The organism is Pseudarthrobacter scleromae (genome assembly GCF_014644515.1).
GTDB lineage: Bacteria > Actinomycetota > Actinomycetes > Actinomycetales > Micrococcaceae > Arthrobacter > Arthrobacter scleromae.
Genome location: NZ_BMKV01000005.1, coordinates 399,609 through 455,123 on the forward strand (window position 1 = coordinate 399,609; position 55,515 = coordinate 455,123).

A 55,515-nucleotide genomic window follows, 5' to 3' on the forward strand; every position below is an offset into this window, starting at 1 on the left:
GGCTGGGCACAGCTCTCGACTGGCGCTGGTCCTTCGGCGTACTTTCGCTTCTCACGGTTGCCACCTTGCTGCTGGCGTTCTTCCTGGTCCCGGACGCGCCCGGGCAACGGGCCGGAACACGGGTACCCCTCGCACGGGTCTTCGCCATCCCGGGCGTGGCGGTTGTCCTCGGCGTCATCGTCAGCTGGATGCTTGGACACAACATCATGTACACCTACATTGGCTCCTACCTCCGCGGGGCAAGCCTCGATCTCTCGGTGGAAATCGCGCTCGTAACGTTCGGTGCGGCCGCCATAGTGGGGATCGCCATCACCGGCGCCGTGATCGACAAGGGCCTTCGACGCCTGGTCCTGCTCAGCCTCGGGAGCTTCATGGTGGCCGGTGCGATCTTCATCGTTGGCCACACGTCCGTGGTGGCAGTCCTTGCAGCCATTATCCTGTGGGGGATCGCCTTCGGCGGCGCGGCGGCACAGCTGCAGACGGCCATCAGCGCTGCAAGCGGGGAAAATGCCGACGTCGCCAACTCGATGCTCGGCGTCGCGTTCAACCTGGCGATCTTCGCCGCGGGTGTGGCCGGTGCGGTGGTGATCAGCACCTTCGACGGGATGGTCCTGCCGGCCGCCCTGGTGGGACTTGCCGCCGTCGCGCTCGCCATATCCGTTGCCGGGCGCCGCACGGCATTTCCCCGGTAGCCAGCAACGCAGCGCCCACAAACAGCACACTGCAACGAACGAGGAGAGACCAATGAACGCCATTCCCATCCGCCGCCCCACCCTGTTGGCAGTCACCATTGGAGCCAGCCTGCTGCTCTCGTCCTGCACCACCACACCGCCGGCAGCATCCCCAACGCCGGTTTCTCCCCCGGTGACGTCGGCGGTTCCGTCCCCGTCCCCCTCCCCAGCAGGGACATCGGCGACGGCGGGAAATGCCACCCCAACGGGCATGCCCCAGGCCGTGGCCACCGGGCTGGAAGCTCCCTGGTCCGTGGTGTTCCGCAACGGGACCCCGCTGGTCAGTGAGCGGGACAGCGGGCGGATCCTTGAGCTCAGCCCCGACGGCACCACGCGCGCCGTTGGCGACATTCCCGGTGTGGCGGCTGTGGGGGAAGGCGGGCTGCTGGGCCTGGCTGTGGACGGCCAAGGCCGCCTGTACGTGTACTCCACCGGGATGGACGGAAACAGGCTGCAGCGCTTCGGCGTCACCGGAGAACCGGGATCCTTGGCGCTGGGACAGCCCGAAACGCTCGTCGACGGGATTGCCTCCGCGAGCTATCACGACGGCGGCCGGATCGCCTTTGGGCCCGATGGCATGCTCTACGTGGCGATTGGCGATGCGGGCCGGCGCGACAGTTCACAGGACCTCGAATCCCTGAATGGGAAGATCCTGAGAATGACCCCCGACGGCGGCGTCCCGGCCGACAATCCCTTCCCGGATTCGCTCGTCTACAGTTACGGACACCGCAACCCCCAGGGCCTTGCCTGGGCGGAGGATGGCACCATGTTCGCCACCGAGTTCGGGCAGAACACGTGGGACGAGCTGAACATCATCACTGCGGGAGCGAACTACGGCTGGCCGACCGTTGAAGGAATAGCCACCACAGGGGAATTCACCGACCCCGTTCAGCAGTGGGAACCCACCGAGGCCAGCCCCAGCGGCATGGCGCACATTGACGGGACCCTGTTCATCGCCAACCTGCGCGGACAGGTGCTTCGGGCGGTTCCCGTGGCCAATCCCTCCACCTCGGCCACGTACTACGACGGCGAATTCGGCCGCATCCGCGATGTCACTGAGGCTCCGGACGGCAAACTCTGGTTCATCACCAACAACACCGACGGCCGGGGAACGCCCGGTCCCGACGACGACCGCATCCTCAGCGTGGACCTGACCCGGCAGTAACTTAGGTGTCCATGGGCCCCGCAACCCCTGTCGATGTTCTTCGCAGTTCACCCCGCAGCAACCCGCCCGCCCCGAAGCGTTCTCCCGCAACCAGCAGTCTTTTCACGCCCCCTTTGCCCGGCACCCAAACAGCCGGGCGGACATTCCAGCTGTACGTAGGAGTACTCCGTGTTCGTGAAAAGCACCCTCGCCGCTGTCGTTGTCCTCGCCTCCCTGGCGGGAACAGCGGCAGCTCCGGCCCAAGCCGAGGCAGCCAAGCCGGCTCCCGTCGTCGTCGGCCAGCCCCTCGCCCAGGCCCATGCGCACAACGACTACGAGCATGAACGTCCCCTGTTCGACGCGCTCGAGCACGGCTTCACCAGCGTCGAAGCGGACGTGTGGCTGGTGGACGGCGAGCTGCTGGTGGCCCATGACCTGGAGGACGTCCAGCCCGGTGCCACGCTCGAAAGCCTCTACCTTGATCCGCTCCAGGACCTGGTCCGCAGCCAGCCCGGCCACGGCGTTTACCCGCACTGGGACGGCAGCCTGCAGCTGCTGATCGATATCAAGAGCGAAGGCGAAGCCACCTACGCCGCCATCGAGCAGGAACTGGCCGAGCACCGCGACATCATGAGCCGCTACACCAACGGCACCGCCAAGACCGGCCCCGTCACCGCCGTGATCAGCGGCAACCGTCCGCTCGCTACCATGCAGGCACAGGAGAAGCGGTTCAGCTTCTACGACGGCCGCTCAGCCGACCTCACCACCGGCAAAGCCGCTGCCCTCATGCCGCTGGTCAGCGACAACTGGACCAAACTCTTCACCTGGCAGGGCGTCGGCCCCATGCCGGAAGCCGAGCGCACCAAGCTGACGGCCTACGTGGCCGAGGCCCACGCCAACGGCTACCGCGTCCGCTTCTGGGCCACCCCGGACCAGCCCGGCGCCGCACGCGACGCCGTCTGGACCGAACTCGCCGAGGCCGGCGTGGACCACATCAACACCGACCACCTCGCCGCGCTGCAGCAGTTCCTCACCGCCCGCGCCGCCTAGGCCCTTTCCAACAGAATCAGGAACACACCCATGCCTTCAAAGACATTGAAAACGACGACGGCGGCAGCCGTCCTGGCGCTCGGCCTCCTTGCGGCCCAGCCCGCCCACGCGGTCAGCAACTCCTCCAACGGCGAGGCGTTCACCTTCGGCGTCATCGGCGACATCCCCTACGGCGACGCTGAAATCGCCAAGTTCCCCGCCCGCATCCAGGACATCAACGCTGACGAGAACCTGAAGTTCGTCACCCACGTTGGCGACATCAAGAACGGCTCCTCGGTCTGCTCGGACGAGTACTTCGCCAACATCCGCACCCAGTTCGACACGTTCGAGCACCCGCTGGTCTTCACCCCGGGCGACAACGAATGGGTGGACTGCCACCGCACCAACAACGGCGCCTACAACCCGCTGGAACGGCTGGACAAGCTCCGGGAGGTCTTCTTCAACGAACCCGGCAAGACCCTTGGCGCCACCATGCCAGTCAAGACCCAGGAGGACCTTGGGCTGCCCGAAAACGTCCGCTTCACCCAGAACCGGGTGGCCTTCTCCGTGCTGAACATCCAGGGCAGCAATAACTCCCTGCAGCCATGGACGGGCCTCGGCGAAACCACGGCCACGCCGGAACAGCTTGCTGAGGTGGAAGCCCGGACGGACGCCGCGCTGGAGCAGATACGCGAAACGTTCGCCGACGCCGGGCGCCGCAACGACCGCGCCGTGGTGCTCATGACGCAGGCCGACATGTTCGACCCCTCGCTGCTCGCCGCGGCCACCGCCAACCCGGAGATCATGTCCGGGTTCCGCGAGATCGTGGCGGCCATCATCGAGGAAACCAACAGCTTCGATGCGCCGGTGTACCTGATCAACGGCGACAGCCACGTCTTCGCCGAGAACCAGCCGCTCGCCGCCGGCTCACCCTGGCTGGAAATCTACGGGCAGCCCGCTGCGGACAACCTGCAGCGCATCACCGTGGACGGCTCCGCCAACGCCACGAACTACGTCCGGTTCACGGTCGCCGGCAACAGCGCCGCCGACGCGGACGTCCTGGGCTGGGAGAAGGTCCCCTTCAGCTCGTAGGCACCAAACGTCAGCAGACGACGGCGGGCGCCTCCCGCCGTCGTCCGCCGGGGAATTGCGAGGGTCTGGACACCGGTGGCCGCCGGACTTATCGTGCAGGAGTGGCGGCTGCCTGGCTGGCAGGAGGGCAAGTTCTGCCGGTCCGCTGTTGCGGCCGTCCGTCATGAGGAGGCAGCAGATGGAACACGTGGAAGCGACCGTTGAAGTAGCAGTACCGGTGCGGACCGCATACAACCAGTGGACCCAGTTCGAATCCTTTCCACAGTTTATGTCCGGGGTGGAATCCGTGACCCAGCTGACTGACGCCACCAACCACTGGGTCACCAAGGTTAGTGGCGTACAGCGGGAGTTTGATACCGAAATAGTTGACCAGGAGCCTGACGACCGGATCGCCTGGCGCAGCACCGACGGCAAGTCCCATGCCGGCATCATCAGGTTCACGCCGCTGGATGCCAACCATACGAAGGTCAAAGTCCACTTCGAATGGGCGCCGGAAACCGCCACTGAAAAAGCCGGCGCCGCATTGCAGATCGACGAGATGCAGGTTAAGGCCGACCTGCGGAAGTTCAAGGAATTCATCGAATCGCGCGGCACCGAAACCGGCGCCTGGCGAGGTGAAGTCAAGGACAGCGGCCCCGCCGGGCAGCTCTAACAAACAGAAAGCGGACGACGGCGGGCACCTCCCGCCGTCGCAGCCAGCCATGCGACAGCACACAGTGGAAACAGCCGACGGCGGCCACCTTCGCGTTTTCAGCTTTGGGGACGGGCCGGGTGTGGTGCTGGTGTGCGGGACAAATACCGTTGCGCCAACCTACTTCAGAACCGCGAGGCGGCTCAGCAAGAACCTGCCCGTCCACGTCTACGACCGGCGGGGACGGCCCGGCTCCAGCCCCCAGCCGCACGGCTACTCCATGCATACCGAGGTCGCCGACCTTGCGCGCGTCCTGGATGCCACGGACAGCAACATGGTTTTCGGCCACAGCTTTGGAGGGGCGGTTGCCCTCGAAGCCGGCCTCCAGCTGCCTGTCCGGCGGATCGCTGTCTACGACGCCGTTCCCAATATTGGCGGCGCAGTGCCAACCCACTTTCTGCCCGAGTTTGAATCGGCGGTGCAGCGAGGTGACGTGCACCGGGCGGTGTCGATCCTGGGCAAGGGCATCTCCGCCAAACTCAGCAAGAGCCCGCTTCCGGACCCGGCCTTCCAGGCGGTGGTCCAGGCCTTGGCGATTGCCACACGCAAGGGCCGCGCGTGGAAAGGCACAGTGCACAGTGCCGTCAATGAACTGGCATTCCTTGACGGCAACCGGCCTCCCGCAGAGCGCTACGCCGGAATTTCCGTTCCCGTCCTTGTGCTCTACGGTTCCGGCAGCGACGAATTTTATTCGGTGATAGCCAAGGCCCTCTCCGCCCAGTTGCTTCACGGCCGGTGCACAGCTGTTGCTGGAGCAGATCATGGCGCCCTGGATCGGGCCCCTGGTGGGCTGATTTCCCAGCTTTCGGACTTCTTCGCCGATGGGAGCTAGTTCTGGCTCCTTGGTCAGCCGCCGAGTAAAGCGCGCATCGCGTCCGCGATCTGTTCCGATTCCGCCCCGCGGATTCCGGGCCGTCCGGCGACGTGCCCAAGGTTGGATTGGAGCGGGCGGAAGTCGGCGCCGGGGATCAAATCGGCTTCGACCCTGCTGTCCGCCGCAGGAAAGTAGAGGTCGGAGGTGCCCGGCATAACGATGCAGCGCGCCCGGATCCTCCCCAGTGCCGTCTCGAACCCGCCGCGTGCCGGCGACCCGACGTCGGCCCGCTGCCACGTGCCCAGTACCGTCAGCAAGTTGTTGGCATCCATGTGTTCGTGGTCGTCTGCCCAGTCGTCCAGCACATGGTCAATGTCGCGGTAGCCGAGTTCCCGGTAAATTCCGTCCCGGAAGAACTCCTGGGAGTACGCCCAGCCGGCATACACCGTCCCAAACGCCCGCAGGCCGCGGACAGGCGGGGAACTGTACCGGCCGCCGTCGTACGCCTGGTCAGCGGCCAGCGCCGCTTTCACACCCTCCAGGAACACGAAGTTGTGCGGTGAGCACCGGGCTGCCCCGGCAATAGGAAGGATGCTGTAAACCATCCCTGGGTACCGGACAGCCCATTCGTACGCCTGCAGGGCACCCATGGACCAGCCCGCGACCATGCGGATGTGGCGGACCCCAAGAGCAGTGAGCAGGCGATGTTGTGCGATGACGTTGTCCGCGATGTCGACATCCGGAAAATCCGCACCCCTGATCCCGGGGGAGGCGTTGGAAGGGGAAGTGGAGAGTCCGTTGCCGAACATGTTCACGGCGACAACGAACCAGCGCTCCGGGTCCAACATCCTGCCCGGGCCGATCCAGGGTTCGTAGCTTGCGTGCGCGCCGGTGTAGTAGGACGGCAGGAGCACGCAGTTGTCCCCTGCCTCGTTGAGTTTGCCGTAGGTCCGGTAGGCGAGCGTGGCGTCCGGCAGGTCCAGGCCGGAAACCAGCCCGAACCTGCCGAGTGCGAATTCCTGGTGCACGGGACTGCCTAGAAGAACTTCAGGTACCGCTTGGTCTCCCATTCGGAGACGTGGGCCTGGTATTCGTCCCATTCCTGCCCCTTGTAATCGATGTAGGCGTTGTACATCGCCTCGCCGAACACATCGCGGGACAGGCTGTCCGCGGCGAACTCCTCGACGGCCTCGCCCAGGCTGCGTGGGAGCAGGCCCAGGCCGTTTTTCAGGATCTCGGCTTCCGTGTAGTTGTACATGTTCTCGGTGTGCGGCGCTCCGGGATCGAGGTTCTCGCGGATGCCTTCCAGCCCTGCCGCCAGGATGATGGCCGCCCCCAGGTAGGGGTTGCAGCTGATGTCCGCTGCGCGGCACTCCACCCGGCCGCCCGCCAGCGGCACACGGATCATGTTGGTGCGGTTGTTGTTGCCATAGCTGACGAACACGGGCGCCCACGTGGAGCCTGACATGCTGCCCTTACGGACCAGTCGCTTGTAGCTGTTGACGGTGGGGGCGATGACGGCGCAGATGGCGGGTGCGTGCTTCAGGACGCCTGCGATGAACTTGTAGCCAAGTTCCGAGATGCCGCAGCCGCGGGGGTCGTCGTCAGCCTCGAAAAGGTTGACGCCGGTTTCGGCGTCGGCGAGGGACATGTTGAAGTGGGCGCCCGAGCCGCTCCGGTCGGCGAAGGGCTTCGGCATGAACGTGGCGAAGTAGCCGTGCTTGCGGACCATCTCGTTGGCCATGAGCCGGAAGAACACTGCGCGGTCCGCCATGGTGAGGGCGTCCGAGTACTTGAAGTCGATCTCGAACTGGCCCTGGGCGTCTTCATGGTCGAAGGAGTAGACGCCCCAGCCCATGTCGTTCATGGCCTCGACCATTTCCGTGAGCCAGTCGAAGTTGTCCAGGGCTGCCGGTGCGGTGTAGCAGGGCTTGCTGAGGTTGTCCCGGTCGCTGACCTCCGCAGGGCCGTCAGGGGTGTCCTTGAGGACGAAGAATTCCGTCTCGATGCCCAGGTTGAAGGTGAACCCCAGCTCCTTGGCGGCTTCAAGCTGCCGCTTCAGGATATTCCGCGAGGCCGCCTCGAAGGGTTTGCCGGCGGTGTAGAGGTCGCTGGCGAAGTAGGCCACCTCCTTGCGCCAGGGCAGCTGCACGGCGCTGTCCAGGTCGGGGCGGGCGGAGAGCTCCTCGTCGCTGATGTCCTGGGGGAGGCCATCCAGCGCGGCGCCGGTGAACAGTTCGGAGCCGGCGGCCATCTGCGGCAGGTGGGACAGCGGAACGAATTTCGTCTTGATGTTGCCGTGCAGGTCGACGAAGCTCGACATTGCGTATTTGACCCCAGCTTCGCGGAGCTTCTGCTGCACTGTCTCAACCGCGGCCTGTGCTGTTTCAACACTCATGGTGTCTCCTTGTTCGGGCTCGTTCCGGCATCGGGACGACGCCTTTTTCGATAAGTTATTGAAAGTCTGTCCGGCGGCAATTTCGATAGGGTGTCGAAATTGTTTCAGGCCCGTAAATCATTCGCGGATAGGCTCTGGGGTAGGTTCAGGAAAAGCGGAAGCAGGGGTATGAGATGACAAAGGATGCTGCACCATCGGCTGCGGGCCGGCCGCGGCTGAGCGGTGCCCCCACGGGTTCCCCGCGGCAGGACATTATCCGCGAGGCCACCGCGCTGTTCGTCGCAAAGGGGTACGCGGAAACCACCATGAGTGAAATCGCCCGCAGTGCCGGGCTGCGGCAGTCCTCGCTCTACTACTGGTTTGCCCGCAAGGAGCACATCCTCCAGGCCCTGCTCGAGGAAAACCGTAGCTCCCTGGCCCTGGCCGCGGCGCTGGAGGTCCAGTCCGGTCCGGCTTCGCCCAGGCTGTACGCCGTCCTGCACGCCGATGCCATGCAGTTATGCTCGGCGCCCCTGGACTTTTACGAGTTTGAGCGAGTGGCGCGGTCCCAGCCCCAGAATTTCGGCGCCTTCTTTGACGACTACGCCGCGCTGCACAGGCTGACGGCATCAATTGTCCGGCAGGGTGTCGAGACTGGCGAGTTCCAGGCTGTTGAGTCCGAAGATGCCGCCACGGCTGCGCTGGGTCTGAACGAGGGCCTCCAGCGGCATTATCGCCAGCCGTTGCCTGGATTGCGGCCGTATTCGGCAGAACAGGTCTCCCAGCTCAGCGCAGACACCACCCTCGCCCGGCTGCTGGCGGCCCCTGGCAATTTGGCCGTTGTCCGGGCGGAGGCTGCGGACATTACTGCCGGGTGGAACGCGGCCGCCGAAAGTTAACTCACCCGAAACGAATTCGATATGGCATCGAAAACGTCGTCTCCAAGAATTTAGATAGCGTATCGAAACGCTGGCTCCCCGCTCCTCGGGCGGCGTGCCCTCACCTAGCCCTTGGAGATTCGTATGGACACTGCCACTATCGCGGGCAATACGGCGTGGGTGCTCACCGCCGTCATTGCAGTCGCATTGATGTTGCCCGGCCTGGCGCTCTTCTACGGCGGAATGGTCAGCCGCAAAACTGCCATGAACATGATGCTCATGGTGTTCGGCTCCTTCTGCGTCGTGGGCGTTCTCTGGATCGCCTTCGGCTACTCCGCCGTCTTCGGCAATACCCTCGGCGGGCTGGGCCTGCTGGGCAACCCGCTGGAGTTCGCCGGGCTGGGCCAGCTTCTGACCGCCCCTGGCGACGCCGCCCTGCCGCCTCTCGCGCTGGCGGCACTGCACCTGATGTTCGCGGGGCTGACAGCCGGCATCGTGGCAGGTGCCGCGGCAGACCGGATGAAGTTCGGCGCCTGGCTGGCCTTCGCCGGGATCTGGGCGAGCCTGGTCTATTTCCCGGTTGCGCACTGGGTGTTCGCGTTCGACTCGGCGGACGGCTCGGTCCGGGGCGGCTGGATCGCCAACACGCTGGGCGCCATTGACTACGCCGGCAGCACAGCCATCCACGTCAACTCAGGTGTGGCCGCGCTGGCCCTGGCTCTTGTGCTCGGCAAGCGCCGCACGTGGCCCGTGCAGCCCAAGGCCCACAGCCTGCCGCTGACCCTCCTGGGCGTCGGGCTCCTCTTCACGGGATGGATCGGATTCGACGGCAGCGGGCTGGGCGCTGCGGACAACAATGCCGCCGTCGCAGTCTTCAACACCGTCGCCGCCACCTGCGCGGGCGTCGTCGTCTGGCTCCTTGTAGAGAAGATTCGGGACGGCCACCCCACCACCCTTGGTGCCTCCTCAGGCGCCATCGCCGCCCTCGTGGCCATCACGCCGTCGTGCGGTGCCGTCACCCCGCTCGCTGCCCTGGCCATCGGCGGAGCCGCCGGCGCGGTCTGCTACTTCGCCGTCGCACTCAAGTACAAGCTCGGCTTCGACGATGCCCTCGACGTCACAGCGCTGCACTTCATTGGCGGTGTGGTGGGCGGCCTCCTGATCGGCATCCTCTCCACTCCGGAGGCGCCCAGCGGCGCAACAGGGCTGCTCTACGGAGGTGGCTTCGAGCTCCTCGGCCGCCAGGCTCTGGCCATCCTGGCAGTCTTCGCCTACACCTTCACGGTCACGTGGGTGATTGCAAAGGTCCTTGACCTGACCATGGGCATCCGGGTTGCGGGGCCGGTGGAGGCGAAGGGGCTCGACATCAGTCTCCACGCCGAGAACGCCTATGAAAATGGTGAAGACAAGGCGCATGCCCCGCGCGGCCACGCCGAACAGCTGCACCATCTGGTGGGCCAAGCAGCGGTTAGCGAGAAGCCGGAACCAACCAGCCGCTAAAAGTTGTTGGGGGACCGGCGCATCAGCCCTCTGTCAGATCAACGGGGTGCCCGGCTTTCTCAGCCGGCCGGTAACCCCTCATCAGGTCCGGAGCAGTGTCGTGAAATGCTTTGGTTTTTCGAGGCACATGAGGGATGAGAGGTTGGCTCTCGAACGAAGCCGGTGTCGGAGGATCCGACGAGCAGTGTCTCGCGGCCGAAGTCTATTGTTCAGCTCGGGCTGTTCGGGTCTAGGCGCCAGATTCGGTGGGTTTCGGTGTGGAGCAGCCGCCGTTCCCCGATCTTTGGCCGGTGGATCCATAGAACACCGAGCTCGGGAGCTGTTATTTCAACATGTGCCGGATCCGGGCAGTGGAGATCGTCGGAGATAGCGACTGCGTCGCCCGGCTGCAGGGATGACCAGTCGGTGACTTCCTGATGGGTTCGGTGATGGGACATGTTCATCCTTTGCAGAGGCAGATGTGAATGGATAACCCGCCCCTGACCGGTGGTGGCCAGACGCGGGCTATCCAGAAGGGAAAAATCAGCCGTTGATTACTTGGGGGACGCCGAGGGCTTTGAGTCCTTCAGCACCGAATTCCAGGCCATAGCCGGATTGCTTGGCGCCACCGAAGGGAATCCGCGGATCGACAGCACCATGCTTGTTAATCCAGACGGTACCCGCTTGAATGCGCGCTGCGACCTTGCGGGCTGCGGCAAGGTCTGAGGACCAGACGGAGGCGCCGAGGCCGACGTCGAGGGCGTTGGCCTTTTCCACGACCTCGTCGATGGTGCTGTAGCGGATGATCGGCAAAGCAGGGCCGAACTGTTCTTCGGTGACGAGTGGGTTGTCGTTGTCGATGTCCGCCACCAGGGTGGTGGGGTAGAAGTAGCCGGGCTGGTCCGTAATGGGGTTCCCGCCGACGAGCACGCGGGCACCGGACTCCTTCGCCGTTTCTACGAGGTTCGCGACGATGTCGTACTGTGCTTTATTCTGCAGCGGTCCGAGGACGTTGTTCTCGTCCAGGCCATTGCCCATGGGCATGGCCTTGGCCACGGTCGTCAGTTCTTCACACACGGCGTCGTAGATGTCCTCATGGACGTACAGGCGCTTGAGCGCGGCGCACGTCTGGCCGGTGTTGATGAACGCCCCCCAGAACAGGCCTTCGGCGATGGCTTTGGGGTCAGCGTCAGGTAAGACGATGCCGGCGTCATTGCCGCCCAGTTCCAGGGTGAGGCGCTTGACGGTGTCCGCGGAGGATTTGATGATCGCTTTGCCGGTGGCGGTGGAGCCGGTGAACATGACTTTTCCGATGCCGGGGTGGGAGGCGAGGGCTTCCCCAACGTCCCGGCCGCCGGAAACCACGGCCAGGAGACCCCCAGGGAGTGCCTCATTGATGGTTTCGACGAGGGAAATCACGCTCAGCGGGGTGTATTCGGACGGTTTAACCACCACAGCGTTGCCCATCCGCAGGGCGGGGGCGACCTGCCACACGGTGATCATCATGGGCCAGTTCCAAGGACCGATGGCGCCGACAACACCGATGGGCCGGTAGTGCAGTTCGGCGCGGGTCTCGCCGTCATCGACGAGGGTTTCGGTCTTCAGCGGTGTGCCGGCCGCGGCGCGCAGCCAGGCCGCGCAGGCGCCCACTTCGAAGCGGGCGTTCGGGCCGTTCAACGGTTTGCCCTGCTCGCGGGAAAGCAATTGGGCGAGTTCCTCTGCGTGGGCCTCGATGGCGTCGGCTGCTTTCAGGAGTGCTGCGGACCTGGCCTCGTGCCCAAGCGCTGCCCATGCCGGCTGGGCGGCCAGGGCATTGTCGACGGCGTGTTGAAGGTCCGTGACGGTGTGGACGGGTGCTTCGCCGACGGGTTCGCCTGTGGCGGGGTTGAAGATGGTCCGGGTGGAGACGGCGTCCTGGGTCAGGACAGGTGTGGTGTTCATGAGATCCCTCTTATCTGGGTATTCAGTTGCTTGGAGCTGGCGGGACGAATCGTGCTGTAGTCCCAGCGGGTTCGGCCGTGACGGCGGTGTCGGTGAACTCGATGGTGTGTTCGCTTCGGTTGCGGCGCTCCAGGACCATGCCGGCAATGAAGGCGACCGGGACCATCACGAGCAGCCAGTTGGCTGTGACGGCGTCACCGCCAATGAGGGTGGTGAAGTTGCTGACCACCGACCAGAGCACCGCGGTCATCAGGATTACGGCCAGGATCGGGGCGATCAGTGTCTGCCAGATCCCCTGCCCGCCGTGGCGGCGGAAGAAGACGACGACGGCCACCGATGCCAGGACATAGAGGACCAGCAACGCAACCACTGCGACGCCGGCGAACCAGGCGAAAAGGGTCAGGACCGGGTCCAGCCCCAGGATCGCGAACGGCATTGTCATCACCACGGCCATCGCGGTCTGAACGTACGCGGCGGCGTAGGGTGCGCCGTGGGAGTTGGTCCGGGCCAGGCGGGCTGGGACGGAGCCGCGTTGGGCCAGGGAGTGGAGGTAGCGGTTGATGGCGTTGTGGAAGGCGATAATGCCCGCCAGGACCGAGGTGATGAGGAAGGCACCGCCGACCGGGCCGGCCCAGGCACCGAGTTTGTCAACTGCTGCTGTGAAGAAGAAAGAGGTGGCGTCACCGGATTCGACCGCTGCGCCGGCGGCTCCCTGTACGGCTGTCGGGCCGTAGTAGGAGACGAGCATCCAGGTGATGAAGGCGAAGAAGATCGCAATGACACTGACCGAGAGGTAGGTGGCCCGGGCAACGGTGCGCCGTGGATCTTTCGCCTCGTCGGAGTAGATCGCGGTCGATTCGAAGCCGAACATGGACGCGACGGCGAACATGATGGCCACCCCCGGTGCCCCGGCGGCGATCGCGGCCGGTGAGAAGCTGGCGGAAAGGCTGATTCCTTCGGGTCCTCCTCCTGAGGCCAGCACGCTGATGCCGAAGGCGAGCAGGATGGCAACCTCGGCGCCCACGAGGAAGGCCAGGAACTTGGCTCCGAGTTCAACGTTCCTTGAACCCAGGAGCTGGACGGCGCCCATGGTGACCAGCACCAGCAGCCACCACGGTATGGTCACTCCGGTGTAGGTCGCGATGAGGGCGCTGAGACTGGCGCCGTAGAGCCCGTACATGCAGGCCTGGACGGTGCCGTAGGCCAGCAGCGCCAGCCAGGCGGCGCCGGCACCTGTATGCCGGCCCAAACCTGCCCCGACGTAAGCGTAGAAGGCGCCGTTGGCGCGGAGCCTGCGGCTCATGGCGATGAATCCGACGGCGAAGATGATGATGACGACGCCGACCGTGAGGTAGGCCCCGGGAGCCCCGGCCGCGTTGCCGAGGAACACCGTGAGGCCGGATGCCCCCGCGATTCCGGTCAGTGGTGCCTGGGCGGAGAGGACGAAGAACAGGATGCCGAGGACCCCGATGGAGCCCTTTTTCAGGTCAGTGCCCGGCGTCGTTGCCGCGGTTGAACCCGTGGATGTTTCTGTCTTTGACATTGTGGATGTCAACCTTCTTTGAGGATTCTTTGGGGGTGTAGCCGTGCAGGCTTAGGCGCGGCGCTGGGTGATAGCGTGTGCTGCTTCCATTCCGCTTTCAATGGCTCCGTCGATGAAGCCACCCCATCCGTTGGCGTAATCGGAACCTGCGAACAGCAGGGGCCCGTGTGGCTGCTGGAAACTGGGCAGGGATTCGGTGAGGAATCCCGTGCGGTGCATGGGCCAGGTCTGTCCCGAGAGGGGATCGCTGGTCCAGTCGTGGCTGGCGACGTCCAGGACCTCAAGGTCCGGCACAAGGAGGTCGACGGCGGCCTGGACCTGCTGGAGGTCGGTCGCATCGAGGCGGGCGGTGTCGGGGCCGAAGGCCACCAGGATGGTGTTGCCATCCTGGTCGTATTCCGCCTGAGCGTAGTTCAGGGGCCAGTCCGCGGCCCCGAGGGCAACGAAGGGCTTGACCTCGCCCTTGACGGTGATCCAGGCCTTAATGCCTTTGGAGACCTGGCCCTCGGTGATGGCCTGCTGCTCCGGTGCCGGCAGTGCGGGCTGGAAACCGATGGATCCCAGAGCGCCCAGGGGCACGGTGCAGATCACCTGTCCTGCCTCGAAGGTGTCGCCGGTGCTGGTGATAACGGACGCTTTTTCGCCGGCGTACTCGACCGCGGCGACCGTCGTTCCGAGCCGTACGTCAGTGCCCTCGGCGATGCTGTTGATCAGTTTGCCGGTGCCGCCCTGGATCTTGAACGTCGCGCAGGCTTCGAAGTTGACCATCCAGTCGCCGTTGGTCAGCGCCACCCACCGCAGGGCCTGGGTGAAGGCTGCGTGGTCAACGGGGCCGTTGAAGTTCAGTGCCCAGAACGATTCCAGGATGTCGCGGGAGTAGGGCGAGAGTCCGAGTTCGGTGAATTTCTCGGGCAGCGAGACATTATCAATACTTTTGATGTCCGGGCTGATGAACGGGCTGAACGGCTGCGGGAAGTAGGTTCGGGACTCTTTCATGAGTATCCGGTTCGGTTCGTCAATATCGCCCAGCAACTGCTCCGGGGTGCCCTCGTGGCGCTCACCGCCGGCCCACCAGTAGGCCGACTCAGGGACCGGGCTTTGTACGGTACCCAGCCCGTAACGCTTCATCTCGGACCAGACATAGGGCTGGGTCCAGTGCACCCATGTCCCGCCCATCTCCAAGGGACGGCCCAGTTGTTCGTCCAGCCAGGTGCGCCCTCCGATCCTGTCCCGTGCTTCGAGGACAACGACGGAGTGCCCGGCCTGGCGGAGCTCGCGGGCGGCGGTGAGACCAGCGAAGCCAGCACCGATGATGATGACGTCTGCCTGCTCCGCGGTTGGTTTGGTGTTAATCACGTTCGGCTCTTTTGCTTTCAAAAAGATTCTGGGAATTGATCAGCTGGCGGCTGTTGATCAGGAGTAGACGAAGAACTCGGTGGTGTCTTCAATGACGGTCCATCGGGTCTGGGTGCCCTTATTGAAGGAAGCCGCGGAGCCGGGACGAAGGTCGAAGCTTTCTCCGCCTTCAACTTCAATGTGGAGGTGGCCCTCAATGATGTGGAGAGTCTCGTCGGCCTCGATCAGAAGATCGAAAGGCTCCGGAGCCTCTTCAGTAGTGACGTGCCAGAAACCGGCAGAGAGCGCAGGCCGGTCCCCGTCGCCCGGGCTGCGGACCCACTGGACCTGGCCCAGGATGAACGGCTCGTACTTCTGCGGATCAAAGGAGTCGTGGACGGTGAAGCCGGTGGTGGTGGGGGAAGTGGACATCATGGTCTCCTCGAGAGAAAGAATAACTTCTGCTGAGCACCTGCTTAGTTGTGTGCTGGATCACATCTAAGCATCTGCTGAGTATTTACGTCAATAGACGCTCTGGGAAAGCTAGAATCAAGCCATGAACGGGGAGAAGCACAAGGGGTACGGCACAGGCCGAGAGGCGCTGCTGGTCGCGACAGTGCACGTCGTGGCGCGCAAGGGCCTGAGAGGCCTGACCTTCCGCGCCGTGGCGGAGCGAGCGGGGGTCAACAACACCCTGGTGGCCCACCACTTCGGCACCCGGGACGCGCTGATCAAGGCAGCCCTCGATTGGTCGGTCCAGCAATCCATCGGGCTCTCGCAACTGGAAAAACTCCCCGCGACGGAAGAAGAGTTTTGCGAAAGCATCCTCGCGCTGATCGCCGAAAATCCCGACCTGCAAATCTTCCAGTACGAGATGATCCTGGAATCGCGGCGCAGACCCGAACTCGGCGAGGCCGTGCAACAGTTGTATGCAAGCTACGTTGCCGCGTTCGCGGAGGGTTTACGTCGAATCGGATTCGGTCAGGAAGAGGGTGCGGCCCAGGCTGCCTTCGCGGCACTGGATGGACTGGTGCTGCAGCTCTTGGCAGGCGTCGACCGGCGAGGCGTGGAAAGGTCAATCCGCTACCTCTGGGTGGCATTAGGCGGCCACGTCAGTGCCGGCGCGGTCAGCGCGGCTAACTAGCGGGCTCCGCTGCCGGGGCTGCTTATCCATGTGCGCTACTGGCCACCGCTCCACCGTCGTGGGCGTAAGCCATTCCTCTTGCAGAACTACCTCATGCGCCGGGTAGCGTCGTGAAAACGCCGTCATTTTTCGCCGAAGGTCACATCCCTTGTGCCCCCAAAACCCATCCCCTCAGATAGGTTCGCTTAGCATAACGGCTGGTTCCAACCCCCGCCATGGAATGAGCCGGGACCCTCTTTTGCGGGGCTCGTTCAGAGATGCGGAAGCGCTGAAGAGCGGAAAGCTGATGCCTATTTGTTTTCTTTGGGCTGCGATGACAAGAAATTACTGGAAAAGGGGTTTGGTTCGAAAGGGTGGAAAGTGCAGTAACTGTTTGGGTCAAGGTCTTGAGGTGTGCCTACGGGCCTGCTGCCCCCGGAATCGCGGGATTCTCGCCGACTGGCTTAAAAAATATAAGTAGGTATGGTACTGGGTATCGCAAAGCATAGAAAGGCGTGATTCCGATGTCCGGAAAATCCCCCAAAAGCGGCGCAGTAAAAAAGGCCGGCAAGACAATTCTCGAAAAGCGTGCCGATAAAAGGGCCAAAAACGAGAACAGCGAACTGAATTTCGCAAAGCCGCGCAAGAACCAGCGCTAACAAGCCCGCGGGCAGCCGGGACCGGAACTCCTAGCCCGCCCGGCTGCCCGCGCTCCACCTCAGTGCATACCCCCGTTCTCAGTTCCAAGGACACGCCATGAACTTCTCCTGCAACGCCCTGGTGGTTCCGGCCCGCCTGGCCCACCCGGTGCACCTCAAACCCCTGGACCTGGATGCCACAGCACTTCAGCGAGTGGCTGCCGGAGACATCGGGTACATCGCCGGCCGCGGTTGGCGCGCCTACCTGAACAATGACGGAAGCCGGTCCTTTCCCAACCTGCGGGCGGAAGTCCTCATCCGCGAAGCCGGCGTCGAGCCGGATGACACCATTCACGGAACGGCGCTCTTCCTGGGCTACGTGGACCCGGGCGAAGAGACGGACGCGCCCCACCACCTCATCAGCCTCGCTGAGCAACTGTTCGACATGCCGCTGGCTGCGTAAGCGTTGCAGGAGGCAAGGCGCGACGGCGGGAGGTCCCGCCGTCGTCCTCTCCCACCTTTTGCTATACGCGCTGGGTGGTGAAAGCCGTCAGCGCCGTCAGTTTCGCCTCTCCGATGGGTTCTTCCGGCAGCAGGGGAATGAGGGCAAGCCTGTCCGCCATGGCCCGCACCTTAGTGATCTGGTCCGCCTCATGGGCTGCGCGGGCCCGGAGGAACGGCGAGCGCGGGTGGGCGGCGGCGATGGAGTTGTTGATGACCCAGGCCCACGGATGGATTCCGGCCCGTTCCAAGTCGGCCTTGAGTTCCTCCGCCTCCAGCACTGGCGTGGTCTCGGCCAGCGTCACGAGGATGACCTTCGTTCCCACCGGATCCTGCAGGCGCATAAGCGGCGTCACGAACCCCAGGGAGTTCCCCACCTGCCGGGAAATCTCCCGGTGGTACGAACCCGTGGCGTCCAGCAGCAGCAGCGTATGCCCGGTGGGAGCGGTGTCCATCACCACGAAATGCCGCCGGGACTCCTGGACCACCCGGGAAAATTGCCGGAACACGGCAACCTCATCCGTGCAGGGCGACATCAGGTCCTCCGCCAGGGCTGCCCGGCCCTCATCGTCCAGGTTCCGGCCCTTGGTGTCCATCACGTGGGCCCGGTATTCCTGGATGGCCGCCGCCGGGTCAATGCGGGAGACGGTCAGCCCCGCGACAGAACCGTGCAGCGTTTCGGACAGGTGCGCCGCCGGATCGGTGGTGGTGAGGTGGACCGCGTGCCCCCTCCTGGCCAAAGCAACGGCTATGGCCGCAGCCACCGTCGTCTTTCCCACGCCGCCCTTGCCCATGCACATCACCAGCCCGTGTCCGTCGGCCTCAATGCCGTCCACCAGCGCAGCGAGCGGTGCGTCCTCGATGTCAATGGCCGACGACGGGCCCTCTTCAGCATCCGCGCCGGACGTATGATCTACCAGGGATTCGAGCGCCGTAATGCCCACCATGTTGCCGGGCTTGAGCTCGAGGACATCGCGGGGGAGCCCCGCGACCACCCCGGGAATAGCCGCCATGGCCGCGGCCTCCCGGGCACGCAGGGCTTTCGCCAGCTCCTCCTCGCCGGCGGACCCGGGCAGGACGCCGTTCACCACGAGGTACCCGCCGCGGATGCCGATCTGGTTGAGCTCAAGGTAGGTCCGCTCCACCTCCTTCAGCGACGACGGCTGCGCCCGGGTCACCAGGACAAGACGGGTGCGCTGGGGGTCAGCGAGGGCCTGGACCGCCCTGGCATACACCTCCTTGTGCTTGTCCAGCCCGGACAGCGGACCCAGGCAGGACGGTTCCCCCGCACCCGTGGCAAGGAAATCCGTCCACGAGCCGGGCAGCTGCAGCAGGCGGATGGTGTGGCCCGTCCGGGCCGTATCAAAAATAATGTGACCGTACTCCGCATAGGCCGCATCGTCCCCGAGCAAGCTGGTGAACTCGTCGAAGGAGGCCACCTCCGTGGTGCAGGAACCCGAGAGGCTCTCCGCCACGCCGGCCAGTTCGGTCTCCGGCAGGACTCCCCGGACGGGGGCGAGGATCCGCTCCCGGTAAGCCTCCGCTGCCTGTTCCGGGTCGATTTCCAGGGCAGAGAGGCCCGGCACCTCCGGAATTGCGGTGACGGTGTTTCCAACGGTCAAGCCGAAGACCTGCCCGATGTTGGACGCGGGGTCGGTGCTGACCAGCAGCACCTTCCGGCCGGCCCGGGCAAGCGAGAGCGCCGACGCGCACGCCACGGAGGTCTTGCCCACCCCGCCTTTGCCGGTGAAGAACAGGAAGCGCGGCGGGTTGTGGAGGAACTTCATGCACGCCAGTCTTTCAACATGCTGGGGACTGCCCCAGAGCCGAACGTCCCTGTGCTGAACATACGCGGTGCCCAGCCCACCAGAAGCCGAAACCGCCGTCGTCCGCTTAAGCCTGTCCGTTCTCCAGCAGCCCGCCGCTCGCCCAGCGCCGCACCGCAGCCTTTTCGCCGGCGTCGAACTCCAGCAGCGCCACCCGGCAGAGTTCCTCCACGTTGGCCGTCCACGCTGCCGCCAGTTCCGCCGCCGTCGCCTTGTCACTGAGCTGGAAATTGGCGTAGGCGAGGCCCTGCAGGACAAAACTGACCGCGTTGCGGGAAACCGGCTGGCCGGCGCTGACGCAATCGTCCCGCACCTGCCGGGAGAGTTCGGTGCGGTTGAGCGCCGGCTGGTCCCGGAGCCGGGCTGCCATGGCCGTGAAGATCTGCCGGAACTGCGCGGCGGAAAGCGCCGGGACGTCCGTCACCCGGGTGACCTGCTCCTCGACGCCCGGCTGGAGGTCCGCCGGCACGGGAAGGTCCTCGCTGGAGAACCGCTTCGCGTCCCACACCCAGCCGCCCTGCGCTGCCGAATACTCCACGTCCTTGCCGATCTGCGAGACCCACGTCCCGAACTTCCCGAAGCCGCCCCAGTCCGTCTTGAGCGAGGGGTCGGCCGTGAGCGCCCGGTGGGCCACCATCGCGCCCACCACCGGTCCCGGCGCGGACCGGACGAAGTCCAGCACCTCGCGGATGCCAGGGGAGCTGGCCCTGGTTTTCGCCTTGGCAGCGGCTGGGGCCTGCGGCTGCTTCGGGGACGCCACGGCGTGGATGGGTTCAACGGTGGTGCCGTTGAGGATGGCCACGAAGTCGTGCGACTCCACCACATGGTCCGCCATCTCCCGGTAGGCGAAGGCCACGGCGCCGGCAGCGATCACGGTGGTCATCCGGTCGGCGGCCCGGAACCGCTGGATCAGGGACGTGAAGTCGGCATCGGCCGAGGCGATGAAGAACTCCTCGATCCCGCCGCTGCCGGACAGTGCGTCCATCGCGTCCAGCACCAGGTTGATGTCCGTGCTGCTCTTGCCCCGCTGGGTCAGCGACGGGCAGTCGATCACGCGGAAACCGGCCCGGGTCCAGTAGGTCCGGTACTTCGAGTACACCATCGGGTTCAGGTAGCAGTTGCGGATCAGGAACCGGCGGGTGCCCTCCCCGGCTCCTCCGGCTGACAAGGCGTCCGCCCAATGCTTGGGGTCCTCGGCAAACCGCTTGGCTGCCAGCGGATCCAGGGCCTGCAGGCCTGTGAACACATTGTCGAAATCAACAAACATCGCAGCCCGGATGCCGGGACGGCGGGAGGGGGAGAGTGCCTCGTTCATTGGCTTAGTGTGCCAGCATCGCGGGGCGCGGGCACCCCCTCCGGGTGCGACACGCAAGCGGACGACGGCGGGAGGTTCCGCCGTCGTCCGCTTCCCCCTTGGCTATCTTGTTCGCTCCACTTAAGCGCTGAGGTTCCAGTGGACCCGGATGGCCTCCGCAATGGGTGCCTCCTTCACGTCGACCCGGAAAGCGACGGGCGCGGTGCCTGTTTCCTCGATGACGGCGTCACGGTAGACGCGGCCGCAGGAGGGGCACAGGGTGTAAAGGTCCTCGTCCGCGGGCCACTCCGCCAGCTCCGGCGGGGCAGGGGCATCTCCCGAGTGGACGGGGATGCCCTGCGCGTTGGCCTGAATAAGACCGTCCGTGCTGACGGTGTTCCCGCAGACGCAGGTGATGGTGGTGACGTCATGGCCAACCACCCCGGCGGTTTCGGTGTCCACGGCGGCCTCCGCGGCGCTGGAAGGGACGTTGCGGTACCAGCTTAAGCCCGCAGATCCGCGAGAAAACAGGTATTTCGGCCGTAGCGGGTGCCGCCGTGCGGGCGCACCATGGTGCCATGAACGCGGAAACACCCCAAACGGTTGAACTGAGCCTTCCCCAGGCCTTCCTCCTCCTGGCCACCGATGACAAAGACGGCAAACCCGAAGTTCCGGTGTTCGCACTCAGAACCACAGTGGCAGGGGCAATCCTGGCCGAGCTGGACCTCGTCGGCGCCATCGAGCTGCAGGGCAAGCACGTCCGGGCTACCGGCGCCACACCTGACACGGAGCTCCAGCACGAGCTGGAGCTCATCCGCGGCAAGTCACGGCCGCACAGCGCCAGGCGCTGGGTCTCCATGCTGGAAGGCCGTGCCCAGACGCAGCGCATCTACGAGCAGATGGCGTCAGCGGGCATCGTGGAACACGTCGGCGAGAAGCACCTGGGCCGGTTCCGGGCCGCGCGGTATCCGGAAAAAGACCATGCCCCCGAGGCCGCGCTGCTTGAAAAGATCCGGGCGGCACTCAGGGCTGCGCCGTCCGGCCTCCAGCCGCCGGACACCGGCGCGGCCGAGGACGCGGCGGCTGCGGGCACAGGACCGGAAGCCGCCGCTGTTGGCGGAGCGGCGGAGGGCACAGGGCCGGACGCCGCAAGGCCGGGGGCCGCGAAGCCCGGAACCACGAGGCCCGGAACCACGGCGCCCGAGGCCAGGACCATAGCGCTGATCGCCCTGATGCAGGCGGCCGGGCTGCTCGGCAAGCTCTTCCCGGAGGCGGACCGGGTCCGGGCCAGCGAGCTGGCCAAGGACTACTGGCCGTCCCGCGCGGTGGAGGATGAACTCCGCATGATCAGGCTGGCGGAGGAGGAAGCCGCAACCCTGTAGGCCGCAAGCCTGTAGGCGGGGCATAAGGCAAGCGGACGACGGCGGGACGTGCCGCCGTCGTCCGCCCACCCTCGCCGGATCACGCCAGCGTTAGGCCGGCTTTCTTCACGTCGCGGAAGCTGGCCTCGATGTGGACCACGTCGCGGCCGGCGCGCTGAAGGAGGCTCGCAGCCACGGCGGAGCGGTAGCCGGAGCCGCAGTGCACCCACAGCCGTCCGGCGGGGACCTCGTCCAGGCGCCGGAGCAGCTCATGGAGCGGGATGTTCACTGCGTCCCGGATATGGGATTTTGCGAACTCGTCGGTGCGGCGGACATCGAGGATGGGATCGTCCTTGGGCCTCTGCAGCACCTCCTGCCAGCCGACACTGTCGTAGGAGGAGGTTGCCGCCCCGGGCGCAAGGTCCGCAGGTCCGGCGCCGATGGCCGCATCCGGTTTGTCGATGCCGATGCGGGACAGGTCACGGATGGCGTTCTCCACGTCCTGGCGCGCGCCCACGAGCGTCAGCTGTTCGTCCCAGGGCAGGACCCACCCCAGGAAGGCGGTGAACTGCGTGCCGTCGCCGTACTCGAAGCTGACGCTGCCGCTCAGGTGGGTGTTGGCGAAGGCCACCCGGTTCCGCAGGTCCACCACCCACTCGCCCCGCCCCAGCCGGGACACCAGCTCATCCTGGTCCAGCGAGTCGGGCAGGTCCAGATCCGGCGCGGTGGGGCCCGCCATGTTGATGGGGGCCATGTGGGCGTAGTAGGACGGATAGGCCGTCAGGTTGTGGATCAGCTCGCGGACAAAGTGGTCCTCGTCCGGGTCCGTCAGGGCATGGTTCCCGCTCAGCTGCTCGCCGATGGTGGAGGATTCCGCCCCGCTGGCCGGGCCCGACGAGCAGAAGGAGCCGAAGCCGTGGGTGGGGTAGAGCCCGGCGTCCTTACCCGCTTCATCCACCAGCCGCCGGACCGACCTGTACTGGTGGTGGGTGAGCGGCACGGTGTCTTCCTCGCTGACCAGGTCGGTGCGGCCCACGGAGCCGTAGAGCAGGCTTCCACCGGAGAACACCGCCTGGCGGTCACCGTCCGTCACGATGTAGGAGAGGTGGTGATGGGTGTGCCCCGGCGTGGCCACGGCCTTGAGGACCATCCGTCCCACCTGCACCGTGTCTCCGTCCGAGATCGGCTGGCGGCTGTACGGGACGTGGTCCGCTGCGTTGACCAGGTAGGCGGCGTTGTGGTCACCGGCGAGCTGCAGCCCGCCGGTGACGTAGTCGTTGTGGATGTGCGTCTCGGCCACGTGCGTGATCCTCACCCCGGCGTCCGAGACCGCCTTTTCCACCCGGTCCGTGTCCCGCTGGGGATCGATGACCACGCCCACCGCGCCGTCGTGCACCAGATAAGTTCGGTCGCCCAGCTGCGGCGTTTCGATCGTGATGACTTCCATGCCGGGTTCCTCCTTGAACGGGTGTCAGCCTGATCGCCACGTTACCCCCGGGCGCCCGGTGCCGGTACCCCGGTGGCCGGGACGGCTTCCTTATACCCCTAGGGGTATTATATAGTGGGCTCATGACGCATCGGTGCGTCAGTCAACGAACCTGCAACGAAGGACCTGTTATGTGCCGTGTGGCCACCTGCCAAAAATGTTCCAAGGCCACGTGGGCAGGCTGCGGCAACCACGTGGACCAGGTTATGAAGAACGTCCCGGAGTCCCGCCGCTGTACCTGTTCCACCGCGCCGGCTCGGCCATCGGCCACCCAGTCGGGCGCCGGGTTTGGATGGATCGCCAAGCTGTTGGGGCGCTGAGGATAAAACGGAAGCGGACGACGGCGGGAGGTTCCGCCGTCGTTCGCCTGCTTCAGGCGGCGCCCACCTGAAGTGAGGGCCTGCTGGCCGGCCGCCCGGCTAGACTCGCCTGCATGGGGGACAACAGCACACCTGACGAGCGCGAAGGCGCACCTGATGAACACGAATCGCGGAAATCGGCCCGGCTGCCGGGTGTGGTCCTGCCGATCGCAGGGCTCGTGGTCCTGCTGGTGGGGTGCGTGGTGGCCTGGCTCAACAGGAACACCTATATCGGCTGGTTCGCCTACGCGCCGCTGAGCAACCAGCCTTTCTCCGGCACCGGGATGGCGTTCCTCAGCCCTGGGACGCAGGCGGGCCTGGCAATCGCCGTCGTTGGCCTGCTGCTGCTCGCCTTTTGGGCGGGCTACCGAACCGGCAGGAAAGCTGCACCAAAAACTCCTGGCCAGTTCTAAGCCCAAGCGGACGACGGCGGCGCCTCCCGCCGTCGTCGTCCCGCCTCTGCGGGTCCCGAAGTTTGGATCCCGGCGCGCATCTTGGTATCCTGTGAGTCGTGTCACCCACCAGTGGCACATGCTTATGATCTGCGGCGGGAGAGTCCTGCCGGTACGTTCAGCAGGCGCCGTAGGAGCAAATCCTCCCCAGGAATCTCTCAGGCCCACGTACCGCCGCGGCAAGGCAACTCTGGAAAGCAGTCCGGGCAACCGGGCTCACCGACGGTGCAAGTGGCGTCCCGCTGAACAGCAGGGCAACGCAAAACTCTCAGGTCCAATACAGAGCGGGGAGGAACCCGAATCAACGTGGTGCTAAGGCGCCACCTGAATTATGGAGTTCCCCTCATGACGGTTCACTCGTCCCCAACCACCTTCGCAGACCGCCATATCGGCGCTCGCCGCCAGTCGGACATTGACACCATGCTCAAGGCCGTCGGTTACGACAGCCTCGATGGCCTGGTGGACAGCGCGGTCCCCGACTCGATCCGACAGGACAAGCCGCTCACCCTTGAGGGCGCCCTGAGCGAAGTCCAGGTCCTCGCCGAGCTCCGCAAGCTCGCCGGCAAGAACAAGATGGCCGTGCAGATGATCGGCCAGGGCTACTACGACACCGTGACCCCGCCGGTGATCCGCCGCAACATCCTTGAAGCCCCCGCCTGGTACACCGCCTACACCCCGTACCAGCCCGAGATTTCCCAGGGCCGGCTTGAGGCGCTGCTCAACTTCCAGACCATGGTCCAGGACCTCACCGCGCTCCCGGTGGCCAACGCCTCCCTCCTCGACGAAGCCACGGCCGTGGCCGAGGCCGTGCTGCTGATGCGCCGCGCCAATAAGAACAAGACCGTGAAGGACGGCAAGACTGTCCTGGACGCCGACCTCCTCCCGCAGACCATCGCCATCGTCCTGGGCCGCGCCGAGGCCCTCGGCTTCGAGGTGGAGGTCGCCGACCTCACCAACGGACTTCCAAACGGCGACATCAACGGCGTGGTCCTGCAGCAGCCCGGCGTCTCCGGCCGGGTCTGGGACCAGTCCGCCGTCATCGCCGAGGCCAAGGAACGCGGTGCGCTGGTCACGGTCGCCGCCGACCTGCTGGCCCTCACCCTCATCACCCCTCCCGGCGAGCAGGGTGCGGACATCGCCGTCGGCTCCACCCAGCGCTTTGGCGTGCCGTTGTTCTTTGGGGGACCGCACGCCGCCTACATGGCCGTCCGCGACGGCATGGAACGCACCCTCCCCGGCCGCATCGTCGGCGTCTCCAAGGACAACGCCGGCGTCCCCGCCTACCGCCTGGCCCTGCAGACCCGCGAGCAGCACATCCGCCGCGAGAAGGCCACGTCCAACATCTGCACCGCGCAGGCACTGCTGGCCATCGTCTCCTCCTTCTACGCCGTGTACCACGGCCCCGACGGGCTGAAGGCGATCGCCGAAACCGTCCACAACAACGCCCGCGCCCTGGCCGCCACGCTGAAGCATGCGGGCCGCGAGCTGGCGTCCGAGACCTTCTTTGACACGATCACCGTCCGCGTGCCCGGCAAGGCCGCCAAGGTCATCACCGCCGCCGAAGCCCGCGGCATCAACCTGCGCCTCATCGACGCGGACACGGTTGGCGTGTCCGTCGATGAAACCACGACGCCGGAGGTCCTCTCCGCGGTGGCCGTCGCCTTCGGCGCCGGTCCGGTGGTGTCCGGCCAGGGCTTTGAACTGCCCGAATCGGTGCTGCGTACCTCCACCTACCTGCAGCACCCGGTGTTCAACACCCACCGCTCCGAAACCCAGCTGCTCCGTTACATCCGCCGCCTCTCCGACCGGGACCTGGCGCTGGACCGCACCATGATCCCGTTGGGTTCCTGCACCATGAAGCTGAACGCCACGGCCGAGATGGAAGCCATTTCCTGGCCCGAGTTTGCCTCCATCCACCCGTTCGCCCCGGACTCCCAGACTGAGGGCTGGCGCGAACTGATTTCCGGGCTGGAAGCCGACCTCGCCGAGATCACCGGGTACGACCAGGTGTCCATCCAGCCGAACGCCGGGTCCCAGGGCGAGCTCGCCGGGCTGCTGGCGATCCGCGGCTACCACCACTCCCGCGGGGACCAGCAGCGCAACGTCTGCCTCATCCCGGCCTCGGCGCACGGCACCAACGCCGCGTCCGCCGTCCTGGCCGGCATGAAGGTGGTGGTGGTTGCCACCGCTGCGGACGGCACGATCGACCACGCCGACCTGGAAGCCAAGATCGAGGCCCACAAGGACGTCCTCTCGGCCATCATGATCACCTACCCGTCCACCCACGGCGTGTACGACTCCGATGTCCGTGAGGTCTGCCACGCGGTCCACGCCGCCGGGGGACAGGTGTACGTTGACGGTGCAAACCTCAACGCTCTTGTGGGCCTGGCGCAGCCGGGCAAGTTCGGCGGCGACGTCTCGCACCTGAACCTGCACAAGACCTTCTGCATCCCGCACGGCGGCGGCGGACCCGGCGTCGGACCCGTTGCTGCCAAGGCACACCTGGCACCCTTCATGCCCGGTGATGCAAACAAGGCCGCCCATGAAGCCGGGCATGGCGTTGCGATTTCCGCTTCGCGTTTCGGTTCTGCGGGTGTGCTCCCAATTTCCTGGGCCTACGTGAAGCTGATGGGCGGGACCGGCCTCACCGAGGCCACCAAGTCCGCACTGCTCGCGGCCAACTACGTCGCGGCACGGCTGAACGACTACTTCCCGGTCCTTTACACCGGCGAAAGCGGCCTGGTGGCGCACGAGTGCATCCTGGACCTGCGCGACCTGACGGCCCAGACCGGCGTCACCGCGGAGGACGTGGCCAAGCGGCTCATCGACTTCGGCTTCCACGCCCCCACGCTCTCCTTCCCGGTGGCGGGCACGCTCATGGTGGAGCCCACCGAGTCCGAGGACCTCGCGGAGATCGACCGCTTCATCGAAGCCATGATCACCATCCGCAAGGAAATCGACCAGGTGGCCAACGGCGACTTCACCGTGACCAGCAGCCCGCTGCGCAACGCACCCCACACGGCCGCCGCCGTCGTCTCTTCTGACTGGGACCGCGCGTACCCGCGCGAGCAGGCAGCCTTCCCCGTGTCCTCCCTCCGGCAGGACAAGTACTTCCCGCCGGTTGGCCGCATCGACGGCGCCGCCGGTGACCGTAACCTGGTCTGCTCCTGCCCGCCGCTGTCCGAATTTGAGAACTAAGGATTTCCCGATGACTGAGAACTACACAGCGCTCTATGAGCAGCACAAGCTGGCCGGCGCCTCCTTCACCGACTTCGGCGGCTGGCAGATGCCCCTTAAGTACAGCTCCGAGCTGGCCGAACACCACGCCGTCCGTAACGCCGCCGGCCTGTTCGACCTCTCCCACATGGGCGAGGTCTGGGTCACCGGCCCGGACGCCGCAGCCTTCCTGGACTACGCCCTGGCCGGCAAGCTGTCCGCCGTGGCCGTGGGCAAGGCCAAGTACTCGCTGATCTGCCAGGAAGACGGCGGCATCATTGACGACCTCATCTCCTACCGCCGGAGTGAAGAGAAGTACCTGGTGGTTCCCAACGCCGGCAACGCGAAGGTGGTGGCCGCTGCCCTGGCCGAGCGGGCCGCCGGCTTCGATGTCACCGTGGAGGACGTCTCCGCCGAGACCTCCCTCATCGCCGTGCAGGGCCCGAACGCCGAAGCCATCCTCCTGACGCTGGTCCCCGCCGAGCAGCACTCCCTGGTGACTGAGCTGAAGTACTACGCGGCCGTCGAAGTAGGGATCACCGTCAACGGCGCTGTCCAGGACCTGCTCCTGGCCCGCACCGGGTACACCGGCGAGGACGGCTTCGAGATCTACGTCCCGAACGGGGACGCCGCCGGCCTGTGGGAAGCGCTGCTGGAAGCCGGTGACGGCCACGGGCTCATCCCCGCCGGCCTCGCCTGCCGCGACTCGCTCCGCCTGGAAGCCGGCATGCCCCTCTACGGCAACGAGCTTTCCCGCGAGGGGAACCCCTACGCCGCAGGCCTGGGCCCGGTTGTTTCGCTGGCCAAGGAATCCGACTTCATCGGCAAAGCCGCCCTCGCCGAGCTCAAGGCTCGCGGTGCAGGCTCCACGTCCGGCCGGAAGCTGGTGGGCCTCAAAGGCCTGGGCCGCCGCGCCGGCCGCAGCCACTATCCGGTCCTCAAGGACGGCAACGTCGTGGGCGAGGTGACCTCCGGCCAGCCTTCACCCACCCTCGGCTACCCGATCGCCCTGGCCTACGTCGACGTCGAACACTCAGAACCCGGCACCGCCCTCGACATCGACCTCCGCGGCAAGCCAGAGCCCTTCGAAGTAGTAGCCCTCCCGTTCTACAAGCGCCAGAAGTAACGCTCTCTCATTTGATGCGCGTTTTGACCAAACGCTCTCTCACTTTTCACACACCAGATTGAAGGAAACACACCATGGCAAAAGTTGTTGCTGAACTGAAGTACTCCGCCGAGCATGAATGGGTTGCTGCTGACGGATCGGGACCCGCCAACATTGGTATCTCCGCCGTGGCTGCCGAAGCCCTGGGCGACATTGTGTACGTGGACCTGCCCGAGGTCGGCTCCGTCGTGACCGCGGGAGAGACCTGCGGCGAGGTGGAATCCACCAAGTCCGTCTCCGACCTCTACGCCCCCGTCACCGGCGAGGTTGTGGAGATTAACGACGACGTCGTCTCCGACCCCGCGCTGATCAACAACGATCCCTACGGCGCCGGCTGGCTCTTCAAGGTGGCCGTCACCGAGGAAGGCCCGCTCATGTCCGCTGCAGAATACGCGGCAGCCAACGGCGGCGAGCTGTGAGCGCCGCGGGCGCAGGCGCCGGCACAGTGGCCGCCGCATTTGAGCAGGTGGTCTCCCTGTCCCTGGACGCGGACCTCTCCACCCTGGACCCCGAGATCGCGGCAAAGATCGACGACGAACTGACCCGCCAGCGCGACGGGCTGGAGATGATCGCTTCCGAGAACCACACCGCCGCAGCCGTTATGCAGGCACAGGGCTCGGTGCTCACCAACAAGTACGCCGAGGGCTACCCGGGCAAGCGCTACTACGGCGGCTGCGAGCACGTTGACGTCATCGAACAACTGGCCATCGACCGCATCAAGGCACTGTTCGGCGCAGAATTCGCCAATGTGCAGCCGCACTCCGGCGCGCAGGCGAACGCCTCGGTCATGCACGCGCTGATCAAGCCGGGCGACACCATCATGGGCCTGAATCTTGCCCACGGCGGCCACCTCACCCACGGCATGAAGATCAACTTCTCCGGCAAGCTCTACAACGTGGTCCCTTACGGCGTCCGCGAGGACACCCACACCGTGGACATGGCCGAGGTGGAACGCCTGGCCCAGGAAACCAGGCCTGCGCTGATCGTGGCCGGCTGGTCCGCCTACGCCCGGCAGCTGGACTTCGCCGAGTTCCGCAGGATCGCCGATTCCGTGGGCGCCTACCTGATGGTGGACATGGCGCACTTCGCCGGTCTCGTGGCCGCCGGTCTCCACCCGTCACCGGTGCCGCACGCCCACGTCACCACCTCCACCACGCACAAGACCCTCGCCGGTCCGCGCGGCGGCATCATCCTGACGAACGACGCCGGCATCGCCAAGAAGATCAACTCGGCTGTGTTCCCGGGCCAGCAGGGCGGCCCGCTGGAGCATGTCATTGCGGGCAAGGCCGTGGCCTTCAAGATCGCGGCGTCCGAAGAGTTCCGCGAGCGTCAGGAGCGCGTCCTGGCTGGTGCCCGGATCCTGGCCGAGCGCCTGGTCCAGCCCGACGTCACCGCCAAGGGGATCAGCGTGGTCTCCGGCGGCACCGACGTGCACCTTGTCCTGGTGGACCTGCGCAACTGTGAGCTTGACGGCCAGCAGGCCGAGGACCGGCTCGCGGACATCGACATCACCGTCAACCGCAACGCCGTCCCGTTCGACCCCCGCCCGCCCATGGTCACGTCCGGCCTGCGCATCGGCACCCCCGCCCTGGCCACCCGCGGCTTCGGCGAGGCCGCCTTCCGCGAGGTTGCGGACATCATTGCCGAGGCATTGACGGCCGACGCCGGGACGGACCTTTCGGGGCTGCGTCACCGCGTCGAGGAGTTGGCGAAGGCCCACCCGCTCTACCCGGGCGTCGCACCACTGTCCTGAGGCTGGTTCCGGAGCCGGCGGACCGGACATTTTCACGCGTGCTGCTCCTTCGTCGCTTTGACGCACGCTTTCGAAAAGTCCGGCTCCTCCGGCCCCTCTCGGGGAGTCGCCTTGGTGACATGCCCGCGGAGTGGGTGGGGCATCCGGCAGCGGGCGTCTAAGGGAGCGTCACGTCCGCTCAGCGGGCGTCTACGCGACCGAGCCCGCAGAGGATGTCCTGCCTACTCCATCCCGACCACTTGTTTTAGTTAGGAACCACGCACATGGCTGTTGGTGTCTTTGATCTGTTTTCGATCGGTATTGGGCCTTCGTCGTCTCATACGGTGGGGCCGATGCGGGCTGCTGCTGTGTTCGCGGGGGAGTTGAAGGCTTCGGGGGTGCTGGCGGGGGTGGCGTCGTTGCGGGTGGATTTGTATGGGTCGTTGGCTGCGACCGGTCACGGGCATGGGACGATGACGGCCATTTTGTTGGGGTTGGAGGGGTTTCATCCGGAGTTGATCCTGCCGGATGAGGTGGAGGAGCGGCTGGCTGCGATCGCCGAGACCGGGACCCTTCAGCTTGCCGGTGCGGTGGCGTTGCCGTACGGGGTGAAGGATATGGTGCTGCGGCCCTTGACGGTTCTGCCCAGGCATACGAACGGGATGACGTTCACGGTCTCTGACGCCGGTGGGCGGGTGTTGCATGCGGCGACGTTTTTCTCGGTGGGTGGCGGGTTCATTGTCCGGGAGGGTGAGGAGGACGCGGCCCAGCTGGAGCTGGAGGAGTCCAAGAAGGAGCTGCCGTTGCCGTTCCGGACCGCTGCGGAGTTGTTGGGGCACTGCCGGGCGACGGGATTGGGTATCAGTGAGGTGATGCGGGTGAACGAGGAGGACAGCCGCACCCCGGAGGAGATCCGGGCGGGGTTGCTGCATATTTACTCGGTGATGGAGGGGTGTGTGGCGACGTCTTTGAAGCGTGAGGGTGTGTTGCCGGGCGGGTTGAAGGTCCGGCGCCGTGCCCCGGACTGGTATGACCGGCTGCGGAAGGAAAGCGCCCGGCCCGCCGGTGAAGACCCGGAGGGTGAGGGCGCGGACACCGAGTTCCATGATCCGAAGTATTGGCAGGAGTGGGTTAACTTAATCGCCCTGGCCGTGAATGAGGAGAACGCCTCCGGTGGGCGGGTGGTCACCGCGCCGACGAACGGGGCTGCGGGGATCATTCCGGCGGTGCTGTATTACGCGCTGCATTTCGCACCCGGCATGGAGAACGCGTCCCAGGAGGACCGGGATGACGTCGTGGTGCGTTTCCTGCTCGCCGCGGGTGCGGTGGGGGTGCTGTACAAGGAGCAGGCGTCGATTTCGGGTGCTGAGGTGGGGTGCCAGGGTGAGGTGGGGTCGGCGTCGTCGATGGCCGCTGCGGGCCTGGCTGAGGTGATGGGCGGGTCTCCGGCGCAGGTGGAGAACGCGGCGGAGATCGCGATGGAGCACAACCTGGGGTTGACGTGTGATCCGATCGGCGGGCTGGTCCAGGTCCCGTGTATCGAACGGAACGCCATTGCGGCGGCGAAAGCGATCAACGCGGCGAAGATGGCGCTCTGGGGTGACGGGTCCCACCGCGTCTCGCTGGACGAGGTGATCGTGACCATGCGCGAGACCGGCAAGGACATGAGCTCCAAATACAAGGAAACAGCCATGGGCGGCCTCGCCGTCAACGTCGTCGAATGCTAGTCGAAGGCAAAAGGAAGAACACTAATGACATTGGCACCTGAAGGCCGGAAGCTTTTGCGCGTTGAACAGCGCAATTCTGCTGTTCCGGTGGAGCGTAAGCCGGAGTGGATCAAGGCGAAGGTCCAGATGGGCCCGGAGTTTGTCCAGCTCAAGAACCTGGTCAAGAAAGAAGGCCTGCATACGGTGTGTGAGGAGGCCGGCTGCCCCAACATTTTCGAGTGCTGGGAGGACAAGGAAGCCACGTTCCTGATCGGCGGGTCCGAGTGCACCCGGCGCTGTGATTTCTGCCAGATCGATACCGGCAAGCCCTCCCCGGTGGACATGTTCGAACCCACCAAGGTGGCCCGCTCCGTGCAGGCGATGCAGCTGCGCTATGCCACCGTCACCGGCGTGGCCCGGGACGACCTCGAAGACGAGGGCGTGTGGCTGTACGCCGAGACGGTCCGGAAGATCCACGAACTGAACCCCGGCACCGGCGTGGAACTGCTGATCCCGGACTTCTCCGGCAAACCCGAGCACATCAAAGCGATCTGCGATTCCAAGCCCGAGGTGTTCGCGCACAACGTCGAGACCGTGCCGCGGATCTTCAAGCGGATCCGACCGGCGTTCCGGTACGAGCGGTCCCTGGATGTGATCACGCAGGGCCGGAACCTGGGCATGGTCACCAAGTCCAACCTGATCCTGGGCATGGGCGAGACCCGCGAGGAGATCTCCGAGGCCCTGCGGGACCTGCACGAGGCCGGGTGCGACCTGATCACCATCACCCAGTACCTGCGCCCGAGTGAGCGGCACCTGCCGGTGGACCGGTGGGTCAAGCCGCAGGAATTCGTGGACCTCCAGGACGAGGCCACCGAGATCGGGTTCCTCGGCGTGATGTCCGGGCCGCTGGTCCGTTCCTCCTACCGCGCCGGGCGGCTCTGGGCCACCGCGATGCGGAAGAAGGGCTGGGAGATCCCCGCCGAACTCGCCCACATCGAGTCCTCCGGCAGCACCCGCCAGGAAGCCAGCTCCCTGCTGGCGGCCACTGCATGACGGGATAGCCACCGCTGAAGCCCCTGAAAACTGAAGCAAAGACAGGACCAATGATGTTCCCCGTCAGAATCGAAATCATTCCCTCCGAGGGAATCGTTGAGCAGGTCTTGGCCAAGGTGTCCGCGGCCACGCCGCTGAGCGTCACCTGCCTGCCGCACCACGGCATCGAGCGCACCATGCGCACCGCCGTGGAGCTGAGCGACGCCGGCTACCAGGTGATCCCGCACCTCGCCGCCCGGAGCATCCGCAGCCGTGCCGAGCTCACCGACATCATCCGTGGCTGCGATGCCGCGGGAATCCGCGAAGTCTTCGTTATTGGGGGAGACCGGAAGCAGCCCGCCGGCACCTACGACTCGGCGTTTCCGGTCCTCGAGGACATCGCCCAGTACACCGGCGGAATGATGCGCGTGGGCGTGGCCGGCTACCCGGAGGGCCACCCGCTGGTCAGCCCCCTGGACCTGCTGGACGGACTGCTGGCCAAGCAGCCTCTTGCCTCGCATGTAGTCACGCAGATGTGCTTTTCCGCCGGAAAGATCCACGATTACGCCGCGCTCCTGTGCCGCGAAGGCGTCCACCTGCCCCTGTGGGCGGGCGTGGCGGGGTCCGTCCCGCGGACCAAGCTGGTGGCACTCGCCACGCAGATCGGCGTCGGAAGTTCCCTGAAGTTCCTCAGCCGCAAGGGCCCGCTGGCCCGCAAACTCCTCAGCGGCGACCGGTACTCCCCGGACACCCTGGTGGCCGGGCTCAAAACCACGCCCGGCGCCGTTGCCGGCATCCACCTCTACAGCTTCAACAGCCTCGACTCCCTGCCCTCAGGTCCTGGAAACGTATCCTCTTCCGCACTCCAGACAGCTTTGATCCGAGGAGCAGCACGTGACAACTAACCCTGTGACAACCCGCCAGGAGCCGCATCTTGGGCGGCAGCTCACCAACGCGGGGCCTTATGAGGGCCCGTTCATCTCGCAGCAGGTCATCGAGGTGGACCACACGTACACGGCCGATGACCTGGTGGCGGTGGTCCGGGACGCGGAGTGCGTGGCGCTCCGGAATGCCGTCCGCTGGCACTGCGAGGGCCGGATCCTGCTGCTGGGCAACCGGACCGTCGTCCTGCGGTAGGCGCCATGAAACCGAGCGAAGCACACAGCTGGCGGCGGGTGTCCTGGAACGCCCTGCCCGCAGGCCAGCCGGTACGCCTCTCTCAGGACGGGCAATATATCGGCTGCGGCGTGGTGGACGGGTCCACACCGGACGGCTCCATCATCTGGGTGGTGTTGGACGGGTGGTCCGAGCGTCGCATGTTCCACCGGGAGGACTTCGTCAAAGTGGAGATCAAAGGATAGAGCCGGGTGTTGACCGCCCACCCGCAAGTGGCCACGATGGGGTATGACTGAGACCGGAGCTGACCCCGCAGGCACCCCTTCTGGCGACGATGCCGAGGAGGAGGTCGACGGCGTGGCGACGGCGGAGGGCATCGCGGACGAGATCCGGGACGAGATCCGCCTGGGCCACGTCGAGGACGACGTCAGCCACGTGCTTGAGGAACGCTTCGACGAGGCCGGCATAAGCTTGCGGCCGGAGGCCGTGGACGACCTTGCCGAGGAGATCGAGAAGGACGCCTCGACCTAGGTATCCGGGCTAGGGCCAGTCGGCCAGCCGGAACTGCACGGGCTGCCGAATGCCGACCAGGAGGTCGCCGGTCCACTCGGCGACTGTGCGCTGCCGGCCCTCCAGCGGATCCGAAATATCGGGCTGCTGAACTTCCTCGCGGGCAGTCTGCGTAGCGTCGTCCGAGCGTTCCATGTATCCCCCCTTGGCGTGCTGTTGAAGCTAACCGTAGGCAGGCCGGGACGGCAACGGAAGAGGGTTTATCTATCGACGGGATAAACTTGGCAAATCTTGAGCAAGAGGCGCATAAAGCAAGCGGACGACGGCGGGAGGTCCCGCCGTCGTCCGCTGTCCTTGTGCCCCGCTGGGGAGCGGCTAGTCGTCGTAGGTGTTGGCGATGTAGACGTCGCACGGTGCGTTGTGCGCCACGCTGTTGGCCACGCTGCCGAGGAGCCGGCCGATGCCGCGCATGCGCCGGTTGCCAACGACGATGAGCCGCGCGTCGAGGCGCATGGCTTCCTTGATGAGGGCGTCAGCGGGTTTGCCGCGGGCTGCGAAGTAGCTGATCTCCACTCCCGGCCGCGTTTCGCCAAGGGACTTCGCGACCGTTTCGGCGGCTTCGGAGTTCCAGACCTTCACTTCATCCGAGCCGACGCCGAAGGTCTCGGCCCGGTCCGAGTCGAATGCGGTGACGATGTGGAGGGAACCTCCCAGCGACTTTGCAAGGCCCAGCGCCACTTCCGCAGCCTTCCGTGCCGACGGGCTGCCGTCCACACCTACAACAACTACTCCGCTCATGCTGTGCTCCTTCGTTCTGTGTCCGTGGTTCAACGTCCACTGGCCAGTCTAGAGAAGTTCAGGCTGAAGACCCCACGTCATTTTGCGGATGTCCCCACTTTGCAGTCCGCTGAGCGCGGCGAGCTCGAAGTCATCCATGACGCCGAGGCGGCGGGCGGCGGCCAGGAGGGTCAGCCGCCGCTCCTCCAGGGCAGCCTTTGCTTCCCCGAGTTCGGCCAGCTCGGACTTCAGCCCCGCGATGACAGCCAACTGCTGATCCGGGTGTGCCCCGGACGGCAGCAGGTCATCAAAGGACAGGCCGATGGTTCGGATGGTCCAGCGGGAAAGCCCTGCAGCCTCGGCCAGGCGCGTCACCTTGATCCCGTCCCGGAGCGCCTGCGCGATGTGCTGGTTCAGGCGGACGAAGAGCGGACGGCTGCTGCTGGCGTTGAAGGCGATGCGCTGCCGGTTCGCCTTGAGCAGCCTGCGGAGCTTGTCCGCCTGCCGGGCGGCGGGGTCGGGTTTCGGCATTCCGCGGTAGCGGTAGTAACCGGCATCGTCCTGGTGCGTAACGCTCAAGATCACTCCTCGGTTCGGTGTGCCGCTGAACGGGCCGACGTACCTAGAAGGCTAGGCAGCAAGGTGCCGCGGCGGGAAATACCAATAGTGCGTGGACCCATACCCGGAACGTGTGGGTGGGCCAGCCATAAGGGACGCTTATCCGCCCACGCACTTTAGGTCTTATCCACAGCAGCGCGATTTCCCTAGTGTCGAAGGAAACGAGCACCGCTCACTCCTGACTCCCTAGGAAGAGACCATGCCAGAATTTGTACCTGCCTCGCGGGTGTCCCGCATCAAGTCCTCAGCCAGTGTGGCTGCTGCGGCCCGGGTGCGTGAGCTCAAGGCGGAAGGACGCCGCATCCTCGACCTGACAGTCGGGGAGCCGGACTTCGACACGCCGGAGCACATCAAGGCAGCCGCCGTGGAGGCCATCACCCGCGGCGAAACCAAGTACACGTCGGTCACCGGAACTCCGGCGCTGCAGAAGGCCATCCTCCAGACCCTCGAGCTGCGCACGGGCCTGCCCTACACGCCGGCTGAGGTCACCATCGGCGGGGGAGCCAAGCAGGTCATCTTTACCGCCTTCATGGCCTCCCTCAACGCCGGCGACGAAGTGATTGTTCCCGCCCCCTACTGGGTTTCCTACCCGGATATGGTGCTGGCCAACGACGGCACGCCGGTCGTTGTTCCCTGCGGCGAAGACTCCGGATTCAAGCTCACCCCGGAGGCCCTGGCGGGTGCCATCACAGGCCGGACCAAGTGGGTCATCCTCAACGCACCGTCCAACCCCACCGGCGCCGTCTACTCCCGTGCCGAACTGCGGGCGCTCGCCGACGTCCTTGCTGTTCACCCGCACGTCTCTGTCCTCGCGGACGAAATTTACGACCAGATCTACTTCGGCGACGGCAAGCTGGCCAGCCTGGTGGAGGTGGCCCCGGAACTCAAGGACCGGGTCCTGGCCGTCAACGGCGTATCTAAGGCCTACGCCATGACCGGCTGGCGGCTGGGATACGCCGCAGGGCCGGCGCCGCTGATCGCAGCCATCAACAAGCTGCAGTCGCAGATCTCCTCCTGCCCGTCCTCCGTGAGCCAGGCCGCCGCCGCGGCCGCCCTCACCGGCAGCCAGGAATTTGTCCGGGACAGCGTGGACACCTACCGCAAACGGCGGGACACCGCCGTCGCCGCCCTGAACGCCGTTGACGGCCTGTCATGCACGACGCCGGACGGCGCCTTCTACACATACGTCAACTGTGCGGGGGTCATCGGCAAAACAACGCCCGAAGGACAGGTCATCAGTAACGACCAGGACTTCACCCTCTACCTGCTTGATGCAGCCTCCGTGGCTGTGATCCAGGGCTCGGCCTACGGCCTGGGCCCGTACTTCCGGATCTCCTACGCCACCAGCCTGGACGTCATCGAGGAATCCATCGCTGCCATCGACAAGGCCGTCCAGGCCCTCACCTGACCCAACCCCACCGAAGGAAACAACGCCGTGATCCACGTCAAAACCACCATCGACCGCCCCAGCGCCGACGCCGTCAGCCGGCTGGCGAAGTTCTCGTCAGCCACCATCCACGAGGCGCAGGGCCGTAAGGGCGCACTGAGCTCCCGCATCAAGCCCATCGACAGGGCCATGTCCTTCTGCGGCCCCGCCACCACCGTCCGCTGCGCACCGCGTGACAACCTGATGCTCCAGGTGGCTATCCACTACGCCCAGCCCGGGGACGTCATCCTGGCTTCCGCGGGGGAATACGAGGAAGCCGGGACGTTCGGCGACGTCCTGGGCAACGCCATGAAGGCCAAGGGCCTGGCCGGCCTGGTGACGGACTCCGGTGTCCGCGACACCCAGGACCTCATTGAACTCGGACTGCCCGTCTTTTCCGGCAGCGTGTCCATCAAGGGCACGGTCAAGGAGACCATCGGCCCCATCAACCACCCGGTGGTCTTCGGTGACGAAATCATCTATCCCGGTGACGTCCTGCGTGGCGACGCCGATGGTGTGGTGGTGGTCCGCAAGGACGAGATCGAGGAGGTCATCCGCCTCTCCCAGGAACGTGACGACGCCGAGCGTGAGCTCATTGGCCTGTACAAGGCAGGCGGCACCACCATCGATCTCTGCAACCTCACGGACGTCCTGAAGGCCAAGGGCCTGCTGGTGGAACAGGCTTAGCTGGGCTCTTCCTGCGAAGCACAGGCGCAGCTGGCGGCCGGGCAGTGGCCGGCGGGTTGCGCTTCCCCGCCGCGCCGGCTGCAAGAATGGGCGCATGCCCCTCGACAGATTTCCGATCCGCCGGCTGGAAGAGGATCCATCCAACGTCCTTGACCGTCGGCGGTGGCCGGCAGTCCTGCCGCCCGTGGCACAGGTACTGGACGATGGGCTCGAACTGACGCCAGCCACCGTCCTGGTGGGCGAGAACGGTTCAGGGAAATCAACGATCGTGGAAGCGATAGCCCTGGCGTACGGTTTGTCGCCCGAAGGCGGGTCAACTGGTGCGCGGCACAGCACCAGGGCCAGTGAATCCCTGCTGGCCGATCACCTGCAGCTTGTCAGGAATGCGGGCACCACCAGGCGCGGGTACTTCCTGCGGGCCGAAACAATGCATGGCTTCTTTACCTACCTGGAGAAAAACCCCAGCACCTCGGGCCAGGACGATATCCGCTTCCACGACATGTCCCACGGGGAGTCGTTCCTGGAACTCGCGGTCAACAGATTCCGCGGGCGGGGGCTGTGGGTGCTCGATGAGCCGGAGTCCGCATTGTCCTTCAGCGGGTGCCTGAGTCTCCTCGGGGTCCTGAAAGACCTCCTGGCGTCCGGGGAATCCCAGGTGATCATGTCCACGCACTCGCCGGTTCTTGCGGCCCTTCCGGGAGCCCGGATCCTGGAAGTGGGGCCGTGGGGACTGCGCCCTCGTGGCTGGGAGGAGTTGGACCTCGTGGGCAGCTGGCGGTCGTTCCTTGATGCGCCCCAGCGGTACCTCCGGCACCTCTAGTCCAGGCCGGAGCAGTACCACCGTGCGGCCTACTGCGCCGGCAGCGGATACTCCGGCGGACCGAAGGCCGCATCCTCCAGGTACCAGACCGTGGACCCCCGGCCGCCGGCCGGCATGATGCTGCCTTCGAACACAAACACAGGCTCAACGGACCGGTCCTCGGGCCGCCAGAAACCATTGGCGGGGCAGTGGAATCCGGTTTTGGCCATCAAACCCGGGCTTTTACCCGAATTCCTCCCCAAGGTGTTTATCTTTTTCACGGCGCACTCCCATTGATCCGCACAAGAATTAATTCGCCGGAATTGTCCGGCTTTTCCTAGATTCTAGGATCGGGGGAGCGGGAATACTAAGACCAATGATGAGTGACGCGATAAGTGGAACCTATGGACCAGCTACCGTGAATATTTGCTGCTGAGCATTTCCTGCAGCATTTCCTTCACCACGAGCAGGACCGCGGACGCCGCCTCGGACAGCGGGTCATGATCGGGGGTGCACAGCGCAATCTTGCACTGCAACGCCGGATCCACAATGCGCAGCACCTGGAAGTCCTCCTCGTGGAACAGGGCGTCAGCAGCAGACTTGGGCATGATGGTGGCACCAAGATCGGCCCGCAGCAGCCGGGCGAGGGAGGGGACGGACTCCACTTCCCCCACCAGCCGGAGCTTCAGGCCCTTGCTGGCGAAGCCGGCCTCTACCGTCTGGCGCAGGGTGTGGATCTGCTCGGGCAGGAACAGCCCGTGGCGGGCCACCTCCTCAAGGGTGATGCCGCCGTCGGCCTGCTGCACCCCTGCCCTGCCCGCGTTGACTACGAAGTGCAGGTCCTCCACGATCATCGTGGTGAACTGCACGCCGCGGATAGGGCCGGGCTCGTAGATGAGTGCCATGTCCAGGCGGCCGTTCTTGATGGCCTCGCTGAGCACGCCGCCGTAGATTTCCGTGACGTGCAGGACGATGTCCGGGTACCGGCTGGCCACCTCGCTGATGATCCTCGGCGTCAGGCTTGAGGCCATGCTGTAGGGCGCGATCGCAATGGACACGCGGCCGGACGGTGCCGCCCCGGACTTGGCGACGTCCTGCCGTGCCTGGTCCACCAGCCGCAGGATGGACTGGGCATGCCGGTACAGCGTGTGCCCGGCGGCGGTGGGCTTTACCCCCTGCTTGCTGCGGATCAGCAGGCGCTGCTTGAGGTCGTTCTCAAGCGCCGAAACCTGCTGGCTCAGGGCCGGCTGGGCCACATGCAGCGCTGCCGCGGCCTTGGTGATGCTTCCTGAATCCACAATCTGCACGAAGTACGCAAGCTTCCGCGTATCCATGGCCGCCTTCTCTCTTCGCGGCGTCCTGAACCCATAAAGGTCATAACCGGATGCTATGGAGGGATACGCAACTGGTCTTTGTGTGATGCATATCTCTGACACTAGGTTGAACCCAGAACGCTATTTCATGAGCAATTCATTCTAACCCCGGCCAGGCATGCGATTTGACGATGGCGTCAGACGCATTCTGCATAAAGCCGGTGTTTACCGGGATAGGCGTTTTCTTTTACATATCCGAAATATGCACTCAATAGCTTCAAAGCATCCAAGGATCCGCTACCAGCCCGGATTCTTTTTGAGAAAGAGACAACAAATGCGAGCAACTATCAAAGGCAAAATGGCGGCCGTGGCCGCCCTCTCCGCAGCGGTTCTGGTCCTTTCCGGCTGCGGGGGCGGCAGCGAGGCAGCCGGCAGCGGCGGAAGCGCCACCTCGGGCGAGGTGAACCTCATCGCCTACTCGGGTGTCTGGCAGGACCAGTACACCGCTGCAGTAATCGAACCCTTCCAGGCCAAGTACCCGGACATCAAGATCAACTACGCCTCGAAGCGGTCCTCCGCTGAAATGCTCAGCGCCCTCCAGGGCCAGAAGAACAACCCCGCCACCGACGTCGCCATCATGGACAACTCCGTGTCCACCACCGGCAACAAGCAGGGCCTGTTCGAGAAGGTAGACGAGGAAAGCGTCCCGAACCTTGCCAACGTCCCGGAAAAGTTCCGGGACAAGGAAGGGTACGGACCCGTGGCTATGCTCGACGCCGTAGGCCTGGTGTACGACACTGCCACGTTTCCCGAGGCCCCGGACAGCTGGAAGGTGCTCTGGGACCCGGCCTACGCCGGCAAGATCAACGTCAACGCCCCGCCATCCCTGCTGGGCCTGTCCCTGACCGCCATCACCTCCAAGATGGAGGGCGAGGACTACACCCAGGGCATTGACTCCGCCGTGACCCGCCTCAAGGAAATGGCCCCTGGCGTCCAGACGTTCGCACCCAACCCGGACGAATACCAGAACGTCATTACCGGGCAGACCGTCCTTGGCCTTGGCCAGAACGCCCGCGGCCAGTTCTACAGCGACCAGAGCAACAAGAAGATGGGTGTCACCTTCCCCAAGGAAGGCACTGTCTACCAGATCAACACCATCAACCTGGTGAAGGACGCCCCGCACTCCGAGGCTGCCAAGACCTTCGTTGACTACGCACTGTCCGCAGAGGCACAGACGGCCTTCGCCAAGGCACTGTTTTACGCACCCTCCGTCACCAATGCGGAACTGCCCGCCGATGTGAAGGACCGCGTGGTTCCCACCGACGGCTCCCTCAACATCGTCCCGCTGGACGTCGAATTCCTGTCCTCGGCCCGCGACAAGTGGACCGACACCTGGAAGCGCCAGATCATCACCAACTAGCGCCTGCCGGCGCCCCCTCCCCAACTTCCCCTTCAGGAGAACTGAAACCGTGACTGAACCCAAACTGTCGATCGTTGATCTGACCAAAAGATACGCAGCAGATCTGGACCCCGCCGTCGACCGCCTGAACATGGAAGTTGAGGAGGGGCACCTGGTGGCACTCCTCGGCCCGTCCGGCTGCGGCAAGACCACCACCCTCCGGATGGTTGCCGGCCTCATGGACCCCACCGCCGGCTCCATCGTGGTGGACGGCAAGGAAATCACCCACACCCCGGTGAACAAGCGCGGCATGGGCATGGTGTTCCAGTCCTACGCCCTGTTCCCCCACATGAACGTGGAACAGAACGTGGCGTTCGGCCTGGAAATGCGCCAGACACCCAAGTCCGAGCAGAAGGCACGGGTGGCGGCCGCCCTGGACATGGTCCAGCTCGGCCACCTCGGCAAGCGCCAGACCAAGGAACTGTCCGGCGGCCAGCAACAGCGGATCGCCCTGGCCCGCGCCCTGGTGGTGGAGCCCACCCTGCTCCTCCTGGATGAACCCCTGTCCAACCTGGATGCCAAACTCCGCGAAACCATGCGCACCGAAATCCGATCCATCCAGCAGCGCACCCGGGCAACCACGCTCTTCGTTACGCACGACCAGGACGAGGCCCTGGACATGGCCGACAGGATCGCCGTGATGAACGGCGGCCTGATCGAACAGTTCGGCTCGCCCACCGAGGTGTACGAGCGGCCCCGCACGCATTTCGTCGCCAACTTCATTGGGCAGGCCAACTTCCTGGCCGCCCGCGTCGGCGCGGAAACGGGACGGGCCAACCTTGCAGGCGAAAGCTACTACAAGGTGGACGTGGACGGCCTGGGCCAGTTCGGCGCCATCGGGTCCGCCGGCCTGTCAGGCAGCAGCCACGAGCTGGTCATCCGCCCGCACCGGCTCAATGTGTCCCTGCACCCCGGCGCAGCGCAGGCACCACTCGCGGGCACCATTGAACGGGTCAGCTACACCGGTGACGCCCTGGCCGTCGCGGTCCGCATCGGGGACCAGCAGCTGCACGCCCAGATGCTGACCAGCAGCGGCGACCTGCCCCGCATCGGAGACGCCGCCTACCTCTCCTGGGCGGCCGACGACGCCTATCTCCTCCCGGCAGCCGCCCAGCCGGAGAGGCTGGCAGCATGACGGTCCTGGAAGCCCCTGCCGCGCCGGAACGGCCCAAGGCCCAGGACGAGGGGCAGCTCGAACGGGCCACCGAGCGGCGCAACCGGCGTACCTACCTGGCGCTGCTGCTTCCGGGCCTGCTCGGCCTGCTGGTCAGCTTCGTTTTCCCGCTGGCGTACATGGTCCGGATGTCCTTCAACCAGGGCGCACCGGACGGTGTCATCGTTGAGACGTTCACCCTGGACACCTACATCCAGCCCCTCACCGACCCCTACTACTGGCGGGTCACGCTGGACACTTTCCAGATGGGCGTCACCGTCGGCATCCTCTGCGTCATAGTGTCCTACCCGGTGGCCCTCTTCCTTGCACGGAGTACCAGCAAATGGCGCGGCCTGCTCATCGCCATTGCCATCGCCCCGCTGCTCACCTCCGCCGTGGTCCGCACCTACGGGTGGATGGTCATCCTGGGAACCAACGGCCTGATCAACTCCTCGCTCGGCGGCCTGGGCCTGATCGACACACCCCTGAAGCTCACCAACAACATGACCGGCGTGACCATCGGCCTGGTGGAAATCTTCATGCCGTACGCGATCCTCGCCATGATCTCCGGGTTCGGCAGGCTAAGCCCCCAGCTGGAGGAGGCGGCCGGTTCCCTCGGAGCCAGCAAGTTCAAAGTGTTCACCCGGGTGACGCTGCCGCTGTGCCTTCCCGGCCTCCTGACGGCGTTCCTTTTGGTCTTCGTCCTCTCCATCAGCACCTTCATCACCCCGCGGCTCCTGGGCGGCGGCAGCGTGCAGGTGCTGGCCACCGAGATCTACGACCAGACCACCGGCCTGCTCAACTGGCCGTTTGCCGCCGCCCTGTCCGTCATCCTGCTGGTGCTCTTCGGCCTGATCATCGCCGTCTACCAGCGGCTCACCAAGAAAATCGGAGGCTGACCGTGAGCAGTGCCAACGCAAGCAGTGCCAAAGTCTTCACACCGCGCTTCAACCCCGCCAAACCCGCCTTCGGCGCGCTGGTGTTCCTGCTGTACCTGTTCCTGCTGGCACCGCTCCTCATAGTGTTTGTGGTGTCCTTCGCGTCCAACCAGTACCTGTCCTTCCCGCCGGAGGGGATCACCCTGAAGTGGTACGAGATGCTTCCGCAGGAAAGCACGTTCATGGAGGGCATGAAGGTCAGCCTGATCGTGGCCGTCATCGTCACGCTCATCGTCCTCGCGCTGGGGGTTCCGGCGGCGCTGGCGCTGTACCGCTTCGAATTCAAGGCTAAGGCCGCCGTGCAGTCGTTCTTCCTCTCGCCGCTGCTGATCCCCAGCATCGTCCTGGCGCTGGGCATGGTGCTGCTCTTCGGTCCGCTGGAACTGAACAACACCTACGCCGGCATCATCATCGGCCACGTGGCCATCACCATCCCGTTTGTCATCAGGACCACCCTGATGAGCCTGGCCACGACGGACACGTCCTGCGAGGCGGCCGCACGCATCCTGGGCGCCGACTCCTGGACGGTCTTCCGCCGCGTGACCCTTCCCATCATCCAGCCGGGCGTGATCGCCGGCGGCGTCATCGCCTTCATCGTCTCCTTCGATGAAGCCGTGATCTCACTGTTCGTGGCCGAATCAGGCCTGCCAACCCTCCCCGTGCAGGTGCTGAGGTATGTGGAAAACTCCGCGGACGCCGCCGTCGCAGCCCTCTCCGTGATCCTCATCCTCATCTCGCTTGCCGTGGTGGTGGTCGTGGAACGCGTCATGGGACTGCGCAAAGCCCTGCGCTGACTCCTCCTGCCCCTACAACAAAACAGCCCTGCCCGGTCCGCACCAGCGGGGCCGGGCAGGACGCCGTCCACAAGAGGCACAGGTCATAACCGGCACCTATCCCGTGACACCGATTACGTCTTTGTGTGATCAAAGTCCCGGTGCCAGACTTTTTCTACAAGCCCGGTAAACCGGGCCCGGACCCAAGCCCCATCCGGCTGGTCCACAGAATTCCGTTTCCGGCAGCTGCCGCTTCCCCTGGCCAGCGCCGCGCCACCACCCCCAAGGAGGGCTCACATGGGACCCATCGTTGATCTCGTTGCAGATCTCGGAGAAGGCTTCGGCACGTACTCCATGGGCGACGACGCGGCCCTCCTGGAAGTAGTGTCCAGCGCCAACATCGCCTGCGGCTTCCACGCAGGGGACCCGGACATCATGAACACCACGGTCGCCGAGTGCGTGCGCCGCGGCGTCAGCATCGGTGCCCACCCCAGCTTCCCGGACCTGCGCGGCTTCGGCCGGCGCGCCATGGACCTCACCGCTGACGAAGTCCGCAACGACGTCCTGTACCAGTTCGGAGCCCTCGGCGCCTTCGCCGCCTACCATGGCGCCGCCGTCGCGCACCTCGCACCGCACGGCCGCCTCGGCAACCTTGTAGCCACCCGGCCCGACTATGCCGAAGCCGTTGCGGACGCCGCCGCCCGAGTCAGCCCGGACCTCATTGTCCTGGCCCAGGACGGCGAACTTGCAGACGCCGCAAAAGCGCGCCAGCTGCCCGTGGGCATCGTGGGCATCGCAGACCGTGCCTACGAGGCGGACGGCACCCTGGTGCCACGCAGCCGCCCGGGCGCCGTCATCCACGATCCCTCCGCCATCGTGGACCGCACCATCCGGATGGTCTGCGAGGGCCTGATCGAAACTGTCGCCGGAACCGACCTGCCGATCGTCGCCGACACCATCCTGCTCCACGGGGACACCCCCGGCGCGGTCCAGCTGGCGCGCCGGGTCCGCGCGGAACTGGAGCGCGCAGGCGTGACCATCGCCCCGCTCGCCCAGGTCCTGGCCGCCAAAGTGGAAGCCGCCTGACATGCCCGCCACTTCCACACCAGCGCTGCCTCCGGTGGAGGTCTTCGAATCCGGGGACGCTGCCCTGCGCGTCGTCGCATCGTCAGCGGACCGGGAGGCCAACTGGGCCACCGTCCATGCCCTTGCCGGGTGGCTGGACGCCGCCGGAGCCGACGGCGTCCACGGCGCGGTACCGACGTACGACTCCCTGCTCGTGGAATTCGACCCCGGCGTTACCTCCGCCCGCCAGGTCCGGGCCTTCGTACTGCTGGGCCTGCGCCAGCTCGAATTCACCGGCGCGCCCGCCCGCGCGCCCCGCGAGTTCAGCGTCCCGGTGGTCTACGGCGGCGAGTACGGACCCGACCTGGAACGTGTCGCTGAACAGCAGCAGCTGTCCGTCGAGGAAATCATCACGCTGCACACGGCCAAGTCCTACGTGATCCGCTGCCTGGGCGCACCCGCCGGTTCGCCCATGATGGACGGCCCCGACTTCCCGCAGCCGGTCCCGCGTCTTAAGGACCCCCGGCTCTCCGTCCCTGCCGGAGCTGTGTCCGTGGCCGGCCGCCAGGCAGTGATCGCCCCCGCGGCCGCACCCGGCGGATGGTGCGTCATCGGCCAGACACCGCTCACCGTCCTCGACGCAGCGGCCGAACCGCTGGTTCCCTACGTCCCCGGCGACGTGCTGCGGTTCCACCGGATCCCGCCGGAGGACTTCGCCACGTACGCCGGCCGGAAACTGGAGGCAGCACGATGAACGGCTCCCTGGTCATCCAGCAGCCCGGCAACTCCGTGGTCACGGACCTTGGCCGCCTCCGGGGACCCCGATTCGGGCTGCCCGTGAACGGCGCGCTGGACCAGTTCTCGGCCCGGGCGGCGAACATCCTCGCCGGCAACGCGGACAACTCCCCGCTCTTGGAAATCACAGCCCTCGACTTCCGGATGCGCGCCACCACGGACATCCTGATCGCCGTCACGGGAACGCCCCTGCACCTCACGGTGGGCGGGCGCGAGTGCCAGCAGTGGGAGCCGGTATCCGTGCGGGCGGGGGAGACAGTGGCGCTGCGCCGGCTCGACGGCGGCCTCCGGGCCTACGTAGCGGTCCACGGCTCAGTGCACGCGCCGGTCCTCCTGGGCAGCTGCGCGCCGGACACCGTCGTGGGATTCGGGCTTCGGCTCACGGAAGGCACGGAACTGAGGACCTTCAAGAGCGTCCCGCCCATCCGGCAGCCGTACTTCGACCTGCCGCTGTTCCGCCTCGGCCTGACCCGCCCGGAGTTCCACAGCACCGCAGTGGTGGAAGTGACGGACGGCCCCGATGTGGACGAATTCGGCGGGACCGCGGACCTGCTCTACAGCACCGAGTACACCGTCAGCGGCCGGAGCAACCACATCGGGCTGCGGCTGGGAGGGGCACTTCCGGAACGCCAGTCCACCGCCGAGGTGCTGTCCAGGGGAGTCCCGGTCGGAGCCATCGAGGTGCCCTCCCGGGAGGAACTCCTGGTTCTACACCGTGGACGCGGGGTAACCGCCGGCTACCCCGTCCTGGCCGTGGTGACCAGCCGCTCGCTGGACGTCCTGGCGCAGGCCCGGCCCGGCCACAAAATCACGTTCCGCAAAACCACCGTCCCGGAGGCAACAGCGAAACACCGGGCAGCGCTGAGGGAACTGGAAACCCTCCGCTCCACGGTGGGCACCGTGTTCTCCCTCCTCGGCGTGGGCGGCCCCCCGGGCCCGCCCCGGCTCGCACCCGCCGCCGGAAGCTGAAGACTCTCGCTTCCCCCGAAAAGCATTGTTACCATCCCCTTAAGTAAGGAACGCCATGTCCACCTCAACGCATGCGGCCCAGCCGCACCAGGAGCGGCTCAGCAGCAAGCAGACCCGCAAGGTCGTCACGGCCGGCTGCGTCGGCATTTTCGTGGAACTTTACGACAACGGCATCTTCGCCTTTATGGCCGGAACGCTTGCCCTCGTCTTCCTGGCCCCTGGAAACCCGGACAACGCACTCCTGTTTGTCTTCGCCGGCTACGCCGTCTCCTTTTTCGTGCGCCCCCTCGGCGCCGTCGTTTGCGGTTACCTCGGTGACCGGATTGGGCGGCAAAAGCTCCTGGTGTTTGTCATCCTGCTGATCAGCGTTGCGACCGCGGGCATCGGCCTGCTGCCGCCGTACGCGGCCATCGGCGTCGCGGCCCCCATCCTGCTCGTGCTGCTCCGCATGCTCCAGGGCTTTTCCGTTGGCGGTGAAGCTGCAGGCGCAATGACCTTCCTCGCCGAGCACGCCCCCGAGGGCAAGCGCGGCGTCATTACCTCCTACGCCCAGATTGCCTCGTTCGCAGCCCTCCTGACCGGCACCCTGGTTGCCTACTCCATGTCCCCCTGGCTCACCCAGGAAGCGATCGACGGCGGCGGCTTTGGATCGTTCGCTTGGCGTATCCCGTTCCTGGTGGCCATCCCCATGGGCATCATCGGCTGGTACATCCGCAAGGCCATCAGCGATACCCCCAATTTCGAAAAGCTCAAGGAAGAAGGCGGGCTCTCGGCCAACCCGCTCAAGGAGGCTTTTGCCTCGCCCGAGCACCGCCGTGCCATGCTGCTGGCACTCTTCATCCCGCTGATGAACGGTTCCGGCTACTACGTCCTGTTCTCCTACATGCCCACCTTCCTCAAGGGCAAGCAGCTGAACTTCACCATCGGCGAGGCGCTGCTGGTCACCGCCTGCAGCCTGGTGGTCATCTGCATCGCCATCCCCTTCATGGGCGCGCTCTCGGACCGCATCGGCCGCAAGAAGGTCATCGCCGGTTCCGCCATCGCCATGGCCGTCCTGGGCATCCCTTCGTACGCGCTGATTGCCACCGGCGAGATGGCACTGGCCATTTTGGGCGCCTCCATCATGGCAGTGGTCTTCGCCGGCCACACGGCAGTCATCCACATCCTCATCGTGGAGCTCTTCCCCACCCGTGTCCGGTACTCGGCCTACGGCCTGGGCTACAACATCTCCTCGGCACTCTTCGGCGGCACCGCGCCGCTGCTGATGACCTGGCTCATCTCCTCCACCGGCAACATCTACATGCCCGCGTTCTACGCCGTGATCACCGCGCTGGGCACCCTTGCCGCGGTCAGCACGGTCAAGGACCGGGCGCACCTGCCGCTCCGCGACGCCTGACTTTTCCACTCCCGAATTTCCGCTACCTGCGCAGCACTGTGCTGCACCTTCCTAGGAGACTTCCATGTCCTTTTCCGATTACTCAACGGCCCTGGTCACTGGTGCCTCCACCGGCATGGGCGCCGCGATCGCCGAACGCCTAACCAAGCGCGGACTCACCGTCCACGCCCTGGCCCGCAACGAGGACCGCCTGAAGGAACTCGCGGACAAGACCGGCGCGGTGCCCCACGTGGTGGACCTGACGGACACCGCGGCGCTGGCCGCCGCCGTCGGGAACCTCCAGGTGGACGTCCTGGTGAACTGCGCCGGAGTCTCCCGGCCCGGCAACATCCTGGACTCCAGCGAAAGCGACATTGACGAACTCGTGGACGTCAACCTCCGGGGACTGCTGCAGCTGACCCGGCTGGTCCTGCCCGGCATGGTGGAACGCGACCTGGGGCACGTCATCAACGTCAGCTCCATCGCCGGCACCTACAACTTCTACGGCCACACGGTGTACCACGCCACCAAGGCCGCGGTGCACCAGGTCTCCCGGCAGCTCCGCAACGACACCGTGGGCAAGCGCATCCGCGTCACCGAAATCTGCCCTGGACGCGTGGAGACTGAGATCTTCGGCCGGAACATGGGCGGCACGCCGGAGGCGATGGAGGAGGCGTGGAAGACCTACTACGAGGGTTATGAATCGCTCACCACCGATGACATCGTCAACGCCATGGATTACGCCATCGAAACACCCCGGCACGTGAATGTTGGCATGCTGGAGCTTATGCCCACCTTCCAGGTCCCCGGCGGCCTGACTTTCGACCGCCGCTAGCCCCAGCACTCCCGCCCCAGATTGATAGGTCTTCCCATGCAAACAGTCCGTACCGTCAGCTTCCCCGACCAGCAGCTCCTGGACGATCTCTCACCCCTGCCCGAAGGGCTGCAGGGAGTGGTCTGGGACCTGGAGACAGATCCCGACGACGGGACGCTGGCTGAGATCGACGGCGTCATCCTGCCCTACATCAATGCCGGCGCCGTCCTGGGATCCCTCGCCAAGGTACCCGGCCTGAAGTACGTACAGACCCAGTCCACCGGATACGACGGCGTGATTGAGGCTGCCGGGCCGGCCGCGGGCGTGGCGAGCGCGTCCGGAGTCCACGCGGCGGCGACGGCGGAACTTGCCGTTGGGCTTATCCTCGCCAAGCTGCGCGGAATCGACCAGGCCGTCCGGGACCAGCAGTACGGCCTTTGGCGGCCCGAGCGGCGCCAGTCCCTCGCGGACCGTCGGGTGCTGCTGGTGGGCGTCGGCGGAATCGGGCATGAAATCGCCCGCCGCCTTGAGCCTTTTGAAGTCACCGTCACACGGGTGGGAAGCTCGGCCCGTACCGACGAGCGCGGCAAGGTGCATGCGTCGTCGGAACTTACCGTTCTCGCTGCCTCGCACGACATTCTGGTCTCGGTTTTGCCGCTGAATGAGCACACCCACCAGCTGATCGGGGAAGAAGTCCTCGCGGCACTCCCGGACGGCGCCCTGGTGGTCAACGTGGGCCGCGGCTCCGTGGTGGACACAGCCGCGCTGACCAAGGAAGTCCTGTCCGGACGCCTGCAGTGCGCAATCGACGTGGTCGATCCGGAGCCGTTGCCGCAGGACCACCCGCTGTGGTCCACACCCAACGCCCTGATCACGCCCCACATTGGCGGCAATGCATCGGCGTTCCAGCCGAGGATCCTGAAGCTCCTCCGGAAGCAGCTGGAGGCCCTGGCCGCAGGGCAGGCTCCCGCCAACCTGGTGCAGGCAGGTCCGTTCGCATGAGTTCACTTTTTGACCTGACGGGGCGGGTTGCCCTGGTAACTGGTTCGAGCCGGGGGATTGGCAACGCCCTGGCGAGGGCCCTTGCCGATGCCGGGGCCACGGTGGTGCTGAACGGCATCAACGAGGAGCGGCTCAAGGATGCAGCTGCCGCGATGGCTGCCGGCTTCGCGCCCGGGCGGGTCCACAGCGTCGCGTTCGACGTGACAAGCGACGCCGAGGCCGCCCGCGGGGTTGCTTGGGTGGAGGAGCACGTGGGGCCGCTGGAGGTCCTGGTGAACAACGCGGGCATCCAGCACCGGGTGCCCATGCTGGACCTGGACGTGAAGGACTGGGAACGGGTGATTTCCACGGACCTGACCAGCGCCTTCCTGGTGGGACGCGAGGCGGCGCGCTTCATGATCCCGCGCGGGCACGGCAAGATCATCAACATCTGTTCCGTGCAGACAGACCTTGCCCGCCCCACCATCGCCCCTTACATCGCGGCGAAGGGCGGGCTGCGGAACCTGACCCGTGCCATGACGGCTGAGTGGGCGGCCTCCGGGCTGCAGATCAACGGGATCGCTCCGGGGTACATCCACACGGAGATGACCCAGAACCTGGTGGACGACGAGCAGTTCAACTCCTGGATCCTGGGCCGCACCCCGGCCAACCGGTGGGGGACAGTGCAGGACCTTGCCGGGCCCGCCGTGTGGCTGGCGTCGCGGGGATCCGACTTCGTCAACGGACAGACCATCTTTATCGACGGCGGAATGACGGTGGTGGTCTGATGGCAACGCCAGCAATGCCCACGAACACAACCCTTCCGGTAACCGGCCCGGCCGTAGTGGCCCATGCCTCCAACGATCTCCGGATCGACGAGGTGCCCCTCGCCGCTCCCGCCGCCGACGAAGCCGTCATTGAGGTGCACTACGGAGGCATCTGCGGCTCGGACCTGCACTACTGGCTGCACGGGGCCGCCGGTGAATCGATCCTGAAGGCGCCCCTGGTGCTCGGGCATGAGATCTCGGGGACCGTGGTCCGGGCCGCAGCAGACGGAACGGGACCCGCCGCCGGTACTCCGGTGGCAGTCCACCCGGCAACACCCGGCCCCGGTGCTGCACGGTATCCGGCGGACAGGCCCAACCTTTCGCCGGGCTGCACCTATCTGGGCAGCGCCGCGCGGTTCCCGCACAAGGACGGCGCGTTCAGCCGGTACGTGAACCTCCCCACGCGGATGCTCCGGACGCTGCCGGAGGGCATCAACCTGCGCACCGCGGCCCTGATCGAACCCGCCGCCGTGGCGTGGCACGCCGTGGCGAGGGCGGGGAACGTTGCCGGCAAGACCGCGCTGGTGATCGGCAGTGGCCCCATCGGCGCCCTGGCCGTGGCGGTCCTGAAACGCGCCGGCGCGAGCCGGATCACCGCCGTCGACATGCATGACAAGCCGCTGGACATCGCCAAGGCCGTTGGGGCGGACCAGGTGCTCGCCGCCGGTGATGCCGAGGCGATCGCCGCCGTCGAGGCCGACGTCGTGATTGAATCCTCCGGCAACCACCACGGCCTCGCCTCCGCCATTCAGGGCGCAACCCGCGGCGGCACCGTGGTGATGGTGGGGCTGCTGCCTACCGGTCCGCAGCCGGTGCTGATCTCCCTGGCCATCACCCGGGAGCTGGAGCTCAAGGGTTCCTTCCGCTTCAATGACGAGATCGACGACGTTATTGCCGCCCTGGCAGACGGCTCACTGCAGGTCGATCCCGTCATCACGCACGAATACCCCGTCGGGGAGGCCCTGGAAGCCTTCAGCGTGGCGCGCAATTCGGCCGAGTCCGGGAAAGTGCTGCTGAGCTTCGGCGAAAACCACCCAGCCTCCGCCTAGAGTTTTTGTCCAGATATGCAGGGACAAGTGCCGCCGCTGGAGCCTGCAGATCTGGACAAAAACGCCCGCTATTTTGGCGGGCTGTGCAGGGGGATGACTTCCAGCGTGCCGTGCCCCACGAGTACCAGTACGTGCTGCGCCGTGACTCCGTCCAGGGCGGCCGCCACCTGGCCCACCGTTTCAGCCGGCGCTTGAGAAGCTGCCCCCACTGAATCTGCACCGGCCGCCGGAAGGGCCGGGCCGCCGTCGTCCGCCCGCAGCCAGACGGTGACCCTGGCACCGCCCGTGGCCTCGGCAATGCCCCGTGCCACGGCCTCCGGGTCCGCGTGCTGCCTCATAACCAGGGTGAGCTGCTCGATGGTCCGTTTCCTGGCTGGCTGGGCGGCCGCGAGGAGGGCGCGGTCGTGCCGCCACAGGGCGAAGTGGTACCCGGCCACCAGGGCGGCTGCCACCAGGAGCCCGAACGGTGCGCGGATGCGGTCCAGGAGGCTGCCGCCCGTGACGTCCCCGAGCAGGAACTCGAAGACCCGGTAGCCGATTACCAGCAGCGTAATGAGTGCCACCACGGCGCTGACGCCAAAGAATGCAATGAGGTACACGCGGCGTCCGGGCGGGATGGCCTCGGCAGCCTGCGGCTGGTTCCGGGGATTCCACGCCAGCCACCAGACGGGCCCGCCCACCAGGAGGGAACTGATGCCGCCAAGGAGCAGCGTGCGTGTTGCCCCTCCCGCCAGCGGGGACACGGCAGCTGCCAGCAAGGAGTTCACCACAACGCCCACCCCGGATGCCGAAGCCGCCAGGGCAACCGCGGACGTCACCAGGAGGCTTGCACGCATGGTGGCGGGGGACCGGCGGATGGACGCGGTGCGGTGGTAGCGCCACACCAGGGCCCCCACGAGTGTGGCGGCCACGGCCGGAGCCAGCGGCTCCAGCAGTTCGTTCATGGGATCGTCGCGGTCGAACGCCAGCCGCAGGAACACAAACAGGACCACGCCGGCCCCGCCGAGGGCGGTGATGCCGGCCGCGAAGACGCCGACGATGATCATAATGCTGTCAACCAGGTTGGTCTGGAAGCGGCGCCCGCCTTCCCGGAACCAGTGCCACCACCAGACCACGGTTCCGCCCGCCGCCCACACCAGCGAACGGAGCACCGGGTACCACCACGGCTCAACGGTCACCGTCAGGGGGAAGCCGCGGACAGCGACGTCGAGCAGGCCGCTGAGCGCCGCGATGCCGGCACCGGCGCCGAGCAGCAGGCCAAACACTGAGCCGACGACGGCCCTGACGTCGTCCAGGTGGACGGTGGGCTTCCGGGGGTGCTTCCACATCCACCGGTGCCACGCCCAGATGGCCGCCCAGACGACGGCGTTGGCAAGCGCCGGTGCCCAGTCACTGTCCCGCCGCCCGATGAGTGACGCCGCCATCCCCAACAGCGAGGTGGTGAAGATGATCAGGGAAACCCCGTACATGGCGGTGATGTAGAGGCCCCACCCGGCGGACCTGCGCTCTGCCTCGTCGTCCAGCCTGCGCCACACAAACCACCACAAAAGCAGGGCGAGCGGACCGCCAATCAGGGTGAAGGCCAGGGACCGGGCGAGTCCGGCCACATCCGTGGATGCCAGCACAGCCCCTGACGTGAACAGCCGGTCCAGCAGTCCGCTGAGGCCACTGGCGGCGATCACCACCAGCGCGAAGAGCAGGGCGTACTGGATGAGCCGGCGCAGCGTCACCTGGGCGAGTCCCGCCGGTAAAACGGTCATGCCTGCCGGGGCGCTCATGGTTTGACCTGTGTTCCGGTGCATGCCATCAGCTGGTACGGCGCCTGGCTGATCTTCCAGTCTCCGTCCGCCCTCACCAGGGAGAAGATGTCTTCCATCTCGTACTCGGAGGGGCCGAAGGGGCCGTCCTGGGACGAGTTGACGATTGAGACCCGCACGGTGGCTGACTGGTCCCGCTCCGACGTGGACACCAGGACCACCCGGGCGGGCCGGGGCTCACCGAAGTACGATCCGCGGCAGATGGTGCGGGCGGAATCCGTGAGGTATGTTTCGGCAGTTGCGAGGTCGCCGTCGATCACTGCGGAGCTGTACCGCTGGACAACTCCGGCCGGGCTGGCCTCATCGAGGGGTTCCGGATCTCCGCGGGAGAACACCACGGCGAGGGCCACCACCACCAGCAGGCCGATGACCCCCAGCAGCACGAGGAGGATCCGGTCCGGTTTTCGCGCTGCATCAGTCATGGCGCCAGTATGCACTTTCGGCACGACATTCGCTGGTGTCTTTCGGCCCGAGTTGCCGCGTACGACGGCGGGCTGGGCCGCCGTCGTACGCTTGCTGTGCCAGGGCGCCCAACTGAGTCCGCCGGACACAGTGCCGTCGGTTCAGGGACCCTTCCTCAGGTGGTCCTGCAGGACATACATGGTGCGCTGGGCGCACTGCTTGAGCCGCCGCAGGTGCTCCGCCGCAAGCCGGGGCAAAACCACGGCCGGGTCGGCGGTCCTGGCTTCCTCCCGCAGTGACTTTTCAAGCTCCAGGGCCAGCGCGGCGAGCCTCTCCGCCCCCACCATCTGGCTGGAGGTCTTGAGGCTCAGGACCGCATCCATGGCACCCGGCAGGTCCCCGGTGGTCAGGGCAAGCCGTACCTTTTGCAGCCTCTGGGGCATCTGCGCGATGAAGGCCTCCACGAAGACCTTCCACACGCCCTCCTCATCGTCGAGTTCGTCGCGCAGCCGCTCCAGCACTGCGGGGTCCAGGAGGGGCGGGGCATAACCGTCCGGCTGGGTCATGTCGGTGCCTCGATGCAGCCCATGAGCCCCCTTGCAGCCGGAGTGCCCGCGGTGATGCCCGCGGTCTTTCACAGGACGCTACGGGCACCAGGGATGGAGGGCACGAGTGGCGGGTACTCGATTTTCTGCGGGCGTTGCTCGTGCTAGCTGCCGGGCGTGAAGATGTCCTCGATGGTGCAGCCGAAGAGTGATGCCAGGCGGAAGGCCAGGGGGAGGGACGGGTCGAACCGGCCCTTCTCGATGGAAATGACGGTTTGCCGCGATACTCCCAGCGCATCGGCCAGCTTTTGCTGCGACCAGCCATGCTCCCTGCGCAGTTCCGGAAGGGTGTTTTCCAACGG

56 protein-coding genes, 1 pseudogene and 2 riboswitches (1 of these 59 cut by a window edge) are annotated in these 55,515 nt (G+C 65.9%); of the genes and pseudogenes, 38 read left to right on the plus strand and 19 right to left on the minus strand.

Going from position 1 to position 55,515, the window contains the following annotated elements:
- The 6 genes from IEX33_RS15080 to IEX33_RS15105 form a co-directional block, all read left to right on the plus strand.
- Nucleotides 1-692, plus strand: the 3' portion of a protein-coding gene (locus IEX33_RS15080; RefSeq protein ID WP_229675403.1) for an MFS transporter. It extends 580 nt beyond the left edge of the window; the window shows 692 of its 1,272 coding nt (coding positions 581-1,272); its start codon lies beyond the left edge, outside the window; the stop codon is at nt 690-692.
- A 52-nt stretch (nt 693-744) separates the two neighbouring features.
- Nucleotides 745-1,896: a PQQ-dependent sugar dehydrogenase gene (locus tag IEX33_RS15085; protein ID WP_188731501.1), complete on the plus strand. Its 1,152-nt coding sequence runs from the start codon at nt 745-747 to the stop codon at nt 1,894-1,896.
- A gap of 168 nt (nt 1,897-2,064) precedes the next feature.
- The gene (locus tag IEX33_RS15090) at nt 2,065-2,925 is read left to right on the plus strand and encodes a phosphatidylinositol-specific phospholipase C/glycerophosphodiester phosphodiesterase family protein (RefSeq protein ID WP_188731503.1); all 861 of its coding nucleotides are present in this window, start codon (nt 2,065-2,067) and stop codon (nt 2,923-2,925) included.
- A gap of 30 nt (nt 2,926-2,955) precedes the next feature.
- The gene (locus tag IEX33_RS15095) at nt 2,956-3,996 is read left to right on the plus strand and encodes a metallophosphoesterase (protein WP_188731505.1); all 1,041 of its coding nucleotides are present in this window, start codon (nt 2,956-2,958) and stop codon (nt 3,994-3,996) included.
- Between the two features lie 178 nt (nt 3,997-4,174).
- Nucleotides 4,175-4,648 carry an SRPBCC family protein gene (locus IEX33_RS15100; RefSeq protein WP_188731507.1) on the plus strand — a complete coding sequence of 158 codons (474 nt, stop codon included), beginning with the start codon at nt 4,175-4,177 and terminating at the stop codon, nt 4,646-4,648.
- 49 nt (nt 4,649-4,697) lie between these two features.
- A complete protein-coding gene (locus tag IEX33_RS15105; protein ID WP_188731509.1) occupies nt 4,698-5,519 on the plus strand; it encodes an alpha/beta fold hydrolase in 822 nt (273 codons plus the stop codon).
- Between the two features lie 14 nt (nt 5,520-5,533).
- On the opposite strand, the gene IEX33_RS15110 is transcribed toward IEX33_RS15105, so the two are convergent.
- Entirely contained in the window at nt 5,534-6,529 is a 996-nt protein-coding gene (locus tag IEX33_RS15110; RefSeq protein WP_229675404.1) for an alpha/beta fold hydrolase, read from the minus strand.
- A gap of 8 nt (nt 6,530-6,537) precedes the next feature.
- Nucleotides 6,538-7,899, minus strand: a complete 1,362-nt coding sequence (glnT, locus tag IEX33_RS15115; protein WP_188731512.1) for a type III glutamate--ammonia ligase — start codon at nt 7,897-7,899, stop codon at nt 6,538-6,540.
- Between the two features lie 173 nt (nt 7,900-8,072).
- Between glnT and IEX33_RS15120 the strand changes: the two genes are divergently transcribed.
- The gene (locus IEX33_RS15120; protein ID WP_188731514.1) at nt 8,073-8,777 is read left to right on the plus strand and encodes a TetR/AcrR family transcriptional regulator; all 705 of its coding nucleotides are present in this window, start codon (nt 8,073-8,075) and stop codon (nt 8,775-8,777) included.
- Nucleotides 8,778-8,900: 123 nt separating this feature from the next.
- Complete coding sequence (locus IEX33_RS15125; RefSeq protein ID WP_188731516.1) at nt 8,901-10,256, plus strand: ammonium transporter; 1,356 nt, start codon at nt 8,901-8,903, stop codon at nt 10,254-10,256.
- Nucleotides 10,257-10,778: 522 nt separating this feature from the next.
- On the opposite strand, the gene IEX33_RS15130 is transcribed toward IEX33_RS15125, so the two are convergent.
- The 4 genes from IEX33_RS15130 to IEX33_RS15145 are packed head-to-tail and all read right to left on the minus strand — an operon-like array spanning nt 10,779 to nt 15,489.
- The gene (locus IEX33_RS15130; protein WP_188731517.1) at nt 10,779-12,176 is read right to left on the minus strand and encodes an aldehyde dehydrogenase family protein; all 1,398 of its coding nucleotides are present in this window, start codon (nt 12,174-12,176) and stop codon (nt 10,779-10,781) included.
- A gap of 22 nt (nt 12,177-12,198) precedes the next feature.
- Nucleotides 12,199-13,719, minus strand: coding sequence for an APC family permease (locus tag IEX33_RS15135; protein ID WP_188731519.1), 1,521 nt, complete (start codon nt 13,717-13,719; stop codon nt 12,199-12,201).
- Between the two features lie 51 nt (nt 13,720-13,770).
- On the minus strand, nt 13,771-15,075 hold the full coding sequence (locus IEX33_RS15140; protein ID WP_229675405.1) for a flavin monoamine oxidase family protein: 1,305 nt from the start codon (nt 15,073-15,075) through the stop codon (nt 13,771-13,773).
- 57 nt (nt 15,076-15,132) lie between these two features.
- Nucleotides 15,133-15,489, minus strand: coding sequence for a cupin domain-containing protein (locus IEX33_RS15145; protein ID WP_308421986.1), 357 nt, complete (start codon nt 15,487-15,489; stop codon nt 15,133-15,135).
- A gap of 121 nt (nt 15,490-15,610) precedes the next feature.
- On the opposite strand from IEX33_RS15145, the gene IEX33_RS15150 reads away from it, so the two are divergent.
- The 3 genes from IEX33_RS15150 (at nt 15,611) to IEX33_RS15160 (ending at nt 17,278) form a co-directional block, all read left to right on the plus strand.
- A complete protein-coding gene (locus tag IEX33_RS15150; RefSeq protein ID WP_188731523.1) occupies nt 15,611-16,198 on the plus strand; it encodes a TetR/AcrR family transcriptional regulator in 588 nt (195 codons plus the stop codon).
- Nucleotides 16,199-16,692: 494 nt separating this feature from the next.
- Nucleotides 16,693-16,836, plus strand: a complete 144-nt coding sequence (locus IEX33_RS15155; RefSeq protein WP_188731771.1) for a hypothetical protein — start codon at nt 16,693-16,695, stop codon at nt 16,834-16,836.
- Between the two features lie 97 nt (nt 16,837-16,933).
- A complete protein-coding gene (locus IEX33_RS15160; RefSeq protein WP_174174911.1) occupies nt 16,934-17,278 on the plus strand; it encodes a hypothetical protein in 345 nt (114 codons plus the stop codon).
- Between the two features lie 61 nt (nt 17,279-17,339).
- On the opposite strand, the gene arsA is transcribed toward IEX33_RS15160, so the two are convergent.
- The 3 genes from arsA to IEX33_RS15175 form a co-directional block, all read right to left on the minus strand.
- On the minus strand, nt 17,340-19,103 hold the full coding sequence (gene arsA / locus IEX33_RS15165) for an arsenical pump-driving ATPase (RefSeq protein WP_188731525.1): 1,764 nt from the start codon (nt 19,101-19,103) through the stop codon (nt 17,340-17,342).
- Between the two features lie 106 nt (nt 19,104-19,209).
- Nucleotides 19,210-20,457 carry an NYN domain-containing protein gene (locus IEX33_RS15170; protein WP_188731526.1) on the minus strand — a complete coding sequence of 416 codons (1,248 nt, stop codon included), beginning with the start codon at nt 20,455-20,457 and terminating at the stop codon, nt 19,210-19,212.
- Between the two features lie 120 nt (nt 20,458-20,577).
- Nucleotides 20,578-20,898 (minus strand): hypothetical protein, encoded by a 321-nt coding sequence (locus tag IEX33_RS15175; RefSeq protein ID WP_188731529.1) that lies wholly within the window; start codon nt 20,896-20,898, stop codon nt 20,578-20,580.
- A 116-nt stretch (nt 20,899-21,014) separates the two neighbouring features.
- Here IEX33_RS15175 and IEX33_RS15180 point away from each other — a divergent pair, with 116 nt between their 5' ends.
- Nucleotides 21,015-21,818 carry a GOLPH3/VPS74 family protein gene (locus tag IEX33_RS15180; protein ID WP_188731530.1) on the plus strand — a complete coding sequence of 268 codons (804 nt, stop codon included), beginning with the start codon at nt 21,015-21,017 and terminating at the stop codon, nt 21,816-21,818.
- Nucleotides 21,819-21,897: 79 nt separating this feature from the next.
- Here the strand turns inward: IEX33_RS15180 and IEX33_RS15185 are convergent, their stop codons facing one another.
- On the minus strand, nt 21,898-23,244 hold the full coding sequence (locus IEX33_RS15185) for an MBL fold metallo-hydrolase (protein WP_188731532.1): 1,347 nt from the start codon (nt 23,242-23,244) through the stop codon (nt 21,898-21,900).
- A 472-nt stretch (nt 23,245-23,716) separates the two neighbouring features.
- On the opposite strand from IEX33_RS15185, the gene IEX33_RS15190 reads away from it, so the two are divergent.
- From IEX33_RS15190 to IEX33_RS15240, 11 genes and pseudogenes are all read left to right on the plus strand, one after another.
- Nucleotides 23,717-24,055 (plus strand): hypothetical protein, encoded by a 339-nt coding sequence (locus tag IEX33_RS15190; RefSeq protein WP_188731534.1) that lies wholly within the window; start codon nt 23,717-23,719, stop codon nt 24,053-24,055.
- A gap of 125 nt (nt 24,056-24,180) precedes the next feature.
- Nucleotides 24,181-24,278: riboswitch (glycine riboswitch) on the plus strand.
- 1 nt (nt 24,279) lies between these two features.
- Nucleotides 24,280-24,387, plus strand: a riboswitch (glycine riboswitch).
- Between the two features lie 52 nt (nt 24,388-24,439).
- On the plus strand, nt 24,440-27,292 hold the full coding sequence (gene gcvP / locus IEX33_RS15195) for an aminomethyl-transferring glycine dehydrogenase (protein ID WP_188731536.1): 2,853 nt from the start codon (nt 24,440-24,442) through the stop codon (nt 27,290-27,292).
- 10 nt (nt 27,293-27,302) lie between these two features.
- Nucleotides 27,303-28,436: a glycine cleavage system aminomethyltransferase GcvT gene (gcvT, locus tag IEX33_RS15200; protein ID WP_188731538.1), complete on the plus strand. Its 1,134-nt coding sequence runs from the start codon at nt 27,303-27,305 to the stop codon at nt 28,434-28,436.
- Between the two features lie 74 nt (nt 28,437-28,510).
- The gene (gene gcvH, locus IEX33_RS15205) at nt 28,511-28,894 is read left to right on the plus strand and encodes a glycine cleavage system protein GcvH (RefSeq protein WP_188731539.1); all 384 of its coding nucleotides are present in this window, start codon (nt 28,511-28,513) and stop codon (nt 28,892-28,894) included.
- Complete coding sequence (gene glyA / locus IEX33_RS15210; protein ID WP_308421987.1) at nt 28,891-30,228, plus strand: serine hydroxymethyltransferase; 1,338 nt, start codon at nt 28,891-28,893, stop codon at nt 30,226-30,228. The genes gcvH and glyA overlap by 4 nt, the downstream gene beginning before the upstream one ends.
- Before the next feature lie 263 nt (nt 30,229-30,491).
- A complete protein-coding gene (locus IEX33_RS15215) occupies nt 30,492-31,934 on the plus strand; it encodes an L-serine ammonia-lyase (protein ID WP_188731541.1) in 1,443 nt (480 codons plus the stop codon).
- A 24-nt stretch (nt 31,935-31,958) separates the two neighbouring features.
- Nucleotides 31,959-32,966, plus strand: a complete 1,008-nt coding sequence (gene lipA, locus IEX33_RS15220; RefSeq protein ID WP_188731543.1) for a lipoyl synthase — start codon at nt 31,959-31,961, stop codon at nt 32,964-32,966.
- Nucleotides 32,967-33,016: 50 nt separating this feature from the next.
- Nucleotides 33,017-33,850: a methylenetetrahydrofolate reductase gene (locus IEX33_RS15225; RefSeq protein ID WP_188731545.1), complete on the plus strand. Its 834-nt coding sequence runs from the start codon at nt 33,017-33,019 to the stop codon at nt 33,848-33,850.
- 61 nt (nt 33,851-33,911) lie between these two features.
- Nucleotides 33,912-34,082, plus strand: a pseudogene (locus tag IEX33_RS15230) (formyltetrahydrofolate deformylase); the annotation flags it as partial.
- A gap of 5 nt (nt 34,083-34,087) precedes the next feature.
- The gene (locus tag IEX33_RS15235; RefSeq protein WP_188731547.1) at nt 34,088-34,306 is read left to right on the plus strand and encodes a hypothetical protein; all 219 of its coding nucleotides are present in this window, start codon (nt 34,088-34,090) and stop codon (nt 34,304-34,306) included.
- A 43-nt stretch (nt 34,307-34,349) separates the two neighbouring features.
- A complete protein-coding gene (locus IEX33_RS15240; protein WP_188731549.1) occupies nt 34,350-34,592 on the plus strand; it encodes a hypothetical protein in 243 nt (80 codons plus the stop codon).
- Nucleotides 34,593-34,601: 9 nt separating this feature from the next.
- Here the strand turns inward: IEX33_RS15240 and IEX33_RS15245 are convergent, their stop codons facing one another.
- The 3 genes from IEX33_RS15245 to IEX33_RS15255 all read right to left on the minus strand — a co-directional run bounded on the left by IEX33_RS15245 (nt 34,602) and on the right by IEX33_RS15255 (nt 35,927).
- Nucleotides 34,602-34,766 carry a hypothetical protein gene (locus IEX33_RS15245; protein WP_188731551.1) on the minus strand — a complete coding sequence of 55 codons (165 nt, stop codon included), beginning with the start codon at nt 34,764-34,766 and terminating at the stop codon, nt 34,602-34,604.
- Nucleotides 34,767-34,946: 180 nt separating this feature from the next.
- The gene (locus tag IEX33_RS15250) at nt 34,947-35,369 is read right to left on the minus strand and encodes a universal stress protein (protein WP_104189434.1); all 423 of its coding nucleotides are present in this window, start codon (nt 35,367-35,369) and stop codon (nt 34,947-34,949) included.
- 48 nt (nt 35,370-35,417) lie between these two features.
- The gene (locus IEX33_RS15255; protein WP_188731552.1) at nt 35,418-35,927 is read right to left on the minus strand and encodes a hypothetical protein; all 510 of its coding nucleotides are present in this window, start codon (nt 35,925-35,927) and stop codon (nt 35,418-35,420) included.
- A gap of 238 nt (nt 35,928-36,165) precedes the next feature.
- Here IEX33_RS15255 and IEX33_RS15260 point away from each other — a divergent pair, with 238 nt between their 5' ends.
- The 3 genes from IEX33_RS15260 to IEX33_RS15270 all read left to right on the plus strand — a co-directional run bounded on the left by IEX33_RS15260 (nt 36,166) and on the right by IEX33_RS15270 (nt 38,899).
- Nucleotides 36,166-37,374 carry an aspartate transaminase gene (locus IEX33_RS15260; RefSeq protein ID WP_188731554.1) on the plus strand — a complete coding sequence of 403 codons (1,209 nt, stop codon included), beginning with the start codon at nt 36,166-36,168 and terminating at the stop codon, nt 37,372-37,374.
- A 27-nt stretch (nt 37,375-37,401) separates the two neighbouring features.
- Complete coding sequence (locus tag IEX33_RS15265; RefSeq protein ID WP_188731556.1) at nt 37,402-38,079, plus strand: 4-carboxy-4-hydroxy-2-oxoadipate aldolase/oxaloacetate decarboxylase; 678 nt, start codon at nt 37,402-37,404, stop codon at nt 38,077-38,079.
- Between the two features lie 94 nt (nt 38,080-38,173).
- The gene (locus IEX33_RS15270) at nt 38,174-38,899 is read left to right on the plus strand and encodes an AAA family ATPase (RefSeq protein ID WP_188731558.1); all 726 of its coding nucleotides are present in this window, start codon (nt 38,174-38,176) and stop codon (nt 38,897-38,899) included.
- 29 nt (nt 38,900-38,928) lie between these two features.
- Here IEX33_RS15270 and IEX33_RS15275 read toward each other — a convergent pair whose 3' ends face one another.
- Together IEX33_RS15275 and IEX33_RS15280 are read right to left on the minus strand one after the other, a co-directional pair.
- On the minus strand, nt 38,929-39,108 hold the full coding sequence (locus tag IEX33_RS15275) for a hypothetical protein (protein WP_181405706.1): 180 nt from the start codon (nt 39,106-39,108) through the stop codon (nt 38,929-38,931).
- A gap of 183 nt (nt 39,109-39,291) precedes the next feature.
- Nucleotides 39,292-40,212 carry a LysR substrate-binding domain-containing protein gene (locus tag IEX33_RS15280; protein ID WP_188731559.1) on the minus strand — a complete coding sequence of 307 codons (921 nt, stop codon included), beginning with the start codon at nt 40,210-40,212 and terminating at the stop codon, nt 39,292-39,294.
- 313 nt (nt 40,213-40,525) lie between these two features.
- Between IEX33_RS15280 and IEX33_RS15285 the strand changes: the two genes are divergently transcribed.
- The 12 genes from IEX33_RS15285 to IEX33_RS15340 all read left to right on the plus strand — a co-directional run bounded on the left by IEX33_RS15285 (nt 40,526) and on the right by IEX33_RS15340 (nt 52,389).
- On the plus strand, nt 40,526-41,611 hold the full coding sequence (locus tag IEX33_RS15285) for an ABC transporter substrate-binding protein (protein WP_188731561.1): 1,086 nt from the start codon (nt 40,526-40,528) through the stop codon (nt 41,609-41,611).
- A 49-nt stretch (nt 41,612-41,660) separates the two neighbouring features.
- Nucleotides 41,661-42,785 (plus strand): ABC transporter ATP-binding protein, encoded by a 1,125-nt coding sequence (locus tag IEX33_RS15290; RefSeq protein ID WP_188731563.1) that lies wholly within the window; start codon nt 41,661-41,663, stop codon nt 42,783-42,785.
- Nucleotides 42,782-43,702 carry an ABC transporter permease gene (locus IEX33_RS15295; RefSeq protein ID WP_188731566.1) on the plus strand — a complete coding sequence of 307 codons (921 nt, stop codon included), beginning with the start codon at nt 42,782-42,784 and terminating at the stop codon, nt 43,700-43,702. Before IEX33_RS15290 ends, IEX33_RS15295 begins: the two co-directional genes overlap by 4 nt.
- Nucleotides 43,703-43,704: 2 nt before the next feature.
- Nucleotides 43,705-44,535 (plus strand): ABC transporter permease, encoded by an 831-nt coding sequence (locus IEX33_RS15300; protein WP_188731568.1) that lies wholly within the window; start codon nt 43,705-43,707, stop codon nt 44,533-44,535.
- Between the two features lie 276 nt (nt 44,536-44,811).
- Nucleotides 44,812-45,600 (plus strand): LamB/YcsF family protein, encoded by a 789-nt coding sequence (locus IEX33_RS15305; protein ID WP_188731569.1) that lies wholly within the window; start codon nt 44,812-44,814, stop codon nt 45,598-45,600.
- 1 nt (nt 45,601) lies between these two features.
- On the plus strand, nt 45,602-46,333 hold the full coding sequence (locus IEX33_RS15310) for a 5-oxoprolinase subunit B family protein (RefSeq protein ID WP_188731571.1): 732 nt from the start codon (nt 45,602-45,604) through the stop codon (nt 46,331-46,333).
- Entirely contained in the window at nt 46,330-47,343 is a 1,014-nt protein-coding gene (locus IEX33_RS15315; protein WP_188731573.1) for a 5-oxoprolinase subunit C family protein, read from the plus strand. Before IEX33_RS15310 ends, IEX33_RS15315 begins: the two co-directional genes overlap by 4 nt.
- 55 nt (nt 47,344-47,398) lie before the next feature.
- Entirely contained in the window at nt 47,399-48,739 is a 1,341-nt protein-coding gene (locus IEX33_RS15320; RefSeq protein WP_188731574.1) for an MFS transporter, read from the plus strand.
- Between the two features lie 64 nt (nt 48,740-48,803).
- Nucleotides 48,804-49,553 carry an SDR family oxidoreductase gene (locus IEX33_RS15325; RefSeq protein WP_188731576.1) on the plus strand — a complete coding sequence of 250 codons (750 nt, stop codon included), beginning with the start codon at nt 48,804-48,806 and terminating at the stop codon, nt 49,551-49,553.
- 36 nt (nt 49,554-49,589) lie between these two features.
- The gene (locus tag IEX33_RS15330) at nt 49,590-50,534 is read left to right on the plus strand and encodes a 2-hydroxyacid dehydrogenase (RefSeq protein WP_188731578.1); all 945 of its coding nucleotides are present in this window, start codon (nt 49,590-49,592) and stop codon (nt 50,532-50,534) included.
- Entirely contained in the window at nt 50,531-51,301 is a 771-nt protein-coding gene (locus IEX33_RS15335) for an SDR family oxidoreductase (protein ID WP_188731580.1), read from the plus strand. Before IEX33_RS15330 ends, IEX33_RS15335 begins: the two co-directional genes overlap by 4 nt.
- Nucleotides 51,301-52,389: an L-idonate 5-dehydrogenase gene (locus IEX33_RS15340; RefSeq protein ID WP_229675407.1), complete on the plus strand. Its 1,089-nt coding sequence runs from the start codon at nt 51,301-51,303 to the stop codon at nt 52,387-52,389. The genes IEX33_RS15335 and IEX33_RS15340 overlap by 1 nt, the downstream gene beginning before the upstream one ends.
- A 68-nt stretch (nt 52,390-52,457) precedes the next feature.
- On the opposite strand, the gene IEX33_RS15345 is transcribed toward IEX33_RS15340, so the two are convergent.
- The 4 genes from IEX33_RS15345 to IEX33_RS15360 form a co-directional block, all read right to left on the minus strand.
- Complete coding sequence (locus IEX33_RS15345) at nt 52,458-54,167, minus strand: DUF5671 domain-containing protein (protein ID WP_188731581.1); 1,710 nt, start codon at nt 54,165-54,167, stop codon at nt 52,458-52,460.
- Nucleotides 54,164-54,628: a hypothetical protein gene (locus IEX33_RS15350; RefSeq protein WP_188731583.1), complete on the minus strand. Its 465-nt coding sequence runs from the start codon at nt 54,626-54,628 to the stop codon at nt 54,164-54,166. Before IEX33_RS15350 ends, IEX33_RS15345 begins: the two co-directional genes overlap by 4 nt.
- 141 nt (nt 54,629-54,769) lie before the next feature.
- Nucleotides 54,770-55,174 (minus strand): Hpt domain-containing protein, encoded by a 405-nt coding sequence (locus tag IEX33_RS15355; protein ID WP_188731585.1) that lies wholly within the window; start codon nt 55,172-55,174, stop codon nt 54,770-54,772.
- A 143-nt stretch (nt 55,175-55,317) separates the two neighbouring features.
- Nucleotides 55,318-55,512: a helix-turn-helix transcriptional regulator gene (locus IEX33_RS15360; RefSeq protein WP_104189442.1), complete on the minus strand. Its 195-nt coding sequence runs from the start codon at nt 55,510-55,512 to the stop codon at nt 55,318-55,320.
- Nucleotides 55,513-55,515 lie beyond the last annotated feature (3 nt).

What these genes read in the sequence shown, in the direction of transcription:
- IEX33_RS15350 (WP_188731583.1), bottom strand. Translation starts at nt 54,628, where the DNA reads ATGACTGATGCAGCGCGAAAACCGGACCGGATCCTCCTCGTGCTGCTG.
- arsA (WP_188731525.1), bottom strand. Translation starts at nt 19,103, where the DNA reads ATGAAGTTCCTCCACAACCCGCCGCGCTTCCTGTTCTTCACCGGCAAA.
- IEX33_RS15280 (WP_188731559.1), bottom strand. Translation starts at nt 40,212, where the DNA reads ATGGATACGCGGAAGCTTGCGTACTTCGTGCAGATTGTGGATTCAGGA.
- IEX33_RS15240 (WP_188731549.1), top strand. Translation starts at nt 34,350, where the DNA reads ATGACTGAGACCGGAGCTGACCCCGCAGGCACCCCTTCTGGCGACGAT.
- gcvH (WP_188731539.1), top strand. Translation starts at nt 28,511, where the DNA reads ATGGCAAAAGTTGTTGCTGAACTGAAGTACTCCGCCGAGCATGAATGG.
- IEX33_RS15105 (WP_188731509.1), top strand. Translation starts at nt 4,698, where the DNA reads ATGCGACAGCACACAGTGGAAACAGCCGACGGCGGCCACCTTCGCGTT.
- IEX33_RS15185 (WP_188731532.1), bottom strand. Translation starts at nt 23,244, where the DNA reads ATGGAAGTCATCACGATCGAAACGCCGCAGCTGGGCGACCGAACTTAT.
- IEX33_RS15135 (WP_188731519.1), bottom strand. Translation starts at nt 13,719, where the DNA reads ATGTCAAAGACAGAAACATCCACGGGTTCAACCGCGGCAACGACGCCG.
- IEX33_RS15305 (WP_188731569.1), top strand. Translation starts at nt 44,812, where the DNA reads ATGGGACCCATCGTTGATCTCGTTGCAGATCTCGGAGAAGGCTTCGGC.
- IEX33_RS15250 (WP_104189434.1), bottom strand. Translation starts at nt 35,369, where the DNA reads ATGAGCGGAGTAGTTGTTGTAGGTGTGGACGGCAGCCCGTCGGCACGG.
- IEX33_RS15150 (WP_188731523.1), top strand. Translation starts at nt 15,611, where the DNA reads ATGAACGGGGAGAAGCACAAGGGGTACGGCACAGGCCGAGAGGCGCTG.
- IEX33_RS15100 (WP_188731507.1), top strand. Translation starts at nt 4,175, where the DNA reads ATGGAACACGTGGAAGCGACCGTTGAAGTAGCAGTACCGGTGCGGACC.
- IEX33_RS15120 (WP_188731514.1), top strand. Translation starts at nt 8,073, where the DNA reads ATGACAAAGGATGCTGCACCATCGGCTGCGGGCCGGCCGCGGCTGAGC.
- IEX33_RS15145 (WP_308421986.1), bottom strand. Translation starts at nt 15,489, where the DNA reads ATGATGTCCACTTCCCCCACCACCACCGGCTTCACCGTCCACGACTCC.
- IEX33_RS15295 (WP_188731566.1), top strand. Translation starts at nt 42,782, where the DNA reads ATGACGGTCCTGGAAGCCCCTGCCGCGCCGGAACGGCCCAAGGCCCAG.
- IEX33_RS15190 (WP_188731534.1), top strand. Translation starts at nt 23,717, where the DNA reads ATGGGGGACAACAGCACACCTGACGAGCGCGAAGGCGCACCTGATGAA.
- IEX33_RS15085 (WP_188731501.1), top strand. Translation starts at nt 745, where the DNA reads ATGAACGCCATTCCCATCCGCCGCCCCACCCTGTTGGCAGTCACCATT.
- IEX33_RS15160 (WP_174174911.1), top strand. Translation starts at nt 16,934, where the DNA reads ATGAACTTCTCCTGCAACGCCCTGGTGGTTCCGGCCCGCCTGGCCCAC.
- IEX33_RS15180 (WP_188731530.1), top strand. Translation starts at nt 21,015, where the DNA reads ATGAACGCGGAAACACCCCAAACGGTTGAACTGAGCCTTCCCCAGGCC.
- glnT (WP_188731512.1), bottom strand. Translation starts at nt 7,899, where the DNA reads ATGAGTGTTGAAACAGCACAGGCCGCGGTTGAGACAGTGCAGCAGAAG.
- IEX33_RS15270 (WP_188731558.1), top strand. Translation starts at nt 38,174, where the DNA reads ATGCCCCTCGACAGATTTCCGATCCGCCGGCTGGAAGAGGATCCATCC.
- IEX33_RS15340 (WP_229675407.1), top strand. Translation starts at nt 51,301, where the DNA reads ATGGCAACGCCAGCAATGCCCACGAACACAACCCTTCCGGTAACCGGC.
- IEX33_RS15355 (WP_188731585.1), bottom strand. Translation starts at nt 55,174, where the DNA reads ATGACCCAGCCGGACGGTTATGCCCCGCCCCTCCTGGACCCCGCAGTG.
- gcvT (WP_188731538.1), top strand. Translation starts at nt 27,303, where the DNA reads ATGACTGAGAACTACACAGCGCTCTATGAGCAGCACAAGCTGGCCGGC.
- IEX33_RS15315 (WP_188731573.1), top strand. Translation starts at nt 46,330, where the DNA reads ATGAACGGCTCCCTGGTCATCCAGCAGCCCGGCAACTCCGTGGTCACG.
- IEX33_RS15310 (WP_188731571.1), top strand. Translation starts at nt 45,602, where the DNA reads ATGCCCGCCACTTCCACACCAGCGCTGCCTCCGGTGGAGGTCTTCGAA.
- gcvP (WP_188731536.1), top strand. Translation starts at nt 24,440, where the DNA reads ATGACGGTTCACTCGTCCCCAACCACCTTCGCAGACCGCCATATCGGC.
- IEX33_RS15335 (WP_188731580.1), top strand. Translation starts at nt 50,531, where the DNA reads ATGAGTTCACTTTTTGACCTGACGGGGCGGGTTGCCCTGGTAACTGGT.
- IEX33_RS15260 (WP_188731554.1), top strand. Translation starts at nt 36,166, where the DNA reads ATGCCAGAATTTGTACCTGCCTCGCGGGTGTCCCGCATCAAGTCCTCA.
- IEX33_RS15170 (WP_188731526.1), bottom strand. Translation starts at nt 20,457, where the DNA reads ATGAACGAGGCACTCTCCCCCTCCCGCCGTCCCGGCATCCGGGCTGCG.
- IEX33_RS15345 (WP_188731581.1), bottom strand. Translation starts at nt 54,167, where the DNA reads ATGAGCGCCCCGGCAGGCATGACCGTTTTACCGGCGGGACTCGCCCAG.
- IEX33_RS15130 (WP_188731517.1), bottom strand. Translation starts at nt 12,176, where the DNA reads ATGAACACCACACCTGTCCTGACCCAGGACGCCGTCTCCACCCGGACC.
- IEX33_RS15330 (WP_188731578.1), top strand. Translation starts at nt 49,590, where the DNA reads ATGCAAACAGTCCGTACCGTCAGCTTCCCCGACCAGCAGCTCCTGGAC.
- IEX33_RS15285 (WP_188731561.1), top strand. Translation starts at nt 40,526, where the DNA reads ATGCGAGCAACTATCAAAGGCAAAATGGCGGCCGTGGCCGCCCTCTCC.
- lipA (WP_188731543.1), top strand. Translation starts at nt 31,959, where the DNA reads ATGACATTGGCACCTGAAGGCCGGAAGCTTTTGCGCGTTGAACAGCGC.
- IEX33_RS15095 (WP_188731505.1), top strand. Translation starts at nt 2,956, where the DNA reads ATGCCTTCAAAGACATTGAAAACGACGACGGCGGCAGCCGTCCTGGCG.
- IEX33_RS15275 (WP_181405706.1), bottom strand. Translation starts at nt 39,108, where the DNA reads ATGGCCAAAACCGGATTCCACTGCCCCGCCAATGGTTTCTGGCGGCCC.
- IEX33_RS15215 (WP_188731541.1), top strand. Translation starts at nt 30,492, where the DNA reads ATGGCTGTTGGTGTCTTTGATCTGTTTTCGATCGGTATTGGGCCTTCG.
- IEX33_RS15320 (WP_188731574.1), top strand. Translation starts at nt 47,399, where the DNA reads ATGTCCACCTCAACGCATGCGGCCCAGCCGCACCAGGAGCGGCTCAGC.
- IEX33_RS15225 (WP_188731545.1), top strand. Translation starts at nt 33,017, where the DNA reads ATGATGTTCCCCGTCAGAATCGAAATCATTCCCTCCGAGGGAATCGTT.
- IEX33_RS15125 (WP_188731516.1), top strand. Translation starts at nt 8,901, where the DNA reads ATGGACACTGCCACTATCGCGGGCAATACGGCGTGGGTGCTCACCGCC.
- IEX33_RS15245 (WP_188731551.1), bottom strand. Translation starts at nt 34,766, where the DNA reads ATGGAACGCTCGGACGACGCTACGCAGACTGCCCGCGAGGAAGTTCAG.
- IEX33_RS15325 (WP_188731576.1), top strand. Translation starts at nt 48,804, where the DNA reads ATGTCCTTTTCCGATTACTCAACGGCCCTGGTCACTGGTGCCTCCACC.
- IEX33_RS15235 (WP_188731547.1), top strand. Translation starts at nt 34,088, where the DNA reads ATGAAACCGAGCGAAGCACACAGCTGGCGGCGGGTGTCCTGGAACGCC.